The 46,271-nt window shown below is 45.0% G+C and carries 46 protein-coding genes and 1 tRNA gene; 15 read left to right on the top strand and 32 right to left on the bottom strand.

The genetic code is table 11. The features are described from left to right. Positions 1-76 precede the first annotated feature (76 nt). The 3 genes from urtC to urtA all read right to left on the bottom strand — a co-directional run bounded on the left by urtC (position 77) and on the right by urtA (position 4,101). A complete protein-coding gene (gene urtC / locus QUB06_RS24950; RefSeq protein ID WP_333437568.1) occupies positions 77-1,219 on the bottom strand; it encodes an urea ABC transporter permease subunit UrtC in 1,143 nt (380 codons plus the stop codon). A 27-nt stretch (positions 1,220-1,246) separates the two neighbouring features. Continuing rightward, positions 1,247-2,401: an ABC transporter permease subunit gene (locus tag QUB06_RS24945; RefSeq protein ID WP_333437567.1), complete on the bottom strand. Its 1,155-nt coding sequence runs from the start codon at positions 2,399-2,401 to the stop codon at positions 1,247-1,249. Between the two features lie 377 nt (positions 2,402-2,778). Further along, a complete protein-coding gene (urtA, locus tag QUB06_RS24940) occupies positions 2,779-4,101 on the bottom strand; it encodes an urea ABC transporter substrate-binding protein (protein ID WP_333437566.1) in 1,323 nt (440 codons plus the stop codon). A 346-nt stretch (positions 4,102-4,447) separates the two neighbouring features. On the opposite strand from urtA, the gene QUB06_RS24935 reads away from it, so the two are divergent. Further along, complete coding sequence (locus QUB06_RS24935) at positions 4,448-4,624, top strand: hypothetical protein (protein ID WP_333437565.1); 177 nt, start codon at positions 4,448-4,450, stop codon at positions 4,622-4,624. Between the two features lie 16 nt (positions 4,625-4,640). On the opposite strand, the gene QUB06_RS24930 is transcribed toward QUB06_RS24935, so the two are convergent. From QUB06_RS24930 to QUB06_RS24875, 12 genes are all read right to left on the bottom strand, one after another. Then, positions 4,641-4,713: transfer RNA gene (locus QUB06_RS24930), tRNA-Ala, on the bottom strand. A gap of 120 nt (positions 4,714-4,833) precedes the next feature. Continuing rightward, positions 4,834-5,562: an HAD family phosphatase gene (locus tag QUB06_RS24925; protein ID WP_333437564.1), complete on the bottom strand. Its 729-nt coding sequence runs from the start codon at positions 5,560-5,562 to the stop codon at positions 4,834-4,836. A 106-nt stretch (positions 5,563-5,668) separates the two neighbouring features. Further along, positions 5,669-6,568 carry a methyltransferase domain-containing protein gene (locus QUB06_RS24920; RefSeq protein ID WP_333437563.1) on the bottom strand — a complete coding sequence of 300 codons (900 nt, stop codon included), beginning with the start codon at positions 6,566-6,568 and terminating at the stop codon, positions 5,669-5,671. Between the two features lie 254 nt (positions 6,569-6,822). Beyond that, positions 6,823-9,249: an ATP-binding protein gene (locus QUB06_RS24915; protein ID WP_333437562.1), complete on the bottom strand. Its 2,427-nt coding sequence runs from the start codon at positions 9,247-9,249 to the stop codon at positions 6,823-6,825. Between the two features lie 433 nt (positions 9,250-9,682). Further along, the gene (locus QUB06_RS24910) at positions 9,683-10,408 is read right to left on the bottom strand and encodes a TVP38/TMEM64 family protein (RefSeq protein ID WP_333437561.1); all 726 of its coding nucleotides are present in this window, start codon (positions 10,406-10,408) and stop codon (positions 9,683-9,685) included. 297 nt (positions 10,409-10,705) lie between these two features. Continuing rightward, positions 10,706-11,692, bottom strand: coding sequence for an arsenosugar biosynthesis radical SAM (seleno)protein ArsS (gene arsS, locus QUB06_RS24905; RefSeq protein WP_333437560.1), 987 nt, complete (start codon positions 11,690-11,692; stop codon positions 10,706-10,708). Between the two features lie 201 nt (positions 11,693-11,893). Continuing rightward, the gene (gene arsC, locus QUB06_RS24900) at positions 11,894-12,289 is read right to left on the bottom strand and encodes an arsenate reductase, glutathione/glutaredoxin type (RefSeq protein ID WP_006633827.1); all 396 of its coding nucleotides are present in this window, start codon (positions 12,287-12,289) and stop codon (positions 11,894-11,896) included. A gap of 36 nt (positions 12,290-12,325) precedes the next feature. Next, entirely contained in the window at positions 12,326-12,982 is a 657-nt protein-coding gene (arsH, locus tag QUB06_RS24895) for an arsenical resistance protein ArsH (protein WP_333437559.1), read from the bottom strand. 6 nt (positions 12,983-12,988) lie between these two features. Continuing rightward, positions 12,989-14,140 carry an ACR3 family arsenite efflux transporter gene (gene arsB, locus QUB06_RS24890; protein ID WP_333437558.1) on the bottom strand — a complete coding sequence of 384 codons (1,152 nt, stop codon included), beginning with the start codon at positions 14,138-14,140 and terminating at the stop codon, positions 12,989-12,991. Positions 14,141-14,177: 37 nt separating this feature from the next. Next, positions 14,178-15,206: a PstS family phosphate ABC transporter substrate-binding protein gene (locus QUB06_RS24885; protein WP_333437557.1), complete on the bottom strand. Its 1,029-nt coding sequence runs from the start codon at positions 15,204-15,206 to the stop codon at positions 14,178-14,180. A 116-nt stretch (positions 15,207-15,322) separates the two neighbouring features. Next, positions 15,323-15,682, bottom strand: coding sequence for a metalloregulator ArsR/SmtB family transcription factor (locus QUB06_RS24880; protein ID WP_333437556.1), 360 nt, complete (start codon positions 15,680-15,682; stop codon positions 15,323-15,325). Positions 15,683-15,781: 99 nt separating this feature from the next. Beyond that, entirely contained in the window at positions 15,782-16,036 is a 255-nt protein-coding gene (locus QUB06_RS24875) for a hypothetical protein (RefSeq protein WP_333437555.1), read from the bottom strand. A 328-nt stretch (positions 16,037-16,364) separates the two neighbouring features. Here QUB06_RS24875 and QUB06_RS24870 point away from each other — a divergent pair, with 328 nt between their 5' ends. Then, positions 16,365-16,592, top strand: coding sequence for a hypothetical protein (locus tag QUB06_RS24870; RefSeq protein WP_194067282.1), 228 nt, complete (start codon positions 16,365-16,367; stop codon positions 16,590-16,592). Next, a complete protein-coding gene (locus QUB06_RS24865) occupies positions 16,589-17,005 on the top strand; it encodes a PIN domain-containing protein (protein WP_333437554.1) in 417 nt (138 codons plus the stop codon). Before QUB06_RS24870 ends, QUB06_RS24865 begins: the two co-directional genes overlap by 4 nt. Positions 17,006-17,095: 90 nt before the next feature. Here the strand turns inward: QUB06_RS24865 and QUB06_RS24860 are convergent, their stop codons facing one another. After that, complete coding sequence (locus QUB06_RS24860) at positions 17,096-17,770, bottom strand: HEAT repeat domain-containing protein (RefSeq protein WP_333145617.1); 675 nt, start codon at positions 17,768-17,770, stop codon at positions 17,096-17,098. 267 nt (positions 17,771-18,037) lie between these two features. Between QUB06_RS24860 and QUB06_RS24855 the strand changes: the two genes are divergently transcribed. Then, positions 18,038-20,497 carry a CBS domain-containing protein gene (locus QUB06_RS24855; RefSeq protein WP_333437553.1) on the top strand — a complete coding sequence of 820 codons (2,460 nt, stop codon included), beginning with the start codon at positions 18,038-18,040 and terminating at the stop codon, positions 20,495-20,497. Positions 20,498-20,721: 224 nt separating this feature from the next. On the opposite strand, the gene QUB06_RS24850 is transcribed toward QUB06_RS24855, so the two are convergent. The 6 genes from QUB06_RS24850 to QUB06_RS24825 all read right to left on the bottom strand — a co-directional run bounded on the left by QUB06_RS24850 (position 20,722) and on the right by QUB06_RS24825 (position 27,838). After that, a complete protein-coding gene (locus QUB06_RS24850) occupies positions 20,722-23,079 on the bottom strand; it encodes a polysaccharide biosynthesis tyrosine autokinase (RefSeq protein WP_333437552.1) in 2,358 nt (785 codons plus the stop codon). Positions 23,080-23,408: 329 nt separating this feature from the next. After that, positions 23,409-23,582 (bottom strand): hypothetical protein, encoded by a 174-nt coding sequence (locus QUB06_RS24845; RefSeq protein ID WP_333437551.1) that lies wholly within the window; start codon positions 23,580-23,582, stop codon positions 23,409-23,411. 539 nt (positions 23,583-24,121) lie between these two features. Then, complete coding sequence (locus QUB06_RS24840; protein ID WP_333437550.1) at positions 24,122-25,552, bottom strand: MFS transporter; 1,431 nt, start codon at positions 25,550-25,552, stop codon at positions 24,122-24,124. 213 nt (positions 25,553-25,765) lie between these two features. After that, a complete protein-coding gene (locus QUB06_RS24835; RefSeq protein ID WP_333437549.1) occupies positions 25,766-26,323 on the bottom strand; it encodes a Uma2 family endonuclease in 558 nt (185 codons plus the stop codon). A gap of 170 nt (positions 26,324-26,493) precedes the next feature. After that, positions 26,494-27,045, bottom strand: coding sequence for a hypothetical protein (locus QUB06_RS24830; RefSeq protein WP_333437548.1), 552 nt, complete (start codon positions 27,043-27,045; stop codon positions 26,494-26,496). A 115-nt stretch (positions 27,046-27,160) separates the two neighbouring features. Beyond that, positions 27,161-27,838, bottom strand: a complete 678-nt coding sequence (locus QUB06_RS24825) for an ATP-dependent Zn protease (RefSeq protein WP_333437547.1) — start codon at positions 27,836-27,838, stop codon at positions 27,161-27,163. A 57-nt stretch (positions 27,839-27,895) separates the two neighbouring features. Here QUB06_RS24825 and QUB06_RS24820 point away from each other — a divergent pair, with 57 nt between their 5' ends. From QUB06_RS24820 to rpsN, 4 genes are all read left to right on the top strand, one after another. Beyond that, positions 27,896-28,057 (top strand): hypothetical protein, encoded by a 162-nt coding sequence (locus QUB06_RS24820; protein WP_333437546.1) that lies wholly within the window; start codon positions 27,896-27,898, stop codon positions 28,055-28,057. Positions 28,058-28,092: 35 nt separating this feature from the next. After that, on the top strand, positions 28,093-29,187 hold the full coding sequence (gene rseP, locus QUB06_RS24815) for an RIP metalloprotease RseP (RefSeq protein WP_333437545.1): 1,095 nt from the start codon (positions 28,093-28,095) through the stop codon (positions 29,185-29,187). A 235-nt stretch (positions 29,188-29,422) separates the two neighbouring features. Continuing rightward, the gene (gene nth, locus QUB06_RS24810; protein ID WP_333437544.1) at positions 29,423-30,070 is read left to right on the top strand and encodes an endonuclease III; all 648 of its coding nucleotides are present in this window, start codon (positions 29,423-29,425) and stop codon (positions 30,068-30,070) included. A 173-nt stretch (positions 30,071-30,243) separates the two neighbouring features. After that, the gene (gene rpsN / locus QUB06_RS24805; RefSeq protein WP_006633844.1) at positions 30,244-30,546 is read left to right on the top strand and encodes a 30S ribosomal protein S14; all 303 of its coding nucleotides are present in this window, start codon (positions 30,244-30,246) and stop codon (positions 30,544-30,546) included. Positions 30,547-30,678: 132 nt separating this feature from the next. Here the strand turns inward: rpsN and QUB06_RS24800 are convergent, their stop codons facing one another. Beyond that, positions 30,679-31,008: a hypothetical protein gene (locus QUB06_RS24800; protein WP_332980099.1), complete on the bottom strand. Its 330-nt coding sequence runs from the start codon at positions 31,006-31,008 to the stop codon at positions 30,679-30,681. Positions 31,009-31,054: 46 nt separating this feature from the next. On the opposite strand from QUB06_RS24800, the gene aat reads away from it, so the two are divergent. From aat to leuS, 3 genes are all read left to right on the top strand, one after another. Next, positions 31,055-31,651, top strand: a complete 597-nt coding sequence (aat, locus tag QUB06_RS24795) for a leucyl/phenylalanyl-tRNA--protein transferase (RefSeq protein WP_445242200.1) — start codon at positions 31,055-31,057, stop codon at positions 31,649-31,651. A gap of 100 nt (positions 31,652-31,751) precedes the next feature. Continuing rightward, entirely contained in the window at positions 31,752-32,453 is a 702-nt protein-coding gene (locus QUB06_RS24790) for a Uma2 family endonuclease (protein WP_333437543.1), read from the top strand. A 249-nt stretch (positions 32,454-32,702) separates the two neighbouring features. Continuing rightward, positions 32,703-35,258 carry a leucine--tRNA ligase gene (leuS, locus tag QUB06_RS24785; RefSeq protein WP_333437542.1) on the top strand — a complete coding sequence of 852 codons (2,556 nt, stop codon included), beginning with the start codon at positions 32,703-32,705 and terminating at the stop codon, positions 35,256-35,258. Between the two features lie 82 nt (positions 35,259-35,340). Here the strand turns inward: leuS and QUB06_RS24780 are convergent, their stop codons facing one another. Then, positions 35,341-36,144, bottom strand: coding sequence for a helix-turn-helix domain-containing protein (locus QUB06_RS24780; protein WP_333437541.1), 804 nt, complete (start codon positions 36,142-36,144; stop codon positions 35,341-35,343). Positions 36,145-36,315: 171 nt separating this feature from the next. Here QUB06_RS24780 and QUB06_RS24775 point away from each other — a divergent pair, with 171 nt between their 5' ends. Both QUB06_RS24775 and QUB06_RS24770 read left to right on the top strand, forming a co-directional pair. Next, positions 36,316-37,320 (top strand): site-specific DNA-methyltransferase, encoded by a 1,005-nt coding sequence (locus QUB06_RS24775; RefSeq protein WP_333437540.1) that lies wholly within the window; start codon positions 36,316-36,318, stop codon positions 37,318-37,320. A gap of 38 nt (positions 37,321-37,358) precedes the next feature. Continuing rightward, entirely contained in the window at positions 37,359-38,273 is a 915-nt protein-coding gene (locus QUB06_RS24770; protein ID WP_333437539.1) for an alpha/beta fold hydrolase, read from the top strand. 51 nt (positions 38,274-38,324) lie between these two features. On the opposite strand, the gene QUB06_RS24765 is transcribed toward QUB06_RS24770, so the two are convergent. Next, positions 38,325-39,134 (bottom strand): SAM-dependent chlorinase/fluorinase, encoded by an 810-nt coding sequence (locus QUB06_RS24765; protein WP_333437538.1) that lies wholly within the window; start codon positions 39,132-39,134, stop codon positions 38,325-38,327. An 18-nt stretch (positions 39,135-39,152) separates the two neighbouring features. Between QUB06_RS24765 and QUB06_RS24760 the strand changes: the two genes are divergently transcribed. Beyond that, a complete protein-coding gene (locus tag QUB06_RS24760; RefSeq protein ID WP_333437537.1) occupies positions 39,153-40,001 on the top strand; it encodes a DUF3598 family protein in 849 nt (282 codons plus the stop codon). 100 nt (positions 40,002-40,101) lie between these two features. Here QUB06_RS24760 and QUB06_RS24755 read toward each other — a convergent pair whose 3' ends face one another. The 3 genes from QUB06_RS24755 to QUB06_RS24745 all read right to left on the bottom strand — a co-directional run bounded on the left by QUB06_RS24755 (position 40,102) and on the right by QUB06_RS24745 (position 42,917). Then, positions 40,102-40,779 (bottom strand): GIY-YIG nuclease family protein, encoded by a 678-nt coding sequence (locus QUB06_RS24755; protein WP_333437536.1) that lies wholly within the window; start codon positions 40,777-40,779, stop codon positions 40,102-40,104. A gap of 143 nt (positions 40,780-40,922) precedes the next feature. Continuing rightward, positions 40,923-41,786 (bottom strand): aldo/keto reductase, encoded by an 864-nt coding sequence (locus QUB06_RS24750; protein WP_333437535.1) that lies wholly within the window; start codon positions 41,784-41,786, stop codon positions 40,923-40,925. Between the two features lie 336 nt (positions 41,787-42,122). Beyond that, entirely contained in the window at positions 42,123-42,917 is a 795-nt protein-coding gene (locus tag QUB06_RS24745; protein WP_445251420.1) for an ABC transporter permease, read from the bottom strand. A 447-nt stretch (positions 42,918-43,364) separates the two neighbouring features. Between QUB06_RS24745 and QUB06_RS24740 the strand changes: the two genes are divergently transcribed. Further along, positions 43,365-44,438, top strand: a complete 1,074-nt coding sequence (locus QUB06_RS24740; protein ID WP_333437534.1) for a radical SAM protein — start codon at positions 43,365-43,367, stop codon at positions 44,436-44,438. A 321-nt stretch (positions 44,439-44,759) separates the two neighbouring features. On the opposite strand, the gene QUB06_RS24735 is transcribed toward QUB06_RS24740, so the two are convergent. The 4 genes from QUB06_RS24735 to QUB06_RS24720 form a co-directional block, all read right to left on the bottom strand. Beyond that, positions 44,760-44,891, bottom strand: a complete 132-nt coding sequence (locus tag QUB06_RS24735; protein ID WP_333437533.1) for a hypothetical protein — start codon at positions 44,889-44,891, stop codon at positions 44,760-44,762. A gap of 69 nt (positions 44,892-44,960) precedes the next feature. Further along, complete coding sequence (locus tag QUB06_RS24730) at positions 44,961-45,173, bottom strand: hypothetical protein (protein WP_333285034.1); 213 nt, start codon at positions 45,171-45,173, stop codon at positions 44,961-44,963. 126 nt (positions 45,174-45,299) lie between these two features. After that, positions 45,300-45,479, bottom strand: coding sequence for a type II toxin-antitoxin system RelE/ParE family toxin (locus QUB06_RS24725; RefSeq protein ID WP_333437532.1), 180 nt, complete (start codon positions 45,477-45,479; stop codon positions 45,300-45,302). After that, the gene (locus QUB06_RS24720) at positions 45,476-45,766 is read right to left on the bottom strand and encodes a hypothetical protein (protein WP_333285038.1); all 291 of its coding nucleotides are present in this window, start codon (positions 45,764-45,766) and stop codon (positions 45,476-45,478) included. The genes QUB06_RS24725 and QUB06_RS24720 overlap by 4 nt, the downstream gene beginning before the upstream one ends. Positions 45,767-46,271: the final 505 nt, after the last annotated feature.

Genomic DNA, 46,271 nt, shown 5'->3' with positions numbered 1-46,271 from the left:
CGGGCTTTCTTCTTGCACCGCTCGGAACGAGCCGGACTTCCTAAAAGCCCCCGCTTTTAAGCGTGGGGTTCCTTACTCAATGTTCAAGTTCTTCTTTTTCGAGCTGCACTTGGGGGTCTTGTTCCAGGCTGGGGTAAGTAGATGCGTACTTAGGTCTTCTGAACAACCTGCGGATTTGACCGAAACCTTGATGTTGCAGCCATCCGACTAAGCCGTCGGGCAGCACTGTGACTACTATGAGGAATAGCGCACCTTGGAAAAACAGCCAAACTTCGGGGAATTGTTCGCTCAAGAAACTTTTACCAAAGTTGACTAGCAGTGTTCCCAATATTGCTCCCGATAATGTGGCGCGACCTCCCACTGCGACCCAGATTACCATTTCGATTGAAAAGGCAATATCCATTGCTTTTGGCGAAATGATTCCGGTTTGTACGGTAAATAATGCGCCTGCAATCCCGGCTAAACCGGCGGAAATTGCAAAGACTAAAACTTTATATCCTGTGGGATTGTAACCTGAGAAACGCAGGCGCACTTCGTCGTCGCGAATTGCTACTAACAGGCGGCCGAAACGCCCGCTGGTCAGCCATCGGCAGAGGGCGTAAGTTGCTGCTAAAAATAGTATGGTGAGAATGTAGAAAATATATTGAGTATCTCGGTCATTAACTGTGGCTCCGAACAAGGTTTTAAAGTCGGTGAGTCCGTTGGTTCCGTTAATCAGTTTTTGCTGACCGTTAAAGAAGTTGAAAAATACTATGGTTGCTGCTTGGGTGAGAATTGAAAAGTAAACGCCTCGAATCCGATTGCGGAATACTAAATAACCTAAAAGTGCGCCCAAGATGGCGGGAATGAGAACTACTGCTAATGCTGAGAAGGGAAATGAATAAAATGGTTGCCAAAACCAGGGGAGTTCGGTAACGCCGTAGAGGTTCATAAATTCGGGCAATTGACTGCTGGCGGTTGGGGGAATTTGCAGTTTTAGGTGCATGGCGAAGGCGTAGCCGCCGATCGCAAAAAACACCCCATGCCCTAAACTAAGTAAACCGGTGTATCCCCAAATCAAGTCTATGCCGAGGGCTGCAATTGCTAGTGCTAAAAACCGCCCCAATTGATTGAGCCGAACGTCGGGGAGTATTCCTGGGAGGAGTAAGATGAATGTGAGGGCGATCGCGCTGACAATTGCCACTTCTTTTAGCCAGGGTTTCTGATGTGTTTTCTGCATTTTTCGCTACACTCGCAGTTATAATTTTTAATTTTCTACCGTCCGCCCTTTTTGCGGGAAAATCCCTCCCGGCTTCACTTGCAGAAAAGCCATAATTAAGGCGAATACCATTACTTTTGCCATGCTGGTTGTGGCGAAAAATGTGAAGAAGTCAGCTAAAGGCTTGACAGGAGCGAATATTATTGCTAAGGTTCCCGAACCGATCAGGTAATTTGCAGTGCCGATCGCGATCGCAGCAACTACACTCCCCACAATCTTCCCTACACCGCCCACAACCACCACCATAAAGGTATCGACTATATAATTTTGTCCGGTATTTGACCCTACCGAACCTATCAAACTAATCGCGCAGCCAGCGACACCTGCGAGCCCCGAACCCAAAGCAAAAGTCAGCGCGTCTACTTGTTCGGTAGGAATTCCCAAACACGCGCTCATGCTGCGATTTTGCGTCACGGATCTAATCCGCAATCCCCACACAGACTTTTGCAAAAATAGGTAAATTCCCGCCAAACAAATTCCGGTAAGGACAATAATAAAAATTCGGGCGTAGGGCAACTGAAAATTGCCCAGCGGTATGCCACCCCGCAACCATTGCGGTGCAGTTACGTCCACATTTTGAGCGCCAAACCAAGGTTGAGTTACTGCCAGTTTGTAAGTTTGCCCTAAAAAGGCGCTCACCGCCCAGGAAATACCCAAAGATAAAGGCAAAATTAGGGCGATAATTTTGCTGCGAATGCGATCGAAATCTAGGCGCGATTTCAGCACCCGCAAACCGCCAAAAAACAGCAAACAAAACACCGCAATCCCAATTACCAGCACCCAACTAACGCTGCGGACAAACTGCTGCAAAATTAAACTTACGCCCCAAGTTGCCAGCAGAGTTTCTAGCGGCCGCCCGTAAAGATAGCGAATCACTCCGCGTTCGAGAATTAATCCTACCAGTGCAGCTACTAAAAAAGCTAAGGGAATCGCAAATAAAATATATGTTTCAAAGGCAAATCCTCCCATACCTTTGAAGACATTTTGCACGACGAAAGTTGTATAAGCCCCTAGCATCATCAACTCGCCATGAGCCATATTAATCACGCCCATCAGCCCGAAAATAATCGCTAATCCCAGGGCGGCAATTAGTAAAACAGCGCCGATGCTAATGCCGTTAAATAAACCATCTAATATCGCCAATTTTGTTACTCCTGCATCAAGTCGATCAACTTTGTTCGGGGATAATTAGGGGCGGGTTTTACCCTATTGGTGTCAACTTAGAACTAAAACCCTCTGTATATTTCGCTTTTAGCCGAGTCTATATCCCCCTAAATCCCCCTTCTTAAGGGGAGTAGGGGTTGACTTTGAAGAGTCCAGTTCCCCCTTCTTAAGGGGAGTAGAGATTGACGAAAGAATGCTCTTACTCCCCCCTTATTAAGGGAGTAGAGATTGACGAAAGAATGCTCTTACTCCCCCCTTATTAAGGGGGGCTGGGGGGGATCTCCGGGTTTAAAGACACGCCCTAGGGGGATAAAAGATACGTTACCAACGTTAACCAAATTGGTATTAGCTACTTATTAAGCTTTGAATTTGCCACCTTTTGCGGGGTCTGACCAATCGCAAGCAAAGCCTTTTGTTTCAGCGACAAATTGATTCCAAGGCACCGGCTTCACTGCTTGTGGTGTAGCAAAAGCGATGTTAAATAAACCGTCGTCTCTAACTTCGCCCAACCGCACAAATTTAGAAAGGTGATGGTTAACATCCATCGTTACTGTGCCCCCCGGCGCGTCAAAGGTTTGACCCAAAGCGGCTGCCCGCACTTTTTCCAAATCGTCGGCTGTCCCTGCTTTTTCGACAGCTTGCTTCCACAGGTAAACCATGATGTAAGCTGCTTCCATCGGGTCATTGGTCACTCTATCTTTGCCGTATTTTGCCTTGAAAGCTTCCACAAATTTTGTATTAGCCGGAGATTCCACAGTCATGAAGTAATTCCAGGCGGCGTAATGGCCTTTAAGATATTCAACGCCGATCGCCTTTACTTCTTCTTCCGCAATACTGACAGACATTGACGGATATTTGTCCGGGCCCAAACCAGCACCCTGCAACTGTTTGAAAAATGCTACGTTGCTGTCGCCGTTGAGGGAATTGAAAATGACGCCGCCGTCTGGCAAAGCTGCCTTAATTTTAGTAATAATTGGCGTGACTTCTGTCCCGCCTAAAGGAATGTAATCTTCCCCAACTAATTCGCCGCCTTTGGCTGCTAGCTGTGCCTTGATAATGGTATTAGCCGTGCGGGGGAAAACGTAGTCAGACCCGACTAAGAAGAATTTTTTGCCTTTATTTTCTAGCAGCCAGTCAACTGCTGGTTCGATTTGCTGGTTCGGCGCAGCCCCGGTATAAAAGATATTCTTGGAACACTCTTGACCCTCGTATTGTACGGGATACCAGAGCATATGATTTTTTTCTTCAAATACCGGCAATACTGCTTTGCGACTGGCGGATGTCCAGCAGCCGAAGACGGTGACAACTTTATCTTGGTCGATCAATTTTTTGGCTTTTTCGGCAAAAGTCGGCCAGTCTGAGTTGCCATCTTCTATTACTGCTTCGATTTGTTTGCCGAGGACACCACCAGCTTTATTGATTTCTTCGATCGCTAATTGTTCGGCATCGACAACGCTTTTTTCGCTGATTGACATCGTGCCGCTCAAGGAATGTAAAATTCCTACTTTGATCGTGTTTCCGCCCCCGGCTGCTGCTGGTGCTCCTGTGGAATTTGGAGAAGGAGAAGCGGCGGGAGTTGCTGTTGGAGTTGGAGTTCTACAAGCTTTTAGAAATAAACTTGATGTTAGGGTAGCAGAACCGTATAAAAGGAATTTCCGCCTATCGAATCGCTTTGTCATTTTTTCTTGTTACTCTTGAACAGATGAGTCTGATGATTGAGAATAATAACACATAGCGACTTGATATTAAGACTCGCGTCAGCAGACTGTTGTATTTTTAGCTACAAAACTTATTGTTTTTGACAAAATGAATGTTTTGTGGGGATTGAGGGCAACTGCGGCAGAAACCGGGGTGATACCATTTTAGATTTTAGATTTTAGATTTTACATTGACTGATGACATCAGGGTTGGGATCAGGGGCTTACCCGATTTTTTTGGGAAACCAGGTTTAGACACCAAAATACGTCTTTTCAGCAATTAGTGTGTAATTAGAAACCGGGTTTCTTTACATAAATTATCTTATTGATGCTACCACTTAGGCAGCAACCGGGTCGATCGCACAAAATAGAAAGCGGGTTTCTCGCTCTCCACAGGTTATTGATGCTAAAACTTAGCCAGCAACCGCGTCTATCGCACACTCATAGGCGAGTATCAAAGCAAGTGACGATCGCACTTCGCTTTGAGTACGATCGTCACCTGTAGATGTGCCCCTGATTTATGGAGAATAGCGGACTCGAACCGCTGGCCTCTGCGGTGCGATCGCAGCGCTCTACCAACTGAGCTAATTCCCCTGATTGAGTTTTAATTTAGCATTTTAGATGCCGGATTGCCGAATCTAAAAGCCTTACAGGTCTTGCTTGCTCTCACGTTCGCAGACCGTCACTTACACTAGCACGTAACTCCTAAAAACGTCAAGTGTTTTCCGCAGCCGGCTCAGTGGGAGCGATCGAGCAAAGTTGGGCCACTCTGTCCAACTCTAAATCAGCAAAATAGTCCACCGTCCAATTAGCTTGGCGCTGGATCATGTGAAACGGGTAAGTGTGAGTCACACCCGCAACCTGAATCCCGGCTTTTTTCGCTGCTTCAATTCCCGCAAAAGTATCTTCTATCGCCAAACACTCGATCGGTTGCAGGTTAAAGTCGGGATATTTCTGGTTGAGAAGTTCCACAGCCAATAAATAGCAATCCGGTGCTGGTTTGCTCGCCGTCAAGTCGTCGCCTGCGACAATTAACTCAAAGTTTGCTGCCAAACCGGCCCGATCTAACACCAATTCTATATCCGATCGCATTGCCCCGCTAACTACGGCCATTTTCAGTCCGGCGGGCCGAATTTTATCAATAAATTCTGCCAAACCCGGATAAATCGGCAGTTTCTCCAAAGTATCTATTTGAGCTTTGTAAGCTTGGGCCTTGCGCTGCAGCAGTCGATCGAGATATGTTTCTGTTAGATATCGTCCTCGGCGCTTGAGCAGTTCGGTAATGCAAGCGCGATCGCTCCTTCCCAAACAAACTTCTCGAAACTCCCCACGTTTGAGCTGGAGATTTTCATCGAGCATCAATTGATCGATTATTTTCTCGTGAATCGGCTCGTCATTAACAATCACACCATTAAAATCAAATAAAACTGCTTTTAGAGTCATTAGTCATTAGTCATTAGTCATTAGTCATTAGTCATTAGTCATTAGTCATTGGTTTGCTAACAGTTAACCGTTAACAGTCAACAGTCAACAGTCAACAGTTAATACATCAAGCAGGAGCTGGAATGCCCGGTAAATCGCCATCAACATCAGGAGTTCGATCGCCCCAATTCCACCCCCTCGCCACCTTTGCCTCTTCCAAATCTTCCCCCGGCAAAGGTTTCACGCCCTGCGTCACCTGATTCGTCCACCAGTGTTCGTGAGTTTGCACCGCCGCGAATCCAGCAGCCCCCGCCCAAGCATCGAGGCTGCCAGCGGCGTAAGACTTAATATAAGGCTCCTCAAAGATATCAGTCAGCCACTCTGTCTGCCGCAAAGTTTTTTGGTTTCCGTCCAAAATTGCCACTTGTCCCCCAACCTTCAGCAGTCGGAAGCTTTCTCGCAAAATTGCCCGCGATACAGCAGGCGGTGTCTCGTGAAACAGCAAGGAAGCTGCGACTAAATCGAAGCTGCCATCGCCAAAGGCAACGCTTTCGGCATTTCCGTGCAACCACTGGATATTTAAGCCGGCTTTTTGCGCTTTCATGTCGGCAACTACCAGCATATAAGGCGACAAGTCCAAGCCGACAACTTCCGCTTCGGGAAAGGCTTGCTTGAGCATGAGCGTTGTCGAACCGGTGCCGCATCCCAAATCGATGATTCGGCGCGGTTTCACCAGCACAGCGTCAATTAAGCCTTGCCTGACGACTGTTTCGTGGGGAGGCAAAACATATTGCGTGATTGGATCGTAGGAAACGGCGGCACTGGGGTTGAGGTAGCCGCGTTTAATGCCGTGAAAGTTTTGGCTGGTGTAATATTCGGGATAAACTAAGTCGGGTTGTCGGTAGCGATCGCCCGCTGTTTCCCAGTCGATACCTTCGTAGAGTCGTTTCAGTGCTTCTTCGTCGATCGCCAGTCGCATCAGGGGCGACAAAAAGCGCTCGAAAATTGTATCCTTGCCAACAGCCATAAAACACCTTTAACAAAAACTCTTCTAATTTTAGCCAACGGGCGTAAATTTAGCATTAATTAAAACTTTTTGTCCCCTCCAACATCTTCCCTCTATCCCTTACCTCCGTTAAAAACTCCGTGGGCTTCCTTTCCCACGTCCTGCTTATACCAGTTTAAAAAATGCAACTATAGACAAGCTATAAACTCTTATTTCATCAGTAGTCATTCCCAAATTTAACATCTAAAATCTAAAATCTAAAATCTAAAATCGTCTTACTTTCCGTTAGTAATAGGAATTTTTACCAAACACTCCGTGCCTCCGCCCGGAGGTTGAGAAATTGTGATGCTGCCGCCGTGTCCATCCACGACAATTTTGTAGCTAATTGCTAACCCCAAACCCGTGCCTTTGCCCACCTCTTTAGTAGTAAAAAATGGGTTAAAAATTTGGTCTTTAACGCTGTCGGGAATGCCGGGGCCGTTGTCGGCGATCGCCACTTTCAGAAATTTACCGCCATGTTCGCGAACTACTCCCGTGGAAATAGTAATAATTTTATCCAGGCGATCGATCTCGTTCAAAGCATCGATCGCATTGCTCAGCAAGTTCATAAAAACCTGATTTAGCTGAGACGGATAGCACTCGACTGAAGGCACTTTTCCGTATTTCTTGACTATATAAATTCTATTTTTAATGCGGTTGGAGAGCAGCAGCAAGGTATTTTCTAGACCTTCGTGAATGTCCGCCTGCTTTTTGTCAGATTCATCAAGGCGAGAAAAGTTTCGCAAAGAAAGAACTATGCTGCGAATGCGTTCGGTTCCTATTTTCATAGAATTCAATATATGCGGCAAATCCTCCTCGATAAATTCTAACTCTATTTCTTCGGTAAAATCTACGATTTCCTGGGGAACCTCTGGGAAGGCTTCTTTGTATAAACTCACCAACTCTAATAAATCTTTAGTATATTTGCTAGTGTGAGGCAAATTAGCCGAAATGAAGTTAACGGGGTTGTTGATTTCGTGCGCTATCCCAGCCACCATTTGGCCTAGGGATGACATTTTTTCGCTCTGCACTAAATGAGTTTGAGTTTTTTTCAGTTCATTTAAGGCACTATTAAGCAGTTTTACTTGGTCTTGGGTTTGACTGTAAAGGTGAGCTTGAGTAATTGCGATCGCCAATTGGTCGGCTACAGCTTTTAACAGTTGGATTTCCTCCCTGCTCCAAAGCCAATGAGTAGCGTGGCTGCAAATTAAATAACCCTGCGGCTGGTTCTGAGTCTGGACAGGTACGGCTAAATAGCTATTAGCTTTAAGTTCCGGCGGTTGAGTTACACCCTTCGCCCAAGTGTCGCTCGAAAGAATAATTGGTTCGCCTTGACCACTCCGTACTAACACATTTTCCAGAAAGTAAGACTCAAACTTTATGGCTTGTGTCGGAGAATCAGATGGGCAACATTCCCACAGGATTTGTAATCTTTTTTCTTGCGGTTTGTACCAACCAAAAGCCGCCCGTTCTAGGTGCAGCAAACTTACTATTTCTTCGACTGTACTTTGCACAATTTGGTCTAATTCCAGGGAAGCGCGAATGCGTCCAGCAATCCGGTTGAGCATGGCTTCTCGCTCCGCTTGAGCGCGATTGTTTTCGGAGGAGTAAATTAGCCAAATGGCTGCTAGCATTGCCGGGATGAGCAGTCCGGCGACTACGGATGTCAGCAAATTTAATGCTTGCAGTTGGGATTCAATATTTTCGCGGGGAATTACTAAAGCCATCGACCAGTTAACTTCCTTGAGGGGAGCATAGGCCACATACACCCATTTGTTATCTATTTTTACCAGTTCGATGTTCGTCTGGCGGTCGATCATCTGCCGCGCAATTGTGGAGAGTGCGGGGTCTTTTGACTGTAAAAAGCTTGGGGTCGGCAGGTCGATATTTCCGATTAAGTTATTGTTGGGATGAACAATTGGTACTCCTTGTGAATTGAGCGCAAAAGCATAACTGTCAGAACCGTACAGCAAGCTGTTAGCGACAGATGTTACTCGGTCTAATTTAATGCTGCCCGATAGGACTCCAATTACTTGATTTGGAGCGGGGGGCAAGGCCCAAATAGGAGCTGAAATGATGATCGTAGAAACTTTTGTACTGCGGCCGATCAGCGGGTCGGAAACGTTGAGCTGTCCGGCCATTGCTTTTTGAAAGTGTTGGCGGTCTTTGCTGTTCGCGCGGTTGCCTAAAGTGTTGATAAATGAGCCGTCTGGTTGAGTTAATGACAGGATGAAATACTCTTTTAATCTGTATATTTCTCCTTGCAACCGGGGCTCGACTAATTGCCAATTGAGAGTGCCCACCGTAGGATCGTAAGCAATGGTTTCTATTTCTGCTTTGCGGCTGCTGAGCCAGCGGTCGATTTCATCGGTGCCTTTTTCTAGTTTTAATAGTGCTATTTGCTTTAAATTGTCAAGGATTAGCCCCCGCACAAAAAAATAGCTGATGCAAGCAGTTGTGCTAATGGTTAAAGCCGTGGTGGCCAGAATTAGCAGGGTCAGCAAATGGCGGCGCTGCCGTCTGTGTTGCCAAAGACTGTGCGCTTGCTGCCACTGCGATTGAGCAGAATTGCTGATGTTTGCCCAAAATTGGCGCAGCTTTTTTGTTTGGTGTGGCCGCGGCGCAGACACTGATCCGGCTTGATTTGCTGGGTTTTGCATCATCAAATGTTCTCTCCGAATCAAATTCATCAAACGGTATTGGTCATTCGGCAGAATTAATATCAGTCAAGTCGTGAGACCAGTTTCAGAAAATAATGCAACTGTAGGCCGGTGATCCCAACCCTGCTAGGCATCAGTCATTCGCAATCTCAAATCTCAAATCTCAAATTTAAAATGGTATGACTTGCATTCCTGGCTGCAAACAATTCTTATTCCGATCGCACCCTTGCCTTCTATTTTGGCATCAGCTTTATATTTTGACCTTCGGTTTACCTAATTGAGGTAACTGCTTTACGATATCTTTAATCTCTATCTCGTTTGTATAACAAAATAATTGTAAATAACACAGAGAAAATACGGAGTTTTTTAAATTAGCAATGTATTATAATGTATGGGCCCAACCCTCTTGACAAATTTACCAATTTGCGCTGTGGTTTCAAGGGGAAATTTTTTCGTCTAAAGCTTTTTTAGCCAAGCCGGTTGCATAAACGGTGAGGGCGATCGTTGCTAGCAAACCAATCCCGTAGAGAGCCCATTCAGCAGCAGTGCGCGATCGCCCTTGCGATCCGAGTGCAGCCAAACTCCCGGCCAGGGAACCGATATAAACATACATGACAGTTCCGGGAATCATGCCGATCCAAGATGCGAAAAAATAGTCTTTTAGAGATACTTGCGTGACTCCAAAAGCATAGTTAAGTAAATTAAAGGGAAAAATGGGAGAAAGCCGCGTCAGCAGCACAATTTTCCATCCTTCAGAGGCAACTGCGGAGTCGATCGCCTTAAATTTTTGATTGCCCTCTATCTGTTTGGAAACCCAGTCGCGAGTTAAATACCGCCCTACCAAAAAAGCGCAAGTTGCGCCTAAAATCGAGCCGATGGAAACACAAACCGAACCGCCAACGACTCCAAACAAAACGCCAGAACCAAGAGTCAGCAAAGAACCGGGGATAAATAGAACCGTTGCGACAATGTAAATTAGAATAAAAGCTGCCGGGCCCCAAGGGCCGAGACTCGCGATCGACTCCAGCGCATTTTTCAGAATTCCTTGGAAGTTAAAAAACCTGGTCGCTGCAATTAAAGCCACAGCTAAACCAATCCCTAAAATCAGCTTCCACCTGTTGGATGGCGGCGGATTTTCACCGGGCGATCGCGAATCATTCATTACCTAAACTCCCCAGTCTAAATTGCATACACCGTCGTTTCCAGGGTAGGGACACTCCAAAAGCCCATTAGTGTCAACTTAAGCTGTTAGCCCGCCAAGTCCATCCGCCCACCCGCCAGTCCGCCAGGGGTTGAAACCCCTGTCTAATAGCGAAAGTCCTCTCAAGAGGACTAATAACTTCTTCAGTCCTCTTTTAGAGGACTTTAGCTTTGAGGCAGGGGTTTAAACCCCTGCCGGACTATGGGTTCTACCTTAACTTGACACCTATGGGCTCTTGGAGTGTCCCTACTGTATTGCTCAAATCAAAGTACCGCCGCAGCTAGAACCTGAACCCGCCGTACATCCATAACAATAAGCAGCCGTTTGCACCTCTTGAATCACCTCTAAACTGCCAGATTCCAGCAATTTAGCAGCAGTTATCTTTTCCCCGCTGCCAGTTTTCGCCGGCAGATTTTCCATCTGGTTAAAATCGCAGTCGTAGACATTGCCCAAATAGTCTATCGACAATTCGTTACGACACATTAAATGTTCCAGAGTACCGGGATTAAAATTATCCTCCAAAAACCCCAGATAAGGCTTGTGCAGTTTCTTATGTTCCAAATGAAACTTAGTCCGTCCCACCGGCAAATTAGTAATCGCGAACAATTGATTAAAACAAATCCCAAAATGTTCGGCTAAATAAACCTTGTAATCTTGCTCTAACTTGCCTTGTTCCGGTGTTAGCGAAAACTTGTCTGTTGCCGGCACTTGTGGATTGTACACCAAATCCAGAATTAAATTTGGGTTTTTTGCGTATCCCAACTGATTTAGCTTTTGCAGCGCCCGAATCGAACTGTCAAACACACCGTTGCCGCGCATTTTGTCCACATTGTCAGCTTGGTAGCAGGGAAGCGACGCCACAATTCTGAGTTGGTTCTGCGCGCAATATTCGGGAATATCTTCAAAACCTTTTTCAAAGTAAATCGTCAAATTAGAACGAACAATTACCTCTTTACCTGCCGCCCTGGCAGCTTCCGCTAGCGGTTTAAAACCGTAAAGCATTTCGGGAGCACCGCCGGTGAGGTCAACAGTTTTAATTTGAGGAAAGCGGCGAATGATTTCAATTAATTGGTCGCAAATTTCCGGGGAAAGTTCTTCTGTTCGTGTCGGGCTAGCTTCTACGTGGCAATGAGTGCAAGCGAGATTGCAGCGTTTGCCGAGATTTATTTGTAAAACTGTAATCTGCTTTTTAGTTAAAGCTGAGTGAATTTTGTTTTTGAAAGGGGTGACTGCTGTCTGAATCATGTGCTAACCTTTTGGTCTGTGCTCGCAACGAATGTAGAGGCGTTCCGACGGAACGCCTCTCATAATTTAGCACTAATTCTAATAGTTCTGGACGCATCAAAACCCAAGAAACCGGGTTTTTTGCCGTTTTTGCGGGCTGTAACGCATCTTATGAGAAAAAAACCCGGTTTCTGACCACCCGTGGGTGTAGGACGATTAATCTTACTTTAGAGAGTCAACTAATGTTTCAACTCGTGCTTTAATTTCATCTCGAACGCGGTGAAAAGTTTCGATGGGTTGTCCGTCGGGGTCGTCGAGTTGCCAATCTTCAAACACTTCTCGCAATACCCACGCTTCGGGTAAATTCACACCGCAGCCGCACAAAGAAATTACTGCATCGTAGTCTTCTGCATTGAATTCGCTTAATGGGTTGGATGTTTGATCGGTGATATCAATGCCGATTTCTGACATGACTTGAATTGCTGTCGGATGAACTCTGCTTGATTCTAACCCGGAACTGGTGACTCCAATCTTGCCGGCTCCGATTGTTTTAGCGAATCCTTCTGCCATTTGCGATCTGCAGGAGTTTCTTTTGCAAACAAACATTACTTTTTTCATGGTTTTTGTGGGTTGTTAGTTGTTAGTTGGTGGTTCTTAGTTAGATGTTTCAAGAGCACGATTTGCTAGGGCGATCGCCTCTTTAGCGGCTTGTTCCTTGCGTTCGCTGTAGCGATCGGTCAAATAGTCGGCTTGCTCCCGCAACAGCAGGGTAAACTTGTACAGTTCCTCCATTACGTCGATCGCGCGATCGCGATAAGGTGAATCCTTCATCGTCCCATCTTCATTAAATTCCTGATAAGCTTTCGCAACCGAAGACTGATTCGGAATCGTAAACATCCGCATCCAGCGGCCCAAAATTCTCAAAGTATTCACAGCATTAAAAGACTGGGAACCGCCGCTGACTTGCATCACCGCCAAAGTTCGGCCTTGAGTCGGTCTGACGGCCCCAATACTTAAAGGAATCCAGTCAATTTGGTTTTTCATAATGCCAGTAATATTGCCGTGCATTTCTGGACTAGACCAGACTTGACCCTCCGACCACAGGCTCAGTTCCCGCAATTCCTGAACCTTCGGATGCGTATCGGGAACGCTACCATAAATCGGCAATTCTAGAGGATTAAAAAACCTAACTTCGGCACCGAAATCCTCGATCACTCTAGCAGATTCTTCCGCCAACAAGCGGCTGTAAGAACGCTCTCTTAAAGAGCCGTATAAAAAGAGAATTCGGGGTTTATGAGTAAATTTGTTCATGAGATTCTAGCAATGGGAATTGGGAAGACAACGAGGGTCTCGCAGCGATGCTGTTTCTGGTTTTCGGGGAAACCAAAATGCTGTTCGCTTGCAGACTTCTACCAACATTAACATCACTGGAACCTCAATTAAAACACCTACAACTGTGGCCAATGCTGCACCTGAGTTTAAGCCAAAAAGCATGACAGCCGTAGCAATCGCTACCTCAAAATGATTGCTAGCACCAATCAGCGCGGCCGGTGCTGAATCTTCGTAGCACAGGTTGAGTTTTAAAGCTGCTACATAAGAAATCAGAAAAATGAAGTTTGTTTGGATAAACAGAGGCACAGCAATTAAAAGAATGTGCAGAGGATTGTTAACAATCAACTCTCCTTTGAAGGCAAACAAAAGAATTAGCGTAATCAAAAGGGCAGCGGTAGCAACTGGACTCAAATATTGCATAAACTCTCGTTCAAACCATTCTCGCCCTTTATGTTTGAAAATCCAGAAACGGCTATACATTCCGGCGGCTAATGGCAAACCCACATAAATGAATACAGACAATACTATTGTCTGCCAAGGAACAACTAAATCATTTGCTGCTAACAGCCATCTGCCTAATGGTGCATATAAAAACAGCATGGCTAGGGAATTAACAGCAACCATAACGAGGGTATGTCCTTGGTTGCCGTAAGAGAGATATCCCCACATTAAAACCATCGCAGTACAGGGGGCAATTCCTAATAATATTGTCCCCGCAATGTAGGAACTAGCGATGGATACTTCACTGCCACGAATTATTTCGCTGCCTGTAATGAGGGGGCGAAATAGCCAACCTAAGAAAAACTGAGAAAAGGCTACCATTGTCAATGGTTTGATGAGCCAGTTGACGACTAATGTTAAGATTACTGGTTTGGGCGATCGCGCTGCATGGGCTGCCTGGGTAAAGTCAATTTTTACCATGATGGGATACATCATAAAAAATAGACAAATGGCAATAGGAATTGACACCTGATAAAAGCTGAGAGCATCAAGGGTGACGGCGACGCTGGGGAATAATCTACCGAGAATAATACCGGCTACAATGCAAAGAAATACCCAAAGGGTGAGGTATCTTTCAAAAAAACTGAGCTTGCTTCCTGCTTGGACAGGTGAGTTCGTTGCTTGAGGATGGTTCATTTTAGTTAACTGGTAAGTGAAAATTCATGAGAAAAAATTAAAATTTAGCCTGCTGTCGCAATAACTCGCCAATAGTCAAGTCAAGCTGAGCTTGACCACCAAAAACTGTGCCCACCTTCCCATTGTAAAAGTGCTGATAAATTAGTTGATATCCTTCTTTTGGTAAAGGAATATAACCCACAGAACTAACTAAGGTCGAAGCTTTCTTCATGTAGAATTCTACAAAGTTGCGTAGTTCTACTTTATTTTGAGCCGAGTTGTAGTTGACATAGATAAATAGAGGTCGTGCCAGGGGCTGATACTGAGCTTTTTCTACAGTTTCGCGGGATGGCAACACTGCTCCTTTGCCTCTGTCAATACCTACAGGTTTCAATTGACTTTGGTTGTCTTCGTAATAGGACAATCCAAAGTAACCTAAAGCATTTTCGTCTTTAATAACTCCTTGCGCTAAAACATTATCATCTTCACTAGCTGTATAGTCGGTGCGGCTGGCTTTCGCAGTACCTACTGTTGCTTCTGTGAAGTAGTCAAATGTACCGGAATCTTTGCCTGCACCGTAAAGGGTTATAGGTCGATTTGGCCAATTGGGTCGAATCTGATTCCAGCGGGTAATTTTTCCTTGGGCGGCGGGTTCCCAAAGTTTTTTTAGTTCGGCTACAGTAATGTCTTTTGCCCAGTCATTTTTGGGATTGACTACTACTGTGAGCGCGTCAAATGCGACAGGTAATTCGTAGTAGCGGATGCCAGCTTTGTTGCAGGCTTCCATTTCCCCTGGGCTGATGGGTCGCGAGGCGTTGCTGATGTCAGTTTCGCCAGCACAAAACTTTCTAAATCCTCCACCTGTACCGGAGAATTCAACAGTAATTGATGCTTTTTTGGGATTGGTATTTTGATATTCTTTCGCGATCGCATCCGTAATTGGATACACAGTGCTGGAACCGTCTATTTTAATGCTTTGCGATTCTGGCGACGGGACTTGTCCGCAGGAGTTGAGAAGCCCGATCGCACCTATGGTCAAAGCAATTATACTTAGTGCGAAAACCTTGGGCTTTTCTGCTGGGTTCATTGACCTCACCCAATGCCATAACTAAGGGGTACACTGGAATCATATCAATAAAATTTGATATGTCAAGTCTGAGGGAAGACAAATAGCCAATAAACACATTAAGAAAAGTTGATGGGTTAATCTGCGTCAGAACAGGGGCGCGCCGGCAGGATCTGGCTGAAACGGCGGTATTCGGCGAGGTACTGTTCGAGGGCGATAAACTGAGCTAAATTGAGGCTGTAGTAAATCCAGCGACCTTCTTGGCGGCTGCGAACTAAACCAGCTTCTTTTAGGGTTTTGAGGTGAAAAGAGAGTTTAGGCTGGGGGACAGACAGGCGATCGCACAAATCGCACACGCACAACTCCTGTTCCCGCAGCAACTCCAGAATCTGAATCCGCAGGGGGTCAGAAAGAGCGTGAAAGCCTGCGGAGACAAGTTTTTCCGAAATCTGTCGCTGTGAAATGCGATCGGGTGCAGTCGTAGAATTTTTAAGCATCAATTATTTAGAAAACATCCATACAAAACATCATAGTTTCTCAAGTTTCATCCCCGAAAATCAGTGCATTCAGCATCGACAGATCCTTCGGAGTCGATATTACTTCGGAGTCTGTACCCGCGCCGGCACATCAGTGAGTCCGGCTTTTTGCATCAGCGAAATCACCCCTATAGATAAAATTCCCCCAATAATTGCCCCGACAACTACCAGAATGATAAAGACTTTTTGCAGAGTTTTTTTAGTGGCCGGGTGGTACTGTCTCGGCAAGCCTTCACCTTGCTCGTCAACTTCTTGCTCCAACGGGTCTAGCGGATTGGATGGATTTGAGTTAAAGGGATTGGGCGCTTGATTCATGGCTGGCTTTGGTTAAACGATATCAACAACTATTCTAACTTGCGATTTGCACGCAGCAGGTTAAATAATACATTCTGGTTTCACTCAAGACTCTATAAAATTTATTAAGATACCGAGAATTTTACCCACATTATTAATAAAATATTCGCTGGTGTCAATCTCGATCGCACTTCCTTCTAATTTGAAAAATTTCCAGATACTGCCCGTTGTGAAAAATTAAGTGTTTTTAAGAAGCTAAGATTATATCACTTGAGGCGCTAAAATTTTGAAGCGGAGGTATTTATATACTTGCCTGCTTGTCCAATGCTTTCTGTCAAAGATAATTACTATGACGTTACGCGAACTTCAAGACCGAGCACTGAGGTTGTCTGCCGAGGAGCGATGGCAGTTAATTAATGCTTTGATGCGATCGCTCCAACCGAAACCCCGATCGAAGGTGAAACCGAAGGGTTTAGCCGCTAGTTTAATTGGCATTGCGAAAACGGACGCGCCACCACCTACAGATGCAGAAGTAAAGGCAATGTTGGATGAGCGGTTAGTCCAAAAGTATCTGTGATAAAAGTTTTATTTGATACCAATGTTTTACTGGATGCAATGCTTGCCCGCGAACCTTTTGTAGCGGATGCTGCTTTTTTACTGAATGCCGTTGAATCGGGGGCAGTTGAAGGGTTTATGTCGGCGACAACGGTTACGGATGTGCATTATTTGGTTGGACGACAAACCAAGAGTTCTGAAGCTGCGATTGCAGCGGTAACTCGACTGTTGGCTTTGATGGAAATTTGTGCGGTGGATCGAGAGGTTCTGGAGCAAGCGATCGCGCTGGGATTGCCGGATTTTGAAGATGCGGTGCAGATAGCGTGTGCGATCGAGTTAGAGTTAGAGGCGATCGTTACTCGGGATGTGAATGGATTCGCAGGGTCGCCGATTCCCGTTTTGTCACCTCAAGAACTGAGCAATCGGTTGACCTAGCAGAGGGCTGAATAAATTAGGCTATAGGTGTTTCATCCCCGGCTTCAAAGCCCGGAAATGAAACACTTACAAAAAAAGTATGGGTATCTGTTATCCTTCTGCTTTTGACAGGCGATCGAGAGAAATTGTTGCCGCCTTAGATACTTGAGAATTACTATCTTTTTCTAAGTATTTTAAAGCCGAAACGCTCTTAATACTCGGCAAATTGCCCAAAGCTTCAGCCAGCCTCTGGCGGATCAGCCAATCTTCCGACTGAGCAAAATTGAGGATGCGATCGATCGCCCCAATTTCCTTAATTTCCCCCAAAGCCGAAATTGCCGCCTGCTGGATCACCACTTGCTCGCTGTCGAGAGCTTTTAGCAGCACGTCGCGGGCGCGGGGATCTTTGAGATTCCCCAGAGAAACAGCAGCGCTGAACCGCACCAGCCATTGAGTATCTTCGTAAAAAGCGCGCACCAAAGCATCAAAAGCTCTGATATCTTCGAGATAGCCCAAAGCACCCGCAGCGTCAGCGCGAATGCCGTAATCCGGGTCAGTTTCTAGCAATTTGACTAGAATGGGATAGCACTCTGCTGTCGGTTTGACCCCAAGAGCAAACACAGCCATCGATCGCACTTGCAAACTTTCGTCGTTCAACACCTTTTTAATTAAAGGCACCGCCTCAGCAGCAGGCACATTCCGCAAGTTGGCCAAAGCCACCATTCGATCGGCGGAATTTTGGCTTTCTAACTTGGCTGCAATTTGCTCTAAGCTTAAAGTTGTCATTATGGATAAATCTTGTAGTAAAACTTTACATTCGGGTTATTTTGATTATAGGGGAGTCTCAGGGGAAAAGCAGGCAGTAAAAACCGCCCTGCGTATTTGAGATGAGTAAGATTGCGGATTAGTGAGACGATTAATCTAAAGCTCAGATTGCGTGGAAATAATCAAAGAGAAAGTTTATTATTTAAATCCCAAGCACAGGCGAGGTGTTTCTGCCGTTCCCCAAGGCTTTGCCCGATAGTTAGCCGCCCTCTGACAACCTGATCAACTATGCCGTTCTACCACCCGCCCTTTTACTCCTCAGCCTTAGAACAAGCGATCGATCGCTACCCCCTCACTGCCGCGCCAGAAACTTCCTTAGCAGTGGCGATCGCGCTGATGAGTCAGTTGCAAAACAGTTGTCCCCTAGTCAAAACACCTGTACCCTCAGACCGGGGGGCGATGACCGAAACATCCGCGCCGGAAAAGGTGCGAGCCCGCTGCGTGTTCGTCGTGCAGAACCAGCAGACTATTACCACAGGCAACTTATCCGACAACCCCAGCCGCGGACTGTTAATCGGCATATTAACTCCCGCCGACCTAGTGAGGCTGATAGCTTCTGGCACAATAGACAACCAGCACAAAGTAGCCCTGCACAAAATACCAATTTCCGAAGTGATGTCCCCGGTGTCGGTCTCCCTCACAGAATCCGATGACCAGGACGTGTTTACCGCTTTATCCTTATTTCGCCAGCACAAGATTCGCTATTTGCCGATCGTCAATCAATTTCGCCACTTGGTAGGAGTGCTGACACGGGAAAGAATTCGCCAAGTATTGCAGCCTTCAAACATTCTTAAATTGCGGCGGGTAGCAGAATTAATGACTACGCCAATTACAGCGCCCCACACCGCCTCGCTGCTGACCATAACCGAACTGATGTCAGAGCATCAAGTCAGTTGCGTAGTGATTACAAAAAACAAAGAATTAACAATGGAGAAGCCCAAAGATGACTATACCTCCATTTTTCACTATTCCTTTCACCAACCGCTGGGAATTATTACCGAATATGACATTGTGCAGGCCCAGTTTCTCGAACTAAATTTCAAGGAAACCCCAGCTCAAAAAGTCATGAGAACTCCCCTGCAATTTCTTCAACCTTCCGATTCCCTATGGACGGCGCACAAAGAAATGCAGCAGCAACAAGTGCAGCGGTTGGTCGTGTGCGGGGGGCGCGGAGAACTGTTGGGAATTATTACTCAGACCAGCTTGCTCAGAGTCCTCGATCCCACCGAAATGTACCGAGTTGTCAAACAGTTGCAGCAGTCGGTTTATCAATTGCAAGCCGAAAAAGTGGAACTGTTGCAAAGCCGCAATGCCAAACTGGAACAGCAGGTGCGGGAACGGACTGCAAAACTCCACGAACAATTGCAGCGCGATCGGCTGTTAACTCACATTTCCTTGCGGATTCACCAATCCTTAAACCTCGAAGAAATTCTCAACGCCAGCGTCGATGAAGTCCGCCAAGTTTTGCAAGCTGACCGAGTAGCCATCCTGCATTTAGAGTCCAGCAATTACGGCATTGTAGTGGCAGAATCCGTTGCCGAAAATTGGCCTTCAATCTTGGGAGAAATCATGCCGGATAATATTTGGCAAGAATCTGCTTCGGTGGTCGAACAGGAAATTTATGCGGTTCCAGACCTCGACCAAGCCAGTTTGAGCGCCGAAAAATATGCCCGGTTCAAGCAAGCGCAAATCAAAGCTTATTTGATTGTACCAATTTTGCAAGACGGCAATTTGTGGGGGATGATGTGTGTTCATCAGTGTTCCCAATCCCGTCAGTGGCAGCCTTCGGAAGTGGATTTGCTGCTGCAACTGGCAACTCAAATCGCGATCGCCATTCAGCAAGCCCAACTCTATCAGCAAGTCCAGAATCTCAACACCGACCTCGAACGCCAAGTCCAAGAACGCACCGCCGAATTGCAGCAAAAAGTTCACGAACTCCAGCATTTAAACGTCCTCAAGGATGAATTTCTCAGCACAGTTTCTCACGAACTGCGGACGCCTTTAGCTAATATAAAAATGGCTATTCATATGCTGCGAATTTCTCCCACACCAGATCGGCGCCAGATTTATCTAGAAATTTTAGAAACAGAATGTACTAGAGAAACAGATTTGATTAATGCTTTGCTAGATTTGCAGCGGCTCGAAGCTGCAACTTGTCCGATCGACCTCGAACCAGTAAACTTAGAAGTCTGGCTGCCTACTATTATCGACCCGTTTTACACCCGCGCCCACGACCGCCACCAGGATTTGCGAGTAGAGTGCGATCGCCACCTCCCCACGATCAGTTCCAACCGCGCTAGTTTGGGACGAATTTTAGCCGAGCTCCTCAACAATGCCTGCAAATATACTGCCAATGACGGCGAAATTTTTCTGAAAGTTGAGTGCAAAAACGGAGAGGGGGAACAAGGAGGACAAAGGACAAATTCGCGACAAGCAAGTGCTGTGGCTTCAGAAATCCAATTTACACTCAGCAATCAATCGTCCATTTCCATAGAGGAATTGCCTCGAATTTTTGAGAAATTTTATCGAGTTCCCAACGCCGATCCTTGGAAACAAGGAGGTACAGGTTTGGGTTTAGCTTTAGTTCAAAAACTTGTCGAACAGTTGCAAGGAAAAATTGAGGTTGAAAGCAGGAATGGCTGGACTAATTTTACCGTCACATTTCCTACCAATCCCGATGGAAATTAGTCCGCCATCAGTCAATTTTAGATTTTAGATTTTAGATTTTAGACTTCGGCCTAAGAGGTTCGGCGAGCGCGATCGTCAAGTCGCGCTCAGTCGAAAGATTTTAGATTTTCGATTTACTCCACAGACGAATCTGGGAGATTGAACAAGAGTCTAAAATTTTGGGATTTCCATGACTCCTGTCGGGGGCTTGTATCCTTTTTTTTGGAGGTCATCTTTGTTGGGTATCACTCTTTTTTGGGAGCTAGTTTGCGGATACGAGACGGTGCTGGTGTCAAATTCAAATATTCATTTTTATCTTCAACAACTGACGATCTCGATGCTGGATACTTCTTGCGTTTAGGGGCATGATTCGCAACTGTGCCCAAGCATGGTATGCCAAAATTTTCTAATTGACTGAAAACTTTTTTGACTACAGAAAAGGGGACTTGGTGAATTGCTACAACCATCAGTATGCCATCGGTGCGCGCCGCTAAAAAATTCGTATCTTTACTGTCCGCCAGCGGCGGCGTATCGTAGATAACTAAGTCAAATTTGGCCTGAAGTTCTTCCATTAAATACTGCATCTGAGATGATGCCAGCCGTCTGGCAGTACCAGGATTCGGGAGACCGGCAGTTAATACAAAAAGATTATCTGCTAGATGCGATCGTTGGATAATTTCATTTGGTTCGTTTTTATGGTCGAGCAAGTTGCTCAATCCCTTGACATTAGGCAGTTCCAACAGCAAGTGCAGGCTGGGGGAATGCAAATTAGCGTCTACTAACAGCACTCGCTGACCCGCCAGCGCTGCCACGTGAGCTAAGTTTAAAGCAACGGTAGATTTGCCTTCGCCAACTGTAGCCGAACCAATTGCCAAAGAGCTAATCGTTCGATTTGAAGAAAGAAAGCGGATATTAGTATAAAGAGAGTCAAAAGCTTCTATAAATTCCGCAGCCTTTTTCTTATTACCCTCTTTTCCTTCAAGATAAGCATAGGCATTAGCAATAGAAGGCGGCAATTTTCTAGCATTTTTGTCAAGAGGAATTGCTCCCAATAAAGGCGCTTCAACCCCATCTTTAACGTCATCAGCACAGTAGAAAATATTGCGGAACTTTTCAATGAGGATAGCAGCTCCCAGACCCAACACTAGCGCCCCAACAACTGCCATCACAAATTTGTTTTTAGCTTTCGTGGCAACTGGAATCAGGTTGCCCTTAGCATCTCGCGGTATCCGTGGTTCAGAAATTATTTCCCAAGGTACTTGGCTTTGAGCTGCTTGGACGCGCAGAGTTTCCCGCTGGCTTAAAAGTTGATCGCGGGTGCGGGCGGCTACTTCTAATTGCTGTTGCAGTTCGTTGTAGCGGCGGGCTATGGTGGGGAATTCTGTTGCTTGTCGGTTTAAATTGTTTTTAGTTTGGCTGATTGCCTGACGGCGAGCTTCTAAGACTTGAACTTGGTTAGCAGTATCAACCAATTGTTTAATCAAGCCTATGCGAATCGAATTTTGAAAATTCTGAACTTTAGAATTGGCTTGGGTGCCTACTAAATTTTGCCCCAAAATTCGATCAGTTTGCTGGTTGAGCAAAGCTACTAAATTTGCCCGCTTGCGCTCTAAAGCTTCCACTATAGGGTTAGCAGATTTAAAACGAGCTGTTTCTACAGCAATCTGACCTTCTACTTCCTTAACCTTGGTCAGCAACTCTTTATATTGAGGTTCTTCGCTTAAAGCGGAAGCGGCAATAGCTTCATTTGGTGTAAAATCTAATTGTTTTTGCAAGTTAGCGTACAGCGTTTTCTGTTCTTGCAGTAGCCTTTGAGTTTCTAACTCTAAAGTTTCTACGGTACGAACTTGCTCCATTAATTGCGCGCCTTGTTCTTGAGGATTGGTAATCTTTTGCTGCTCCTGTATCACCTGTAAATCCGATTTCAGCTTGTTTACGCGCTTATTGAGTCCCGGAAGCTGGTCTTCAATAAATTTAACACCTTCACCAATGCGAGTCTTGCGTTCGTCAAGACTGTACTTTAAATATTTCTTTTTAGTTTCTTGTAAAACGACCTCAACTAATTTAGGATCGGTCCCCATGAAGCGAACTTCCAAAATTTTAGTCATCGTCCTCTCATCTTCTCCCATCCGCAAAACGAGTAATCCTTTTTGAAGAATTTCCTCGGTAACTTCTGGATATCGTTTTTGGACTTGTTTAACAATAGCCGACAGCATCTGAGGACTCTGGAGAATTTGAAGTTGAGTTGCGTAGTCCAAACTAAAAAAATCTCGATTAGGCACTCCCCCCCCGTCGCCGCGATTTGCTAGGGCAGAGGGGTCAGCAATTCTGGCCTCCGTTGTCACGGGTTCCACTAGCATCCGAAAATCGCCTTGATATGTTTTCTTGCCTCCCTTGATCTGATAAGCAACTCCACCGCCTACTAGAGCTATAATCCCAATAATGATTAAGGCTTGGCGCTGAAAAGTCCTCAACAACGGCTTTAGATTCAATCCTTTCTGAGGCTGCGCGCTTAACTCTTCTCCCTCGTCAACGGAAAATTGCTGCACCTGTCGGCTCTGGTTGCTAATGGGTACGATATGAGCGTCCTGTTCTCTTTCCATGTTGACCTCTTGGATATTTTGTGGGTAAAATCAGCTTTCTTCTGCGAGCCTTCGGGTTGATACTTTGAGCATTGGCTTAAGGATATCACACGAAATTATTGGTTGGTCGAGCCCACTTCCTTCTAATAGTTCTCACTACTTTCACATAGTATACAAAAATAACTAAATCCCTATGCTAGGCCAGCGCCAAAAGTTCTTTTACAACTGCTGGAGAGTTATATCAGACTGCTTTTGGGGTCTGCTGCCTTGTGCTTGTATTTGGGGTTTCCGGGCGGCGAAGCAAACTTTTTCAGGTGTCGCTCAGCTTCGCGACAGGGGGTTCAATAACTTTACCAAACTTTTACAATTGACCGTAATACCTCAGCCGCCGCTTGCGCTGGTATTGGTTTGTCCTCTATGCCATTTTTCGGTTCAAAGTCAACGGCAGAAGCACCTGTTAACTTACGCGCTAACTGACCGGCTAAAAAGTTTTGCATTTCCCATGTAGATATAATTAGCCACATTCTGCAGATTTTTGGGAACGGCAACTAATCGAATCAATTTCCGATAAAAATCTGTTTCTTCTTTTAATTATAAACTTTTTGAGGAGTAGGATGAGTGATTAAGTTTATATACTTAGTTTATCGTGGTAATTATATCACATACTGAGCTCTTTAGTGCGCGACAGACATAAAATTTAATAATTTGTGTTCTCAAGCCCGATCGACATCTCGAACAACTCAAGCCTTCGCGGTTTTTCTACCGAGGCGGATGGCGCGGCGCGATTTATGTATTTTCGTAAAAAAACTAGGTTTCTGCATTCCGGGGCTATTACTAAAACTATCGCTTTGATTCGCCCTCCGAGCAAGCTATAGCAATCCTTTCGGGAAACGCGCAACGGGCTTTTTTGTGAATTAACCGATGCCATAAGAAGAGGACACACTGTTAAACAAAAAAAAGAGTTGGCACGTGATGGGAGGATTGCTATAGATATCGCCCGGATTAGCTATCAGTAGTTGTTGTTTTTGGATTTTACTACTTACCAACTACTCATTATTAGCGCTTACTGATTTTGTGCTTTTCTTTCTCGAAGTTTCAACAATATTTCTGCATGAACTTCGCGGCTTATGGGATAAAAATAGGTAAGAATCATGCCAGCAATTAAAGCAATTGTGGGCAGCGGCCCGATCGCAACTCGAATCGCAAACAGTGCCGACTCTGGCTGTACGGGTGCAGGCTGTCCCGGAACTGTAGATAGAAATCCAGCTCCTTCTAATGCTTGGCCTACCAACCACAAACCCCCTGCCAATCCGATTTTTTGCAGCAGTACCATGAAGGAATAGAAAACGCCTTCGCGTCTTTCTCCTGTTTGCAGTTCGTCGAGTTCGATCACATCCGGTATCATCGACCAAGGTATTAGATAAGCCGTGGAAACTCCGATACCTGCCATGACTGCTAATATGTACATCTGCAATACTTGTCCTGGTTGGAGGAAAAAAAGTCCAGCTTGGGCAATAATCCACAAACTCATGCCCATAAAATATACGGCTTTTTTGCCGTATCTCTCGCTGACTTTACTCCAAACAAATAGCATGATTAATGCAGTGCCTTGAACTGCGATCGCAACCAAGCTAAAAACGTACTGTGGCTGTTGCATCCAGTTAACAACAAAGTAAGGAATAATAGTAGCAGTCAACTGCACTCCCAGCCAAGAAAAAAGATAAATTCCAATGACGTACAAAAAAGGGCGATTGCTAAATGCAATCTGCAACTGTTCTTTTAGTGGCAAGGATGTAGAATTATCTAGTTCGGCGTTTTCTAATAGTTGGGCGGCGACGTGCTTGCGAGTTCCCAAAACGCACCAGTACAAAGGCAAGACAGAGATAACTGCACAGATTGCACCTAATACTAAATATTGTTGATTCGGGTTGTTTTGAAATACAGCAAAGATAATTAGAGCTAAGATTAATGAAAAGATGCTGCCGCCAATTGAGAAAGCAAACCGAAAACTATTAAGGCTAGTGCGTTCGTTGTAGTCTTGAGTAAGTTCTGGAGTCAGGGCAGTGTAGGGAAGATTGACAGCCGTGTAGGCGGTGTTGAACAAAATGCTGATCGCAACATAGTACCAAAATAAGACTGTGTGATCCGTGCTAGGTACAATCCACTGCAATAAGAAGAATATGCCGAAGGGAATTCCACCATATATGATCCAAGGATATCGGCGGCCCCAAGGGTGAGAAGTGCGATCGCTCAAAACCCCCACAATCGGGTCATTTATGGCATCCCAAACCTTGCCAACTACCAAAATATTGCTGGCTAAGCCGGCAGGTAAACCAGCGACATTGGTAAAGAAAACTAGGAGGTAAAATGCCAAAACATTAGCGGTAATTGCCGGGCCGAGGTCGCCGGCACCGTAAGCTAATTTTGTTGAGAGGCTGAGTTTTTTTGTTTTGGGGTTGTCGGCGGCTGGTCGAGGCCCGGAAGTGTTGCTCATAAACTTTGATGTCGGGATTTTTTGGCAGTCACAGTCTTTCCAGTAGGAGTATAACTCGCGCTACGCCCTAATACTAAGTTTTTTGTAGCGATCGGGACGAGCCTGAAAATTTGGTAATTGATAATTGGGTAATTGGTAATTGATAGGTTAGTGGGGGCGGCTTTACCAGATTATTTGTCTTAGGCAATTATGCTTGGTAAATCCTGCCCCTACTTAAGGAAAAAGTTGCGAAATCTGAACTTCTATTTCGGGAAATGCCAGCATTGACAAAACATCATCTTCATTAAATACTGTTTCTTGTCGGTAGTTGGCCTCGCCCGGTTCGCGAAAAACATAAACTTGCCGCGTGTTAACATCAAGTATCCAATAATCACTAATTCCCGCCTTAGCATAAGCCGGTGCTTTCCGCTTGCGGTCTGTTTCTAAAGTCGTGTCAGCTATTTCTATTAATAAGAAAATATTGTCTGGTGCGGGATGAAAATCTTGGTACAGCCGAGGGTCAATTTGCACTACAGCAATATCCGGTTCTGGTTCTGAATTTATACTTAGAGTAACCGGGTCTTGGATGCGAATTAAAGCAAGTCCTGCCAGCAGATTTTTGAGATAGTCGGCTGCACAGAGGTTAGTTGCTGCGTGCGGAGGGTTTTTTGCACTCATTGAAATAATTTGCCCGTCAATTAATTCGACTCGTTCATCGGGATTGAGAATGCCAGTTTCGGTCATGCGGCGGTATTCGTCTACAGTCCACAAGCGTACATCTGTTACAGTCATGGCACGATTTCCTTTGGCTATATTATCTATTATCCTAAAGGCCGAAACCGTTTTTTTATCAAAATACTGGATAAGAGACTTTAACAATGGTAACAAACGCGGTTTATTTGGTATAGTCCCGGACTACTCTAAATCCAAAATCCCCAATCTAAAATCCCCAACTAAAATTGCTATGTCAGCAATCTAGATTTAGCTGTAATTGCTCCCACACACCACAAAATGGCATTGACAATTTCCGATCGCTGAATATCTTCTGCGTCTAAAAAACTTGCAAACTCTTCCTCAATATTCAAATGGTCGGCAAAATCATAAAGTATGCGCTTGTATTCAGTTGGCATCGGTATTAAAGTAGCTTTCACTAAATCGAAAAGCGCGTTCAAACAGTTGAGGATAGTAGCTGACTCGTCAAAATCTTCGGCATCGAGCAAGTACAGCGTTTCTGCAATGTCGCAAATAGCGTCTATTTGTGTGGGTGGCTTTCCCAGTTTGCTGACATCGATATTGCACAATTGGAGAGCGTTAATCGCTAGTTCTGGACGGGTAAAAAATACAAGTTGACCGCCCGCTACTAAGGGCGGCTCTTGTTCTCCATAGACAATTAGAGTATATAGATTTGGTATTTCGGTGCCGGGGTCGATCCGAAAACCGAACAGCCACAACAATTTTTCTGTATTTGGGTTGGCTGTTTGCAGTGTTGTTGGGAAAATATTTGGTTCTGACATGAATTTTTAATCCCTATAATACGCTCTTAAACGCGGTTTCTACGCAAATTTTTAGTTTTTGTGAGAAATCTACAGAGGAACCGGGTTTATAAGGCAATAGTGCGTAATCTTTTTCCTATAAATTTTGCTGGATTATGGCGTAGCATTCGGCAACAGTTGCTCTTTCTTCCATTGCTGCTACTAGGGCTTCGTAAGCTGATTTGTGGCTTTCGATCAGGTTTTTTGCTCGCAGCAAACCCCAGTTTTGTTTAAGTTGAATTTCGGAGCTAGGACGGCGCAGTTGTGTTAAAATTGCACTAATTTTGGTACGGTCTTCTGCTCCTCCTTGTGCGCTGCCGTAAACAAATTTTTCGGCGACTATTCCGGCCATCCACACGGTGCAGTATTGGTCTAAAAGTTGGGCGGAAAGAGTGCCGCTTTGGAGTTGAGATGCTAATTGTTCGTCTTCAAATCGGACGCCGCCTTGGGCTGTTTGGCCTTGTTTAAATGCTTCCCAAGCGCTGAGGGCGTAGCTGGTTACGGGAATTCCCAATAGGTGGGCAACTAGGAAGTGTCCGGCTTCGTGGTGAAGGATTCGATCGCGCTTTTGTTTGGAAGTTCCTCCCAGCCAGTCTAATAAAATAGTCCCGCCTTGACCTTGCCACTGGAAACTGTCGAGGGTGGCTAGCCCCAACAGGCAAAAAGTGGCGATCGCAGGTACGGCTTCTGGCAAGTTGAATAGGGGCCCCAACAATATTGAAACGGTGATGGCAAAGATAGAAATAGCGATAATATTCAAAGAAGTGTCTTTCATAATGGCGAATGGGTAACTGGGAATTGGTAATGGGTAATTTGTAATAGGGAATTGGTAATGGGAATTGGTTTTAGAGGTAAACTCAGGTACGATCGCGCGATCGGTTTGGCAGCGTCGGGTCGATCTCAGCAGCGGGGACTTCCTACAAAAACACCACCTTCCAGTTTGACTGAAAATTGCCCCTCCGAAGCCACCGATATTAAAAAGATATTAAAATAAATCAAAGTCCAGTAAAAGTGTTAGTGGAATCCTTCATGTCAGTTTTGGCAGCGATCGCAGTTTTAGGTATCTTGATTGTCGTTCACGAACTCGGCCACTTCCTGGCGGCGAGACTTCAACACATCCACGTCAACCGCTTCTCAATCGGTTTCGGGCCCATCCTCTGGAAGTACCAAGGCCCGGAAACAGAATACGCCCTCCGCGCCTTTCCCCTGGGAGGTTTCGTGGGTTTCCCGGACGACGATCCCGACAGTACAATTCCCCCAAATGACCCGAATTTGCTCAAAAATCGCCCTGTGCTAGATCGGGCGATCGTCATTAGCGCAGGGGTAGTTGCCAACTTAATTTTTGCTTATTTCCTTTTGGTGGTGCAATTGAGCACTGTCGGCGCGGCAGAAATGAACTACCTACCGGGAGTTAAAGTCCCGGAAGTCGCTGCGGAAGTCAGTTCGGCCGCGAAACAAGCGGGAATTCGATCGGGCGACGTTGTTCTGTCTGTTGACGGCAAGGAATTGGGCGCTTCCCGCGAAGCAGTCAAATTATTGGTCGCAGCAATCCAAGATCATCCCAACCAACCCCTAGCGTTGGAAATTCAGCGCCAAGAACAAAAATTTGTGGTGACAGTAACTCCTGAAGAGTCGCCCGACGGCAAAGGTCGCATTGGGGTGCAGCTAACTTCTAACGGCACTGTGGTGCGGCAGAGGGCCGGATTTGTAGAGGCGTTTAGCAAGGCCGCCAAAGAATTTGAGCGGATTGTGGTGCTGACAGTTCAAGGTTTCGGGCAGTTACTTAGCAATTTCAGCCAGACTGCCGACAAGTTGTCCGGGCCTGTGGCGATTGTGGCGATTGGTGCAGGGATTGCGAAATCGGATGCTGCGAGTTTGTTTCAGTATGCGGTGCTAATTAGCATCAATTTGGCTGTGATTAATATCTTGCCTTTACCTGCTTTAGATGGCGGTCAGCTAGCTTTTCTGTTAATAGAAGGACTGCGGGGCAAGCCTCTGCCGAACCGCATTCAGGAAAATGTCATGCAGACTGGTTTGGTGTTGTTGCTGGGTTTGGGAGTTTTCTTGATTATTCGCGATACTGCTAATTTGGCTGGGTTTGATTTGCGAAATTTCATGCAATAGTAAATGAAGGAAGAGGGAAGAAGGAAGAAGGAAGAAGGAAGAATTATGTCTGATTTTCCGTTGGTCTATTTTCCTATTTTTCCCTCTACTTTTTTTCCTACGCAAGCGAGGCATAGCCTCTGGTTATGGGTTCCCCGGTCGTGCCTGGGAACCAGTTAAAAACAAATAACAAATGACTAATGACTAATGACTAATGACTAATGACTACTGACTACTGACTAATGACTACTGACTAATGACTAAAAAGTTAAGTTTAAAACAACGATCGCTCGAAATTCTGATTCGCCTCAAACGCCTCTATCCAGAAGCTCCTTGCACTCTCAACTACGAAACTCCCGTGCAGTTGCTGGTGGCGACGATTCTCTCGGCTCAGTGTACGGACGATCGAGTAAATTTGGTAACGGCGGCTTTGTTTAAGCGTTTTCCCGATGCGGTGGCTTTGGCAAATGCTGATATAGAAGAACTAGAAAGTCTCGTGCGATCGACTGGTTTCTACCGCAATAAGTCTAAAAATATTAAAGGTGCTTGTCAGGCGATCGTCAATAAATTTAACAATCAAGTGCCACAGCGGATGGAACTGCTGCTAGAATTGCCCGGAGTTGCCCGCAAAACGGCTAATGTTGTTCTCGCCCACGCTTTTGGTATTAATATGGGCGTGACGGTAGACACTCACGTCAAACGTTTGAGTCAGCGGTTGGGATTGACCGAACATACCGATCCTATAAGGATCGAGCGGGATTTGATGATATTGTTGCCGCAGCCGGATTGGGAAAATTGGTCGATTCGGTTGGTTTATCACGGCAGGGCCGTTTGTAATGCGAGAAATCCGGCTTGCAATATTTGCGAACTTGCAGATTTGTGTCCTTCTGCTAATATTTCCTAGGGTGCGTCAGCTCGAATTAGAGCAACTGTCGATCGCACAATATGAACTTACGGACTCTACAAATCAGATCAGTTGTTGTGTGTAAATAAAAATATTTAAAACTAAAGTTATCCAAAAAGACAAAAATATAGTAAAATAGTAGATTGTGATTTATCTAAGGATATCAACAGATTATGGCTAAGAAGAGCATGGTCGAGCGCGAAAAAAAGCGCCAGAGACTCGTAGACAAGTACGCCGACAAGCGGGAAGACCTGAAAGACCAGTTTGACCAAGCTAACAATCAGATGGACAAAATGGCGATTCACCGCCAACTGCAACAGCTACCCCGCAGCAGTTCGCGGACTCGCTTGCGGAACCGCTGCTGGGCAACTGGACGGCCCAGAGGTTACTATCGTGACTTCGGACTTTCTCGCAACATGATGCGAGAAATGGCTCACGAAGGTCTTTTGCCCGGTGTTGTGAAGTCTAGCTGGTAGCACGAAGGAAGAAGGAAGAAGGAAGAAGGAAGAAGGAAGGAAGAAGAAAAAAACTCACAATTAATCGGCAGGATTAGGTTTGGGGTTGATTTTTGTTTCAGACTTATGAGTTAAATTTTTCTCCTTCTTGCTTCACTGGCCACAGCATTTATCGATGCCGAGACTTTCGAGTAACAAGTCGCTGACGGCATTGGCGATCGCAAATTCGCCGTAGAAGCTTTTAGAAAAATCATAGGCCTGCATTTCGGTGACGATCGCAATTACGAGGCTGCCCACGTCATTTTCGCCTTCCATGCGCTGGCGGACATAGATTTGGGCAGCTCTTTTAGCTATTTGCTGGTTGGCTGCTTCTGGGATAAACTCGGAGTCTAGCCATGCCAGCAGCGTTTGTTGAAGCCATTGGCCTTCTTGTTCGGGGTTTTTGGCGGGCGGTAAGGTAATAGGTTCAATGATTTCAGACATGATTATTCCTAATTGCTAATGTTGACTTTGAAAAGTTAACTGAGAAATGACAACTGATAAATATATGCAATATGATATACCGACAATTATACAAGGATACGCGCAAGGCTATTTCTTGATGGCAAATGACGGCGAGGAGAGTTTGGGGTGGTATTCGAGCCGTCAGCGGGCGCTGATTCCCCTGGATGAAAGATTTACCTATCCGAAATCCCTGCGTCGCCAAATCAATCAAAATCGATTTTCGGTGGCTGTAAACCGCGATTTTGGGGCGGTGGTTGAGGGTTGTGCCGATCGCGAAACGACTTGGATTTCTAAGGAGCTCAAGAAGATTTACTGGGCTTTGTATGAGGCCGGTTGGGCTTACAGCTTCGAGACTTGGTGCGGGGACGAATTGGCGGGCGGTATTCTCGGATTGTCGATCGGCGGTGCGTTTATTGGGGAGTCGATGTTTTACCGAATTCCCGAAGGTTCTAAGGTGGCGATGGTGAAATTGGTGGAGAGATTGCGCGATCGATCTTATCTACTTTTCGACGCTCAAATGAACAATCCGCACTTGGAAAGATTCGGCGCTTATACTGTCAAGGAAAAACTGTACAACACTCTTTTGCAAGCAGCTTTGAAGCGCCGCTGCTCGCTATTTTGAATATTCGGTCAGTAGGGAAATGGCAATGTCATTTTCGGCTCTACTTGTTGCTTCAAACACTAGTATAATTAAGCTCAGATACTTCTCGGAGACAACCACAATGCAAGTCACAACCGAAGAAATTATTTATCCATCCAGCGACGGTCAACCAATGGCAGACAGCACAATACAATACAAATTAATTGTCACAATCAAAGAAGGTTGCGAATCGCTGTTTGAAGATGACCCCAACGTGTTTGTAGCCGCCGATTTACTGTGGTATCCGGTTGAAGGTAGACCAGATATTTCTCAAGCGCCGGATACGATGGTGGTATTTGGTAGACCAAAAGGCGATCGACGTTCCTACATACAGTCTCGCGAAGATAATATTGCTCCCCAAGTCGTCTTTGAAATTCGATCCCACAACGATAATAACACAAAAATGAACAAGAAACTTTCATTTTACTATCGTTATGGAGTCGAGGAGTATTACCTTTACGATCCAGAAAGAAATCAGTTAGAAGGTTGGCAAAGAATTGAAGGAATCTTAGAACCCATTGAACCGATGGAGGGATGGATAAGTCCCAGACTGGGAGTGCGGTTTGAGTTACCAGAAGAAGGGTTAGAAATCTATCGCCCTGATGGAGAAAAGTTTCTTTCCTATTCCGAAATAAATGCAGAGCGGCTATTAGAGCGACGGCGCGCAGAACAAGAATTTCAGCGTGCCGAAGAAGCCTCGCACCGCGCCGAACAAGAAGCTCAAAAAGCAGAACGTTTAGCAGCCAAACTGCGCGAATTGAACATCGATCCTGATAGCATCTAAGCTCGAACTAGGAGAATAAACCCGGTTTGTCAAAGAAATCGGGTTTCTGGGGATTGCAGTTATTTACTTTTTTCAGGGCGAACGGGAGTATTTGGTCGATCGCCCCCAGCTCAAATTACATATACTACAATATATAATACAGAGATTTGAGCCAAAATCCTTGGAGCTCAGAAAAATCAGAATCGAAGCCCCTTGAATGTGTAAAAATACTGAAGCAAACATTACTAAACCCTGCACGGAGCAATTGTTGTGGATTCCAGATATAACCCCCAATCCATAGAAGAAAAATGGCAGCAGACATGGGCTGAGCAAAACTTAGACCAGATGCCAGAAGATACCCAAAAGCCTAAATTTTATGCCTTATCCATGTTCCCCTACCCGTCGGGAAACCTGCACATGGGCCACGTCCGCAACTACACAATCATCGATGTAATTGCCAGACTCAAGCGCATGCAAGGTTATCGGGTATTGAATCCGATGGGATGGGACGCTTTTGGTTTGCCCGCAGAAAATGCAGCTATCGAGCGAGGAATTCCCCCTGCACAATGGACTTATCAAAACATTGCCCAAATGAAAGGCTTATTTCGCCGCCTGGGTATTTCTTTCGACTGGACAAAAGAAGTTACAACTTGTTCTCCCGATTATTATCGGTGGACTCAATGGATTTTCTTGCAATTTTTAGAAGCCGGATTAGCTTATCAAAAAGAAGCAGCAGTTAATTGGGACCCTATAGACCAAACAGTTTTAGCAAACGAACAAGTAGATAACGAAGGTCGTTCCTGGCGTTCCGGTGCCAAAGTCGAGCGCAAATTATTGCGGCAGTGGTTCCTCAAAATTACCGATTACGCCGAACAGTTATTAAACGACTTAGACAAATTGCCAGATTGGCCAGAAAGAGTCAAATTAATGCAAGCCAACTGGATCGGCAAATCAGTCGGCGCTTACTTAGAATTTCCGATTGTCGGAATGGATGAAAAAATCGCCGTTTTCACCACACGTCCCGATACAGTTTACGGCGTCAGTTACGTTGTTTTAGCACCGGAACATCCACTAACTCAGCGCGTGACAACCGAAGATAGAAAAACCGCCGTAGAAACCTTCATCAAAGAAGTCGCCGCCCAAAGCGAAATCGATCGCACAGCCGAAGACAAACCAAAGCGCGGCATCCCCACAGGCGGCAAAGCAATCAATCCTTTCAACGGCGAAGAAATTCCCATTTGGATCGCCGATTATGTGCTGTACGAATACGGCACCGGCGCCGTCATGGGAGTACCAGCCCACGACACGCGAGATTTCAAATTTGCCAATCAATATCAACTGCCCATTAAAGTAGTAATTGTGGATGATGATGAAGTTCCGCTGACGGAAGCTTACACCGAACCCGGAATTATGATTAATTCCGAAAGCTTCAACGGCATGGATTCAATTAAAGGCAAAGCAGCAATAATTAAATATGCCGAAGATGCAGGTTGCGGCAAAGCGCGAGTGCAATACCGCTTGAGAGATTGGTTGATTTCCCGACAGCGTTATTGGGGGGCTCCCATTCCCGTAATTCACTGTCCCACCTGCGGAACTGTCCCCGTCCCCCAATCGGATTTGCCCGTGTTGTTGCCGGAAAATGTAGAATTTACCGGCAAAGGTTCGCCCTTGGCAAAGATGGAAGAATGGGTAAACGTTCCTTGTCCGAGTTGTGGCACTCCCGCGAAGCGGGAAACAGACACGATGGATACTTTTATCGATTCTTCGTGGTATTTCTTGCGCTATCCCGATGCTCAAAATCAAGAGCAAGTCTTCGATACGGCGAAGACAAATGATTGGATGCCCGTAGACCAATATGTGGGCGGCATCGAACACGCAATCTTGCACTTACTGTATTCGCGGTTCTTTACCAAGGTTTTGCGCGATCGGGGTTTAATCAATTGTGACGAACCATTTAAACGCCTGTTAACTCAAGGCATGGTACAAGCAATGGCCTATAAAAATCCTGTTACTGGCAAATACGTTCCCCCAGCAGATATAGACCCCGCAAATCCCAAAGATCCTCAAACTGGCGAAGCTTTGGAAGTCTTCTATGAGAAGATGTCAAAATCAAAATATAACGGTGTTGACCCCTTGCAAGTTATGGGAAAATATGGGGTAGATACGGCGCGGATGTTTATTTTATTCAAAGCGCCGCCAGAGAAAGATTTGGAGTGGGACGACGCTGATGTGGAAGGTCAATTTCGCTTTTTAAATCGCGTTTGGCGCGTGGTTACAGAGTTTGCTGGGCGAGTCCCTGCCACCCCCGACCAAGGAGTAGAAAATGCTGAATTAAGCAAAATTGAGAAGGATTTGCGACGGGCAATTCACACTGCAATTAAGGAAGTTAGCGAAGATTTGGAGGGCGATTATCAGTTCAATACTGCTGTTTCTGAAATGATGAAACTCAGCAATGCTTTGAATGATGCTAAGTGTAAAGATTCGCCAATTTATGCAGAAGGAATTAACACTTTGATTCGCTTGCTAGCGCCTTTTGCCCCACATATTGCTGATGAATTGTGGCACAATACTGGTAACAGTGAATCGGTGCATACGCAAACTTGGCCGAGTGTGGATGCTTCTGCATTAGTTACTGATGAAATTACGCTAGTAATTCAAGTTATGGGCAAGACTCGCGGCACAATTCAAGTGCCTTCAGGTGCTGATAAAGCTGCTTTGGAAAAGTTTGCTCGCGAGTCGGAATTGGCCAAGCGTCACCTGGAAGGTAAGGAGATTAAAAAGGTAATTGTGGTGCCTGGAAAGTTGGTTAATTTCGTGGTAGCTTGAGGGTAAAAGTCGCTACCTGTAGGCAACCTATCGTTTCTACACAAACACAACCTAATCCCCTTTAAACACTATCGGGCAACTATTATTTACTGTGAGAGTAGACAAGTTGCCCTTTTTTCACTAGCTTTAATGGAATTTTAGGATTGTTTAGCGGCTCGTTTCTTAGCCTCACCTTTTCTTCCCATTCTTTAAATTTAGGTTCCAGCATTTCCGGTGTAAGTTTATAAATCTCTTTGAGAGTTATGCCTTCATACAGTCCAATATACCAAGCTTCTACTCTGCGATATTTGTCAAGTATAATTTCATTCAAATGATGGTGAGTAGTGACCCCACCGCTTCTATTGAGAGCAATATTTATTGTTTTAAGTTCGTATTCTTTTCCTTCAGCATCAATAGCATCGTTTCCTTCACGTCCCGGTGATATCCGCAGCCCTAAAAGGATTAATAACTGTAAAGTCTTTCCCCCGTTATCTTGAAAAATATCCGCAATACCATATTCACTAGCCAGATTTTGCAATTCTTGAATGCTTTTCATAGCATTTTCTAGCCGTTTAGCATCTGAAATGCGTTCTGCTTCCGTGGTAACAGCCTCTTCAACAGGCTCCACAACTGACGGAGAAACTGGTTCAGCTATTAGGGTGCTAATGAGAGCTGTACTCTCGCCGCTTTGGCTAAAACTGATTAAATAAGTAGCGGGTACATCGAGCGCTTCAGCTAGATCAAAAATAACTTCAAAGGATGGCGATCTTTCACCGCGTTCCAATAAGCTGATATAGTCAGTAGTCTTGTCTATGAGTTCTGCTAACTCGTCCTGTGTCATCCTTTTTTCTCTGCGTAACTGACTTACCTTGGCAGCAAATTGTTGTCTGGCTTCTTTGTAATTCATACCCATCACACTTCATAAAAACGAACTGAAAGTTCGCTTTTTGAAAGGTACGAAGAATTTATACACAAAACAACGTACTGAAAGTACGGATTGACTATAACTGACTGTACGGATTTTGATAGAATGACAGTAGGCTGTGTCTCTTGTACCTTAAACTAATCTAAATTAAACATGAGTAACCTTTTGCCCGCCCCAATTTACACCACCAAATACGGTCAATCTTATTTGGGAGATTCTCTTCATCTCCTGAATAGTCTTGCTAGCAATTCTGTAGATTTGGTGATTACATCCCCTCCTTTTGCATTGCAACGCCAAAAGAGTTATGGAAATGAAGATCAAGATTTATATGTTGATTGGCTGCTGGGCTTTGCTCCTGAAATTAAAAGAGTTCTCAAGGATACTGGAAGTTTTGTTATGGATCTTGGAGGTGCTTATCAAAAAGGAATACCTGTACGCTCGCTGTATAATTACCGTGTGCTTATTAGGTTATGCGACGAGTATGGATTTAAACTTGCTCAAGAGTTTTTCTGGTTTAATCCTTCCAAACTTCCATCTCCTATAGAATGGGTGAATAAAAAGAAAATCCGGGCTAAAGATTCTGTGAATACTGTTTGGTGGCTTTCCAAAACGAATCAGCCTCAAGCGAATATTAGTAAAGTCAAAGTAGAGTATTCTGAGAGAATGAAAAAACTTTTGAAAAATGCTGATGAATTTTACACGCCCAAAGAACGTCCTTCCGGTCACAATATTAGCGATCGATTTGCCAAAGATAATGGAGGTGCTATTCCATCTAATTTGCTAGAGATTTCTAATTCGGAAAGTAATTCTCAATACTTGCGTTGGTGCAAAGAGTTTAATGTTAAGGCGCATCCGGCACGTTTTCCCCAAAGATTACCGTCATTTTTTATAAATTTTCTTACTGAACCGGGAGACTTGGTAGTAGATATTTTTTCTGGTTCTAATACTACGGGTCATGCAGCAGAAGAATTATCAAGAAACTGGATAAGTTTTGAAAAGGAAAAACAATATGTTGCTGCATCAATATTTAGATTTTTGCCTCAAGAATATTTTGGGCAAGCGGATACAATATACAACAAATTGTTAATTGAGGAAGCATCAGGATTGATTTTACCTCAAACTAGGCTACTTTTTGAAGTTAATAATTATTCTTTTTAATTGGGCTAAATAGTATAATTTTTATTTAAGTTACCACAATGCTCGAAATACAAAATAGATACAGACATTGTTTGAAGTTGCTATTTTTAATAGGAAAGATTTGGGCGCTCGCCTACATTGCTTCCTGTATACTCTTGTTTATGCTGCAAACTCGTTTGATATTTCAGCCAACACCTACAATCGCCAAAACACCGGATGCTTTTAACATCCCTTACCAAGAAGTTTGGTTGCCAGTTAAGGGTCGATCGCGCAAAATTGAAAAACTTCACGGTTGGTGGCTGCCCGCCGCAAATCGACAATCATTAGGAACTCTATTGTACCTGCACGGCAGAGGTTTGAACATTGGTGCGAATATCAATCAATCTTACCGCTTTCGGCAATTGGGTTTTTCCGTATTGCTGATTGATTACCGGGGTTACGGTCGCAGTCAAGGCAGCTTTCCCAGCGAATATCGGATATATGAAGATGCGGAAACAGCTTATAATTATTTAGTTAAGCAGCGGCAATTTTCGCCCAGCGAAATCTTTTTGTACGGCCATTCAATGGGAGGTGCTGTTGCTGTGGAATTAGCAATAAGGCATCCAGAAGCTGCAGGATTAATTGTTCAAAGTTCGTTCACTTCAATGCGGGATATGGTAGAACGCTACGGTTTGATGCGGTTGTTTCCGCTGCGGCTGCTGCTGACGCAAAAATTTGATTCTTTGGCTAAGGTTAAATTGTTGCGAATTCCGGTTTTGTTCGCCCACGGGACTGCTGACCCTTTGATTCCCAGTGGGATGAGTAAAAAGTTGTATGCTGCTTCTCCTCAACCTAAGAAAATTTTACTTGTTCCTAATGGTAAGCACAATAATGGAGATCTTTTTTTTAACAGTAGCGAATACCGCCAAACTATTGTTGATTTTGCAGAGAAAGTAATTCCCAGGAAACAGGAAATAATATCAAACGGTGATTGAAATCGCTTCTACACAAACAAAGTCCGCCTGCGCGGACTGAAAGAGATGATTTTAATTGTTAGTTTCAAAAAGCAATTGCACGATCGCTCCGCATTCCAATTTTAATACTGATTGAGCACTCCCGCCATTAACGGCAATTTCTAGCCAGCCGTCAGAACCAGTTATGGCAATTAAATCCCCAGGCTTGCTGTCGCTGTAGGTTTTACCGCTGGGGATGCGAATTGCATCAGAACTATTGCTAATTGTTACTGACCAATTGTTACCTATAATGCAATTATTGGGGATATTAGTAATTAGATTGCCGAAGCGATCGACATATTGAACACAGCCTTCTATACCTGCGGCGGTAACGGCACAATTTGGTATCTCTAACTGCACTAAACTTGCAGGGTCGATCGCATCTCCCAACTCTTCCAAAGCCACCCCGTTCGCCAAGTGAGCGCCCGCTGCAGCGAAAATATCGCGACCGTGAAAAGTGCTGCTGGGTTGAGGTGTGCGCCAGTATTGAGAATTCGTGAGTTCGACACAGGATATGGCACTTTCCCGACTCAACACCCCGCTAAACAACCCGTTATCGGGCCCGACAAGAAAGCAATTAGCACATTTAATCGCAACCCCGCGTCTCTTGCTTCCCACCCCCGGATCGACGACAGCAACGTGTACGGTTTCTGGTGGAAAATAAGCAAAAGCAGTCATCAAACAAAACCTCGCGGCCGCAATATTTTGAGATGGTATTTGGTGCGTAATGTCAATGACTTTTAAGTGCGGGTTAATTTGGGTGATCGCACCTTTCATCACTCCCACATAAACATCGCTTAATCCAAAATCCGTCAGCAGAGTTATAATTCTATTTTTAGACATATATCCACAGGTAAAAATATGGTATCACAATGGGAAAACTTTCTGCAAAACTTGGGAGAATGGCACGGTTCTTTTACCCAGTTATCGCCGCGAGGAGAGGTACTTCAAGATACTCCTAGCATTATTTCTCTCGAAGGTTTCAATGACAACAAAAATGTGCGATTGAAACTCCGTCGATTTTCCCCAAATCCTAACGGTGTCGGCGAACCGGAAGTCAGCGAACTTGTTCGAGAATATCAAGCTTTGGGACGAGATATCCTATTTTTTGAGAATGGAGCTTTTTCTCAGGGTACTATTCAACTAGCGCCTTATTCTGAGTGCGGTGGCGAGTTTGGTTTTATCTACAATTATCGCCGGTTGCGCTTCGTTCAGCTCTACAATACCGACGGCAATTTATCAACACTTACCTTAATTCGGGAAAAGCAGCTTGATAAAAATGTCCCCGAACGTCCGCCTTTAACTGTTGAGGATTTGCTGGGAGAGTGGGAAGGCGAGGCGGTGACAATGTATCCAGATTTGCGTTCTCCAGACTTTTATTCTACCAAACTGCAATTGCATTTGGAAAATGGCGATCGCCTAGTGAACAAAATTACTTTTGGCAGTAATGCTACTGTTATCAGTTCTAGCGCCCGCATTGACGGTTCAGTTCTGCACTTTAACGAAGGTGCTTCGCCCGTGCAAGTTGTACTCCTTCCTGACGGGGGTTCTTGCACTTTACCTGTCAAGATTGAATTGAGGAAACCTCTATTTTTCGAGGCCGGTTGGTTGGTAGAACCTGACTTGCGGTTTCGGATGATTCGCAGTTACAATGAGCGGGGTGAATGGGTAAGTTTGACTTTAGTTACTGAACGCAAAGTTAGTCATTAATTAGTATCGCCTGCTTCACAAACACTCTTTAATTTCCACCAATAATCTACATAAACCCGCCCCCATTTCTGGCGGACGAAAGTTTATGTAGCAGCGAATTTTATTCGCCGGACTTTGTTTCCTGGGTTTGCGATTGAATCACGGCACTCCAGTCATCATTGTTAACAGCAGCTTCCAAATCCTTAGCGCGTTCGCCGTCACTTTGGACTGCGGTTTCTAACTCTTTGGTAAGAGTGGAATCTGCCATTGCTTTCCGCAATTTCAGCTTCTTTTCCTCATAAGCTTTTTGTTCCTCCGCAGACATTGCCGATCGCGCTGCTTGGCCTACCGTAGCCGCCCACATTTCGCTGTCAGCACCGTTTCCAGGCGGAATGCTGCCAATTTCTGCTATCCAAGCATCCCGCAAACTTTCCATTTCTTCCCGCTTCGGGAATTTGAAAGTTTGCACGCGCAGGAAAGCACAATTTTCGACGCCATTTTGGGCGATGTGACCGTTGATTGAAAGCAGGATATTTCGCGAATAACCTATAAACTGAGTGTTGCGGGAACTGTCCATTACAGCGTAAACGCCGGCGACTTTCGCGTTAGTTGCCAAATCGCGCCATGTATCGATCGACATTACTTGCGTGCCGTCATTTTCTAATTCAGAAATAGCGGCGGCTGCGCTGTGTTCTGAGTCGGAACTGTATAAAAAGTTGTGCAGTCCTTCATGGGCGACTGGTACGTTTTGATGTTCTATTGCTACGTCTCGATCGGCATTCACTTGATTAGCTTCCATAAAACCCAATTCCTCAAAAAATGTCAACTTTACTCATTCAATCCCACTTTCAGGGGCGGGCTTTCCGGCCCACCCCACAATAAAGTTCTGTTTGTGGAACAGGCCGGAAAGCCTGTTCTATTGTTTTTTTTGCCCTTATATACTTAACTTGCGGCAATTTGTTGCAATTCCTCGTCAGTCAATTTAACTTCGAGCGCCCCCACAGAGTCTTCAATACTCGATACTTTGGTCGCACCGGGAATCGGAACGATGCAAGGCGATTGAGCCATTAACCAAGCTAATACTATACAGTAAACTGAAACGTTTTTTTCTGCGGCTAATTTGGCGATCGCGGGTATATCTTGCAAGCTGGTGACGCGGCGGCTTCCTCCCAAAGGACTCCAAGGAAAAAATGTCAGTTTTTCGGTTTCGCAATATTCCAGAACCCCGTCTGATTCCGGCTGTCTGTGCCACGGATTGTACTGATTCTGCACGGAGACAACTTCTACTGTATCGCGGGCACGTTTGATCTGCTCTACAGAAAAGTTGGAAACTCCAATAAATCGAATCCTTCCTGCTTCTACTGCTTCTTTTGCGGGTGCTAGGGCTGCTTCGATGGTATAAGCGGGATCGGGCGAGTGGTACTGCCAAAGGTCGATCGGTTCCTTGCCGCCCAACGCTTCAAAACTTTCGCGAATTGTCTGGCGCAAATGGTGGGGGTTGCCGTTGCGCGTCCATGCACCTTGAGGCCGCATTAAGCCGCCTTTAGTGGCGACAGTAACGGCCCGAGTATCTCCGGTGTACTGTTCCAAAGCTTTGGCAATCAACTGCTCATTGTGGTGTTTGTCGGATTCATCTTGGCAGTAGGAATCTGCGGTGTCAATTAGGGTGACACCCAAATCGAGGGCGCGGTGGATTACCGCAATTGATTGATCTTCGGGCGGCCGGCCGCTTAAGGACATTGGCATACCTCCAAGACCGATCGCGCTGATAGTAAAATTACTGTTACCCAGTTTTTTTCTTTTCATTGGTTTCCCTTCGTTTGCGTGGTTTATTTCCAGTTTACATTTCAAGGATAAGTTGAAATCTTACATTTATTTAACTATCTAAGTAAATTGAAACAAATATTTTTTAGATAAGCTGTTTTGCCTTGAAAATGTATATTTCGATTCCCTATTCCCCACGTTTCAAATCCTCTCCCTCTCAAACATAATAGACAATCTCGATCCGCAGCAGCTTACCTATAGCGGTTCTCAAGCGTGGTGAGGTATGCCCTATGCCCACGGAGGCCTATGCCCTATGCCCACGGAGGCCTATGCCGGATAGTACCTCATATGAGAGATCGAAAGGCTATACCTACTTAACTAGCTGGAAGCGCTGGTGTAAAAGCGGAGTGCAAATTGCCAGAAGTAGCGGGAGAAAAATAACAGCCCGATCGCCAATATTCCCGCCCCTGCGATCCAAACGATTTCACCTCTCCCCAGCATGGCCTCTGCAGGCACAGTCGTCAAGAAGGCAACGGGAACTACGAAAGTGAAGAAAAATCGATAAGCTGCAGGATAAGCTGCCATTGGAAATCTACCCGCTTCTAACAATCCTTTGAGGACTTCGGTAACATTGTAAATTTTGACAAACCAAATGCTGGTTGCCCCTAACATAAACCATATACTGTAAAGAGTAATAGTTCCGAATAACAGCGGTATTGCTGTTAAAAAATAGTTGCCGATTGCTACTCCCAATTTGTTGGCAGCATACAGCAGCAATAGGGTGCCGAAGATTAAATCTGGGATTCCCCAAGGCGAAACTGTGTTTGCAGATAGCCAGAATTGGGAACTGATGGGTTTGAGGAGTACGAAATCGAGAGTACCTTGCTGCACTCGATCGACAATACGGCTGAGATTAGGTGCTAGAAACGTTGACGAAAACCCCTGCAAAATCGTGAAAATACCGAGTACAACTAAAGCCTCTTCCCATTTCCACCCCGAAAACGTGTAACCGGTACGGTAGAACAAAAACAGCCCAAACAAGCTGCCAGTAAGATTTCCGAGGCTGCTGATGGCCGCGAGGACAAAGTTGATTCGGTATTCTAGTTCCGCTGCGATCGCCGCACCCCAGAACAATTTCAGTACGTGCAAATATCGTCCCATGTTTGTCGTCATTTTTTGCCGTGTAAATACTTAAATTCCCCTATTGTAAAGCTTGTGTGAAGTTAACTGCTGTACTGGCTGTTCATTTCACTATAACAATAAATTATTGATACCGCTTACCTAAGTAGTTTTACTGATAAATAGTATTAAGTTATTTAACCAATTTTAAATAGAAATTACAATTATTAATTAAAGTCAATCTTAAGCCCATATATTTTGGCAATTATTAAGCCGAATTCATGTCTTCACACAAAGCCTCGCTTGATAGATTGGAAATACTAATATGTTACAAGTCTTAATATTATAAATATTTCAAAAACATCTAGCCATACCCAAACGCAACACTTAGGATGGGGCATACGTACTCAAAAGGAATACGTAATCAGGAATGCGTAATTATACGCACCCAAGAGGGATCGAGAAATTGACCTAGCTAACAACACGTAAGGAAAAAAAGACATGGATGCTTTAACATTATCGAGACTGGGCGTCAAGCACACCAAGAGTGCAGTAGCCGAATCGCTGCGGATCAATACAGGATACGACGTGACAAGCCCAGTAACTTTTTACGGGATTGTCAACGAGCGCTGCAATGTTAAATGCCGCCAGTGCGAGTATTGGCGGCTCAAAGAATATAAAGACGAAATGACGATCGAAGAATGGCAAAATGCCCTCTTGAGCGTCAAAGAATTTGTGGGCGAATTTTCAATCAACTTTAGCGGCGGCGAACCTTATATTAAAAAAGGTTTTCTAGACTTGCTGGCCTTTGCGAATAAAAATGGCATTCACGCCGGCGTCACCACCAACGGCTATTGCATGACCAGGGAAAACGCAGCCAAAACTGTCGCTGCTCGTCCTTTTAATGTGAATATGTCCGTTGACGGGCCGAATGCAGAACTGCACGATTATTTGCGGGGTCAACCGGGATTGTTCGATCGGCTTTCTAAAGGAATCGGCTATCTGCGCGAAGAACAAGAAAAACAGAACGTCTTGTTTCCGATCAACGTCAAACCGACAATGAACCGACTCAATTTCCGCCACCTCCCGGAAATAGTCACCTGGGCTCAGGGAATTGGGGCGACGACGGTGAACTTCCAATCCGTCAACCGCTGGACGCCAGAAACATACGAGGAATTGTGGATTGAAAAAGAAGACATGGAGGAATTTTCACAAGTAATCGAGCGGCTAATTGAAATGAAGAAGAACGGCGCTCCGATTATGAACAGCGATGAAGTGTTGCGATTGATGATTCCTCACTTTGCCGAAGAAACAGCTCCTGATTCAACTCGTCCTTGTCGCGTTGGACTGCGAAATTACTGGATTGATACGCGCGGTGATGTGAAATTGTGCGATGAGTTTCCGGTGATTGGTAATGTGAAAGACGCCAGCGCCCGCGAAATTTGGTACGGCGAAAAAGCTCAGGAAGTCCGCCGCGATACTTTGAATTGTGGCAAGCTTTGTCTGATTACCTGTGTCTCACAAAAGACGATTTTGGACAAAGTGAAAATGGGGATGAAGTTATTAAAGAATTGAGGTTTGAGCAGTGTTAATATTGCTTTTGTTCATGGTGGCCGGGTTTTATCAGAAACCCGGTTTTTTGTTTGATGAATTGTATTCCCGTTCGGTTGGGCTAAAGGACAGGGCAATGCCGTTTCCCTACGAATACAATGTTTTGTATCAGTCGTAGGGTGGGTGACGGTGAAAAATCATTGCACCGCAGCCCTTTACTATTGACTCTCACGCACGGCTTTACCTGACAAATATTTTTCTTACCAGCCGCAGGATTCTGGGGGATATTTTTCTGGCCAGCGGCAGGATACCCAGTATCGGCGTTCCGACAAAAAGATGATATTCTCAAGTTGGCGAGATCGCTTTTGGGAGCATCTCATATTTGCAAAAACACTTCTTTCTTCTTCCTTCTGACTCTTTTCTCCTGGCTCCTGACTCCTGACTCCTAATTCCAATTTCGAGCTTTGCTGCTTTCATTGAGATGCTCCCTCGCTTTTTCTCTTTGTCTTCCTTCTTCCTGTCGATTTCCATTTGTTCTAGATCGCGCTAACATTCCCTCTCTTGCTGCTCCCGGTTCAATTCCACCTGTGCGATTGCCACCATCCCGCAAATTGTGGATGTTGTCTGCTGGAACAAATCTTGATTGGCAATCAGGTAGTTTAAGTATTTTTCAATATCCCTTTCCATTCCCAAAAGAGCGATCGACCTTTCTATGCCAAAAAGAGCGATCGACCTTCCCAGACACAAGAGCGAGGGCATTGCTTTTACTCAATCAGTATTGAAAACATCCTGCAAGTTACGATCACCACTAATAACGCGCAAAATCTCAATACCATCACCAACTATTTAATAAAAAATGATGTATCCCATCAATGGCACACCACGTCAACTGGGAGAAAATTGTGAATACGATCGCCCCAAATATGGAAACTGTGCAATCTGCTGACATTTTTTACCAAATTTTTCCACAAAGCGCTCTCCTGCATCCACGCTTTGCGCCAAAAAGTAATCGGAAATTTCGGATAAATCTCGACTCGCTTCGATCGTAATAAGCAAGCGATTCATGCTCTTAATTCTCTGGCTTTTTTCACTTTATCTCTAAGTTGAGCTAATACATCGTCTGGATTGAGCAACTCACCCCGTTGTGCTTGTTCTCGTGCTATATCGATTTTCTTCCCAGTTTCTTGTACCCACGCTAAATAGTTTGGGCTGTTGCCGTCATCGGATAAAGTAACATCATCGATTAATAACAGCAAGGCTGTGTTAATTGCTTCTTCAAGGGAGGGATATTGACCGTGCTTTACTAAAGCTTCAAGGACTTGGGTTTGCTCTTGGCTCAAGGTGATTTGCATTGTTACCTCGGATGGGGCAAGGGTTGGACAATACTTCTACTGTATCGTATTTTATTACAAAAATGCGTGAAGCGAAGCTATCCCGTAGGGAATCGCTCTTGACTGTGGCAGATAGAAAAAGGCGCTCTCGCTCTGGGAGGTACTTGAATTATCGGATATGCAGAACCATGTAAAGTTTATTTGAAAAGAACGATCGCACTCACAGCCCCAAAGAGCGTGAAGCCCAGCCCCTACCCTAGGGAATCGCCCCTCGATCTCTTCAACGAACGATAACCCACTGGAAGCTAATATTTGTATAATAGATAAACTAGGCAAGCGCAAAAAGTGAAAACCGATGTCACAGGCAATCCTCAACCAAATTGTTAATCAGCTTGAAATGCTGGAATTTTTCGAGTTACAGGAACTAGAACGCGCGATCGCGAAATATCGGGAGCGTGTCACTTTTGCGATGAGTATAAATACTCGTGAACCCAGAATGACTTTTTTATCGATCATCAGTATCAAT

The sequence above is a fragment of the Microcoleus sp. D2_18a_D3 genome, assembly GCF_036702455.1.
In the GTDB taxonomy this organism is placed as follows: Bacteria; Cyanobacteriota; Cyanobacteriia; order Cyanobacteriales; family Microcoleaceae; genus Microcoleus.
This window is presented reverse-complemented; position numbering and strand designations above follow the sequence as displayed.

What these genes read in the sequence shown, in the direction of transcription:
- QUB06_RS24910 (WP_333437561.1), bottom strand. Translation starts at nt 10,408, where the DNA reads ATGAATGATTCGCGATCGCCCGGTGAAAATCCGCCGCCATCCAACAGG.
- rpsN (WP_006633844.1), top strand. Translation starts at nt 30,244, where the DNA reads ATGGCTAAGAAGAGCATGGTCGAGCGCGAAAAAAAGCGCCAGAGACTC.
- QUB06_RS24850 (WP_333437552.1), bottom strand. Translation starts at nt 23,079, where the DNA reads ATGGAAAGAGAACAGGACGCTCATATCGTACCCATTAGCAACCAGAGC.
- QUB06_RS24915 (WP_333437562.1), bottom strand. Translation starts at nt 9,249, where the DNA reads ATGATGCAAAACCCAGCAAATCAAGCCGGATCAGTGTCTGCGCCGCGG.
- QUB06_RS24790 (WP_333437543.1), top strand. Translation starts at nt 31,752, where the DNA reads ATGCAAGTCACAACCGAAGAAATTATTTATCCATCCAGCGACGGTCAA.
- QUB06_RS24885 (WP_333437557.1), bottom strand. Translation starts at nt 15,206, where the DNA reads ATGAACCCAGCAGAAAAGCCCAAGGTTTTCGCACTAAGTATAATTGCT.
- QUB06_RS24775 (WP_333437540.1), top strand. Translation starts at nt 36,316, where the DNA reads ATGAGTAACCTTTTGCCCGCCCCAATTTACACCACCAAATACGGTCAA.
- QUB06_RS24845 (WP_333437551.1), bottom strand. Translation starts at nt 23,582, where the DNA reads ATGTGGCTAATTATATCTACATGGGAAATGCAAAACTTTTTAGCCGGT.
- arsB (WP_333437558.1), bottom strand. Translation starts at nt 14,140, where the DNA reads ATGAACCATCCTCAAGCAACGAACTCACCTGTCCAAGCAGGAAGCAAG.
- QUB06_RS24925 (WP_333437564.1), bottom strand. Translation starts at nt 5,562, where the DNA reads ATGACTCTAAAAGCAGTTTTATTTGATTTTAATGGTGTGATTGTTAAT.
- QUB06_RS24760 (WP_333437537.1), top strand. Translation starts at nt 39,153, where the DNA reads ATGGTATCACAATGGGAAAACTTTCTGCAAAACTTGGGAGAATGGCAC.
- arsH (WP_333437559.1), bottom strand. Translation starts at nt 12,982, where the DNA reads ATGAACAAATTTACTCATAAACCCCGAATTCTCTTTTTATACGGCTCT.
- QUB06_RS24745 (WP_445251420.1), bottom strand. Translation starts at nt 42,917, where the DNA reads ATGACGACAAACATGGGACGATATTTGCACGTACTGAAATTGTTCTGG.
- urtA (WP_333437566.1), bottom strand. Translation starts at nt 4,101, where the DNA reads ATGACAAAGCGATTCGATAGGCGGAAATTCCTTTTATACGGTTCTGCT.
- aat (WP_445242200.1), top strand. Translation starts at nt 31,055, where the DNA reads ATGACAACTGATAAATATATGCAATATGATATACCGACAATTATACAA.
- QUB06_RS24820 (WP_333437546.1), top strand. Translation starts at nt 27,896, where the DNA reads ATGGGAATTGGTTTTAGAGGTAAACTCAGGTACGATCGCGCGATCGGT.
- QUB06_RS24880 (WP_333437556.1), bottom strand. Translation starts at nt 15,682, where the DNA reads ATGCTTAAAAATTCTACGACTGCACCCGATCGCATTTCACAGCGACAG.
- QUB06_RS24935 (WP_333437565.1), top strand. Translation starts at nt 4,448, where the DNA reads ATGCTACCACTTAGGCAGCAACCGGGTCGATCGCACAAAATAGAAAGC.
- urtC (WP_333437568.1), bottom strand. Translation starts at nt 1,219, where the DNA reads ATGCAGAAAACACATCAGAAACCCTGGCTAAAAGAAGTGGCAATTGTC.
- QUB06_RS24920 (WP_333437563.1), bottom strand. Translation starts at nt 6,568, where the DNA reads ATGGCTGTTGGCAAGGATACAATTTTCGAGCGCTTTTTGTCGCCCCTG.
- QUB06_RS24725 (WP_333437532.1), bottom strand. Translation starts at nt 45,479, where the DNA reads ATGAATCGCTTGCTTATTACGATCGAAGCGAGTCGAGATTTATCCGAA.
- QUB06_RS24835 (WP_333437549.1), bottom strand. Translation starts at nt 26,323, where the DNA reads ATGACTGTAACAGATGTACGCTTGTGGACTGTAGACGAATACCGCCGC.
- arsS (WP_333437560.1), bottom strand. Translation starts at nt 11,692, where the DNA reads ATGATTCAGACAGCAGTCACCCCTTTCAAAAACAAAATTCACTCAGCT.
- arsC (WP_006633827.1), bottom strand. Translation starts at nt 12,289, where the DNA reads ATGAAAAAAGTAATGTTTGTTTGCAAAAGAAACTCCTGCAGATCGCAA.
- QUB06_RS24720 (WP_333285038.1), bottom strand. Translation starts at nt 45,766, where the DNA reads ATGCAAATCACCTTGAGCCAAGAGCAAACCCAAGTCCTTGAAGCTTTA.
- QUB06_RS24765 (WP_333437538.1), bottom strand. Translation starts at nt 39,134, where the DNA reads ATGTCTAAAAATAGAATTATAACTCTGCTGACGGATTTTGGATTAAGC.
- QUB06_RS24780 (WP_333437541.1), bottom strand. Translation starts at nt 36,144, where the DNA reads ATGAATTACAAAGAAGCCAGACAACAATTTGCTGCCAAGGTAAGTCAG.
- QUB06_RS24770 (WP_333437539.1), top strand. Translation starts at nt 37,359, where the DNA reads ATGCTCGAAATACAAAATAGATACAGACATTGTTTGAAGTTGCTATTT.
- QUB06_RS24730 (WP_333285034.1), bottom strand. Translation starts at nt 45,173, where the DNA reads ATGCCCTCGCTCTTGTGTCTGGGAAGGTCGATCGCTCTTTTTGGCATA.
- rseP (WP_333437545.1), top strand. Translation starts at nt 28,093, where the DNA reads ATGTCAGTTTTGGCAGCGATCGCAGTTTTAGGTATCTTGATTGTCGTT.
- QUB06_RS24870 (WP_194067282.1), top strand. Translation starts at nt 16,365, where the DNA reads ATGACGTTACGCGAACTTCAAGACCGAGCACTGAGGTTGTCTGCCGAG.
- QUB06_RS24735 (WP_333437533.1), bottom strand. Translation starts at nt 44,891, where the DNA reads ATGAAAGCAGCAAAGCTCGAAATTGGAATTAGGAGTCAGGAGTCAGGA.
- QUB06_RS24840 (WP_333437550.1), bottom strand. Translation starts at nt 25,552, where the DNA reads ATGAGCAACACTTCCGGGCCTCGACCAGCCGCCGACAACCCCAAAACA.
- QUB06_RS24800 (WP_332980099.1), bottom strand. Translation starts at nt 31,008, where the DNA reads ATGTCTGAAATCATTGAACCTATTACCTTACCGCCCGCCAAAAACCCC.
- QUB06_RS24755 (WP_333437536.1), bottom strand. Translation starts at nt 40,779, where the DNA reads ATGGAAGCTAATCAAGTGAATGCCGATCGAGACGTAGCAATAGAACAT.
- QUB06_RS24750 (WP_333437535.1), bottom strand. Translation starts at nt 41,786, where the DNA reads ATGAAAAGAAAAAAACTGGGTAACAGTAATTTTACTATCAGCGCGATC.
- QUB06_RS24875 (WP_333437555.1), bottom strand. Translation starts at nt 16,036, where the DNA reads ATGAATCAAGCGCCCAATCCCTTTAACTCAAATCCATCCAATCCGCTA.
- QUB06_RS24740 (WP_333437534.1), top strand. Translation starts at nt 43,365, where the DNA reads ATGGATGCTTTAACATTATCGAGACTGGGCGTCAAGCACACCAAGAGT.
- QUB06_RS24855 (WP_333437553.1), top strand. Translation starts at nt 18,038, where the DNA reads ATGCCGTTCTACCACCCGCCCTTTTACTCCTCAGCCTTAGAACAAGCG.
- nth (WP_333437544.1), top strand. Translation starts at nt 29,423, where the DNA reads ATGACTAAAAAGTTAAGTTTAAAACAACGATCGCTCGAAATTCTGATT.
- QUB06_RS24825 (WP_333437547.1), bottom strand. Translation starts at nt 27,838, where the DNA reads ATGAAAGACACTTCTTTGAATATTATCGCTATTTCTATCTTTGCCATC.
- QUB06_RS24860 (WP_333145617.1), bottom strand. Translation starts at nt 17,770, where the DNA reads ATGACAACTTTAAGCTTAGAGCAAATTGCAGCCAAGTTAGAAAGCCAA.
- QUB06_RS24830 (WP_333437548.1), bottom strand. Translation starts at nt 27,045, where the DNA reads ATGTCAGAACCAAATATTTTCCCAACAACACTGCAAACAGCCAACCCA.